The organism is Planomicrobium soli (assembly GCF_003014655.1).
Lineage (GTDB): Bacteria > Bacillota > Bacilli > Bacillales_A > Planococcaceae > Planococcus > Planococcus soli_B.
This window is the reverse complement of sequence record NZ_PYAT01000012.1, coordinates 1-57,671: the sequence shown is the minus strand read 5'-3', so window position 1 is coordinate 57,671 and position 57,671 is coordinate 1. Positions and strand designations below refer to the sequence as shown.

Here is a 57,671-nt window from a genome sequence, read left to right as displayed (position 1 = left end):
GCCGTTGAAGCTTATATTGACGAAGTAAAAACGAAAAGCGATTTGGAGCGTACTGATTTGGCTAAAGGCAAGTCCGGCGTATTTACTGGAGCCTATGCCATCAACCCGGTGAGCGGCGAAAAAATGCCGATATGGATTGCGGATTACGTATTGGCCACTTATGGAACTGGTGCGATCATGGCAGTTCCGGCGCATGATGAGCGGGACTATGAATTTGCGAAGCAATTCGATTTGCCGATCGTTGAAGTGGTATCCGGCGGCGTTATCGATAAAGAAGCTTATGCAGGAGACGGGGAACTGATCAACTCTGAATTCTTGAACGGCTTAAACAAAAAAGACGCGATTGCCAAGGCGATCCAGTGGCTGGAAGAACACGGAGTCGGCGAGAAGAAAATCACTTACCGTCTGCGCGACTGGCTATTCAGCCGCCAGCGCTACTGGGGCGAACCAATTCCGATCATCCACTGGGAAGATGGCACAATGACACCGGTTGATGAAAAAGACTTGCCGTTGATGCTTCCGGTGACAACTGATATTAAGCCGAGCGGTACAGGGGAATCGCCGCTTGCAAACATTGAAGAATGGGTTAACGTTGTTCATCCGGAGACTGGTTTGAAAGGCCGCCGCGAAACGAACACAATGCCGCAATGGGCAGGCAGCTGCTGGTATTACTTGCGTTTTATCGATCCGACAAACGACGAAATGATCGCAGATCCGGAATTGTTGAAACGCTGGCTTCCGGTTGATGTTTACATCGGTGGAGCCGAGCATGCAGTGCTTCATTTGTTGTATGCACGTTTCTGGCACAAAGTGCTTTACGATGTGGGAGTGGTTTCCACAAAAGAGCCGTTCCAAAAATTGTTCAACCAAGGAATGATTTTGGGTGAAGGCAATGAAAAAATGTCGAAATCCAAAGGCAATGTGGTTAACCCGGACCAAATCATCGAAAGCCACGGAGCAGATACGCTTCGCATGTACGAAATGTTCATGGGGCCGCTTGAAGCATCGATTGCTTGGTCGACAAATGGGCTTGATGGTTCACGCCGTTTCCTTGACCGGGTTTGGCGATTGCTGGTGGAAGAAGACGGATTGAGCGGAAAAGTGGTAGAGGCAAACGATGGCAAACTTGAAAAAGTCTACCACCAGACAGTTAAAAAAGTAACGGAAGACTTTGAAGGACTTCGTTTCAACACTGCCATTTCACAAATGATGGTCTTTATCAACGAAGGCTATAAAGCTGATGCTATTCCGAAAGAATATGTTGAAGGCTTTGTAAAATTATTGTCTCCAATCGCGCCGCATGTGGCCGAAGAGCTTTGGGAGAAGTTGGGCCATAGCGGCACAGTCTCTTACGAAGCATGGCCGGCATTTGACGAGTCGAAATTGGTTTCAGATGAAGTGGAAATCGTTGTCCAAGTGAATGGCAAAGTGAGAACGAAACTGGTTGTCGCAAAAGCCAGCACGAAAGAAGAGCTTGAAGCGGCAGCGCTTGCCGACGAGCATGTACAAAAAGCGGCTGACGGCAAAGAAATTCGCAAAGTCATTGCAATTCCAGGGAAATTGATCAATATTGTAGTAGCATAAATAAAAAAACCTGTCCGGCAGCTTTAAACTGCCGGACAGGTTTTTTGTAGTCGAATGTTAGCGAACGTGCATATTTTTCGGTGAGCGTGCGAATTTTTTTCTAAGCGTGCATATGAGTTTCTGAGCATGCGTAAAAGTCCTGAGAACCGTAAATAACTCAAAAAATAAAGCCATTCGCATTAGGTGCGAATGGCTTTATTTCTATAAAACTATGCGTTTGCGGCAAATTCTTGCGCAAAGCGGGCAGCACTTTGGCCGGCAACATTGCCGGTCACGAGCGCAGATGTGATATTGTAGCCGCCGGTATAGCCATGTATGTCCAAAATTTCACCGCAGAAGTAGAGGCCGGCTTTCTTTTTGGAGGCCATTGTTTTCGGTTCGATTTCCTTGATGGAAACCCCGCCGCCAGTAACAAACGCTTTTTCAATCGGCTGCGTACCGGTGACGAACATGGAAAATGAGGTCAGTTGAGCGGCAAGCGCACGGACTTTGTCGCTGGCAAGTTCAGCGCCGATTGCTTGCGGATCAATGCCTGCACGTTCAAAGAGGAAAAGCATCCAACGTTCCTGGCCAATTCCTTTCCATACATTTTTCACTGCTTTTTTTGGATCATCCTTCATCATTTTGTGCAGCAGCTGGAATGCCGATTCGGCGTTTTCATCCGGCAGGGAGTTGATACGGATTTCGACAGGGGCACCGCCGTTTTTCTTTAATTCTTTTACGACAAACTGGCTGCAGCGCAATACCGCTGGACCGCTCAAACCAAAATGGGTGAACAGCATGTCCATTTGGTGGGTGATGATCGCCTTGCCTTTTTTATTCAGTACCGAAACAGCTGCGTCGCGCAATGCCAATCCTTGCAGTTCGCGGTTGACGATAAACGGTTCTTTTGACAGGAGCGGTACTTCTGTCGGATACAAGTCGGTCACTAGATGGCCGGCTTTTTCCGCCCATGGATAGCCGTCGCCGGTAGAACCGGTTTGCGGTACCGCTTTTCCGCCGACTGCGACGACCACTGCTTTTGCAGTATATTCTTCTCCCGAGTGCAGGCGGATACCTGTCACACGATCGTCAGTCATCAGCAATTTTTTTACAGGCGATTCGAGCAGAACAGTCACATTCAGCCGGTCCATTTCACGGAACATGGCGTCAGCCACATCTTGCGCACGATCGGATACCGGGAACATGCGGCCGTGGTCTTCTTCTTTCAACGCGACACCAAGGCCTTCAAAAAATGCAATAATATCTTCGTTACTGAACACAGAAAACGGACTGTGCAAAAAACGGCCGTTCCCTGGAATATTTTTCACAATTTCGTCAAGAGGCAGACGATTGGTAACGTTGCAGCGTCCTCCACCAGAAATAATCAGTTTTTTTCCAAGTTTTTTTCCTTTTTCAACCAATAAAACCTTTTGGTTTCTAGAGGCGGCGGCAATTGAGGCCATAAGCCCCGAGGGACCCCCGCCAATGATAATTACGTCATACATAAAATAAGAACTCGCTTTCGTTTTTCTTTTCAGTATACACGATACGTCAAAACACGTTGAGTAATTTCTTCTATGGGTGTACACTATCGTGTAGATTGTTTTTTTACAAGAATAAAAGCGTAATCAAAACTTAGATTATTACATACAAGTCAGGAAGTGCAAAATGTCTACACTCATCAAAGGAACCGCCATTTTAACCTTAGGTTTATTCTTATCAAAAATTCTCGGCGTTATTTACGTTATCCCGTTTTATGATATGGTCGGGGAAGAAAACATCGGCCTCTACCAATATGCATACATACCGTATAACCTGATGCTGTCGCTTGCGATTTCCGGTGCCCCAATCGCTTTTTCCAAATTCGTAGCAAAATACAATTCACTCGGTGATTATGAAACTGGGCGCCGGCTTTTGAAGTCTGGATTGCTGACAATGATGGTTACAGGATTTGTCGCATTTTTGCTGCTGTATTTCTTTGCAGAGCCGCTTGCTCATATGACAATCGATGAAAAAGATAAATTCCACTCGGTGCAGGATGTTAAAGAAGTGATTCAATGGGTCAGTTTTGCTTTGATTGTCGTGCCGTTCATGAGCTTGTGGCGCGGGTTTTTCCAAGGGTACAATTTCATGATGCCTACGGCGGTTTCTCAGCTGATTGAACAGATCGTCCGAATTATTTTCTTGCTTGCAGGTGCCTATATTGTCTTGAATTTCTTGGACGGCACACCAAAAACCGCTGTGCAGGTCGCAGTGCTTTCTGCCGCAATTGGAGCGCTCGGCGGCGTTATGGTATTGTTCTATTACTGGAGAAAGAAAAAGCCGGAATACAACGAACTACGGGCGAATTCAGTCGAGTCATACGACGTACGGTTACGCGATATGTATAAAGAAATTGCTATCTATGCGGTACCGGTCGTATTCCTCGGCATTGCCAATCCATTATTCCAGTTTGTCGACATGTTAACGTTTAACAATGCAATGAGTACGACAGCGAATGCTGCAGAATCCAGCAAATACTTGAGCATCTTAAACTTTACCGCCCACAAATTAGTAATGATTCCGGTCATGCTTGCCACTGGATTCTCCATGGCATTGATTCCGCTCATTACAAGATACTTTACTAGAAATGAGCACGATCAAGTCACCCGGACGTTGGATCAATCGTTTCAAGTTTTGCTCTTCATGACCTTGCCGGCAGTCGTCGGGATGACGATGCTGTCTGACGAGCTGTATCATGTGTTCTATGAAGTAAGCGCAAGCGGTTCCCAGATTCTTGCCCATTACTTGCCGGTGGCGATTCTCTTCGCGTTATTCCCGGTCACGGCTTCCATTTTGCAAGGAATCAACCAACAGAAATGGATCATTTTAAACTTATTAGTCGGTTTGCTGTTAAAACTTGCTTTGAATATTCCGCTGATCAAAATGTTTGAAACAGATGGGGCGATAGCTGCCACGGTCATCGGTTATGTTATGGCAATCGCCATGAACTTGGCTGTTATAGCGAAAACGTTAAATTACCGTTCTTCTTTAGTCTTAAGAAGAATCGTTTTAATCATTTTGATGAATGCTGTTATGGCGGCTGTTGTTTTTGCAGCTATCTCGGTACTTGACCTCTATTTGCAGATGGACAGCAAATTTCATTCAATCATCCGGATTTTGCTTGTTGGAGCAATAGGCGGGGCTGTATATGGCTTTATCGGATTGAAAACAGGCATAGCACAAAAATTGCTCGGTGAACGTTTGACAAAATATACTCGAAAATTCGGTTTCTAGGAGGGCAACATGCGCATCGATAAATTCTTGTCCAATATGGGATTTGGTTCCCGGAAAGAAGTGAAAGTTCTGCTGAAGTCAAAAGCGGTGGAAGTGAACGGTGCAATTGTCCGGGATCCGAAAATACAAGTCGATGAATACCACGATAAAATCGAAGTGCACGGAGAAACGGTGGAATACGCAGAATTTGTCTATCTGTTGATGAACAAACCGGCTGGTGTAATTTCGGCGACAGAAGACAGGTACGACCGGACTGTTATCGATCTTCTAAAGGAAGAGGAGCAGCATTTCCAACCGTTTCCTGTGGGACGGCTTGACAAAGATACAGAAGGATTTTTACTTTTGACAAACGATGGGCAACTCGCCCATGAACTGTTATCACCAAAAAAGCACGTGGATAAAACATATTTTGCTGTTATTAATGGTGAAGTGACCGGTGAAGACGTTGCCGCTTTTGAAAAAGGTGTCACGCTTGAAGATGGGTATGTTACTAAATCGGGCCAGCTGAAAGTGCTGAAAAGCGGGCCGGTATCTGAAATCGAACTGACGATTACGGAAGGGAAATTTCATCAAGTCAAGCGCATGTTCCTAAGCGTCGGCAAAGAAGTGGCGTATTTGAAAAGGCTGTCGATGGGTCCGCTAACATTAGACCCTGCACTTGCGCTTGGGCAGTATCGCCATTTGACCGAAGAAGAAATCGAACTTCTAAAACAAAGAAAATGACCGCAGCTTTTGCGGTCATTTTCTTTGTTTAGAAAGCCATTCAGGTTGTCACTTTCACTTTTTTATGCGTCGTTGTCCATTTGCCTCGAGTTGGGCTAATCACCAAATCGTTAAAGGCTAACACATTCAAATCTCTTTGAATGGTGCGAGGAGTGATGCCGAATTCATCGACTAAATCTTGCGTAGTTACAGTTCCGTTATCTCGGATGTACTTATACATATCTTTAATTCGAATGAGCATGCGATCAGTGGTAGGTTTCATTAAAATAAACCACTCCTTCATCTTTTTTCCCATTGGCAAAGACTAGCGGACGAGGTGCTGAGGTGTATACAGCAGACTAGGTATTGAGAACGACAACCCCTTTTTCTAAAAGAATGTGTCAAAAGAATTTATTTGACAATTTGATTATATCGAAAAAATAATTAGTTTACTATAATTTTCGCTTTTTTTCTGCTATTTGATGGAATAAAAGGCAAAAAAATGCCCGTTTTATACAAGCATTATTTAATTTATGCAAAAAAGGTGTACAATAGCTTTAATAAAAAGGAGTGTGGAATATGGATTGGCAACTGGAAGCAGAAAAGCGAAAAGATCGAATGCTTGAAGAATTGCAGCAGCTGATTGCAATTCCGAGTGTATTAAGTGATGAAACGGCGCCGGAAGCTCCTTTTGGAAGGGATGTAAAGCGGGCGCTTGAATGGTTTTTGGAAAAAGGAACGGCCAATGGGTTTCAAGTGAAAAACGTAGACCATGTTGCAGGGCACCTGGAAACGGGGGAAGGCGACGAGCTGCTCGGCATTTTAGGGCATGTAGATGTGGTCCCGACCGGAACCGGATGGACAAAAGATCCGTTTAGTGGAGTTATTGAAGATGGCAAGCTCTATGGCAGGGGCGCAATTGACGATAAAGGGCCGACAATCGCAGCTTGGACCGCCTTGAACATAGTGAAGGAAGCAGGTTTTGATTTTTCAAAACGGGTTCGCCTCATTATCGGTACTGATGAAGAAAGTGGATTCCGGTGTGTCAAGCGCTATTTCGAAAAGGAAGAAATGCCGACAATCGCATTTGCGCCGGATGCGGACTTCCCGATCATCAATGCAGAAAAAGGCATTGCTGGCTTGGTATTTTCAAAAGCAAATTGGACACAAGACGATAACCTGTTCACTTTTAAATCCGGAGAGCGGACCAATATGGTGCCGGACTTAGCGGAAGCGACAGTAGCGGGAGATTTTGCAAAGTGGCAGGAAAGGTTTGAAAAATTCTGCAGAGCCCGTAATTTAATAGGTTCCAGCGAAGAAGTCGACGGGTATACAACATTAACGCTGCACGGCAAATCGGCCCATGCGATGGAACCGGACCATGGCGTCAATGCCGGAATTTTGCTTGCGTTATTCTTGAAAGATCATTTAAGCGGCGAAGGACAACAGTTTACAACATTTATCGCCGATTATTTCCACGGCGATTCGCGCGGCAAGAAACTGGGCCTCGCTTATAAGGATGAAATATCCGGAGATACAACGTTCAATGCAGGCATCATCCGATTCGAACGCGGCCAAAAAGCGACAGTATCCATCAGCATGCGTTATTCGGTAAGCTTTCCCTTCGACAATAAAATGGCCGACTTTAAAAAGGAAGGATTCTTGCTGGAAATCGTTTCAAACTCCCCGCCCCACCATGTGGACGAGAGCGATCCTTTTATTCAAACGCTTCAAAGCGTCTATGAAAGACAGACAGGGCAAAAGGCTGATCTTTTGGCGATTGGCGGTGGTACGTATGCCCGTGTCTTGAAAAAAGGCGTCGCATTTGGCATGCTATTCCCAGGAGAAAAAGATGTGGCCCATCAATTGGATGAATTTGTGGATATTGATAACCTAGTAAAAGCGACTGCTATCTATGCGGAAACAATCTATCAATTGGCTTGTAAAAAATGAGAGAAGAGGGATTAGAAATGGACGTAATTTTACATAATGATCAGTTTATTCGCGAAGAAGAATTGGTGATTTCCAAAGAAGATCGAGGTTACCAGTTCGGGGATGGAATTTATGAGGTAATCCGCGTGTACGAAGGAAATATGTTCACAGCAAAAGAGCATATCGATCGCTTCTATGCAAGTGCGGAAAAAATAAAAATCGTCATCCCTTACACAAAAGATGTTTTCCACAAATTGATGTACGATTTAGTTGAAAAAAATGAAATCAACAATGGCCAAGTATACGTGCAGATTACGCGCGGAGCTTCAATTCGCCAACACCATTTTCCGATAGATGCGCCGCCGGTTTTGATCGGTTATACGAAAACGGTTGAACGCCCTGTTGAATTGATGGAGGCGGGTGTACGCGGAACATTTATCGAAGACATCCGCTGGCTTCGCTGCGACATCAAGAGCTTGAATCTTCTTGGCAACGTCCTTGCAAAGCAAGAGGCTTACGACAAAGGATTCTATGAAGCAATTCTTCATCGCGGTGAAGTTGTAACAGAAGGTTCTTCTACAAATATGTACGGAATAAAAGACGGAGTGGTGTTCACCCATCCGACAGACAACCTGATTTTGCCGGGCATTACAAGAAGCGTAATTTTAGACCTTTGCCAAGAAGCAGGAATCCAAGTGCAGGAAACTGCCTTTACGAAAACCCAGGCGCTGGAAATGGATGAGTTTTTCTTGTCTTCTACGACTGCTGAGGTAATGCCGATCATCGAAATTGATGGCCAGACAATCGGCGACGGCACTCCAGGTGTGCTGACTAAAAAGCTTCAAAAAGCGTTCGCTGAAAAGTTGAACTTGGGAGTAAAAGCATAAATGAAAGTGATCGGCAAACGCCGATCACTATTTTTTTATTAGAGGTTAAATGATAAACTGAAAAGAGGTGCGCTAATGTCCAAACATTACTTTATCGGGATCAAAATCCCGGCGGAAGTTGCGGGGAAATTAGATGCGGCAAGACAAGAATGGAATTTAACGAGCCATAAACGTTACACTTCGCCAGTAGATATGCACATCACCTTGCTTTTTATCGGCAACGACCCCAATTCGGAAATCAAAGCTGCAGCAGAAGCACTGAAGGAAGTTGCACATGCAGCTTTCAAACTTACAATTAATGGGGTGAAAGCGTTCGGCAATCCTTTAACCCCGCGCATCATCTATGCATCCATTGAAGAAAGCGAAGAATTGGCGGCTTTGCAACAATCTGTCCGGCAAACACTGCAGCCCTTTCACTTGAATCCGGACACGAAACCGTTCGTACCGCATATCACGCTCGCAGGAAAATGGAAAGGCGGTCCGCCGATCAAGCAGTCCTTGTCGCTTGGACCAGTGACTTTCCAAGTGACGGAATTCTCGGTATTTCAAATTGAGCCGCAGCAAGTGCCAAGATACATCCCGATTCAAACTTACCAATTGGAAGAAGGTTGACGAATGATTTGTTCGCATAGTGCAGTGCCGCTGAGTGGCGGCAAATGAAAGTAGTGTTCATCATCAATCCGGCCGCCGGCAACGGCAATGCCCTGAAAAAGTGGCGGCGCTTCGAGCAAACCATCCCTTTTCCTTTTGAAGCTGTGGTTACTGAAAAGAAGGGCCATGCCACGAGCGTGGCAAAAGAGCTGCGTGTTTCAACAGAAAAAGTTCTTCTGGTCGGCTTTGGAGGAGATGGCACATTGCGCGAAATCATTGCCGGTGCAGCAGGAGCTGAGCATCTAGTTGTCGGTGCCGTTCCAGCGGGATCGGGCAACGATTTTTGCAGAGGGTTTTCCGCTTTTTCTGACGCGGAATCTATCGTTCGCTTTCTAAAAAGTCCAGGTTATATAAAAAAAGACCTGGGTCAATTCAGCGAAGAAGCGAGGGCTTATTTTGTCAGTAGTTCTGGCATCGGTTTTGATGCCGAAATTTCGGTGCTGGTCAACCGGTCGCCGGTTAAAAAATGGCTAAATCAATTCAGGGCTGGAAAAATTGTTTATGTGCTTTACGTTATCAAAACGTTGATGAACTTTGAACGGTTTCAATTGACGGTGGAGAACGGGAACAATAGGCAAGTGTTTGACAATGTCTGGTTCGCAACGGTCAGCAATCAGCCTTATTTCGGAGGAGGCATGAAAATTTCGCCCCATTCTAAAGCGGACGATGGATTGGTGGAATTAACGGTCGTCCATAATTTGTCCCGATTGAAACTATTATTCGTTTTTGGTACGGTATTTACTGGAACCCATACGCGTTTCAAGGAAGTGGCCCAAATGAGCCGGCCTGAGTTCAGGCTAACGGCGAATAAAGCCGTTTTCCGCCATATTGATGGAGATAGTGCAGGAACAATGCCTATAAATCAAACAGTAACATACGCTGTGAGCAAACAGTATTGGCAATCTGTGAATATAGAACAGAAAGAGGAAGACTAATGAGATCACGTTTTAAACCATGGGCAGCCGAGTTAATCGGAGCCCATCCGGAAATCATCATTCCCGAACCGGAGAAAGTAAAAGGGAAATGGCAAGAAGTTTTTGGCAATGATCACCCGCTGCACATTGAAGCGGGAACAGGGAAAGGCCGGTTTATCGTCGGTATGGCGAAAATGAATCCGGACATCAACTATATAGGAATCGAACTTTTTGACAGCGTTATTGTCAGCGCACTCGAGCGTGTTTTGGAAGAGGAAGGCGGCATTCCAAACTTGCGCCTGTTGAAAGTGAACGCAAAAGATATCGAATCGTATTTCGAGAAAGGCGAAGTGGACCGGCTTTACTTGAACTTTTCGGATCCATGGCCAAAATCTCGCCATGCAAAACGCCGTCTGACACATGAGACGTTTTTACGGTTATACGAAACAGTTCTGCCTGAAAATGGCGAAATCCACTTCAAGACGGACAACCGTGGTTTATTCGAATATTCGCTTACCAGCATTTCCGAATATGGCATGTTGTTAAAAGACGTTTCATTGGATTTGCATGCCAATGAGCCGGAATGGAACATTATGACCGAGTATGAAGAAAAGTTTTCGAAAAAAGGGCAGCCGATTTATCGGCTGGAAGCACAATTTCAGGCAGTCTAATGATCAGGGGGATGGAAAATGGAGAAGTTTCAATTTCACGACATGACATTAACGTGGCTGGATGGGGGAACCACATGGCTGGACGGGGGCACAATGTTTGGAGTAGTGCCGAAAGTTGTCTGGTCGAAGCGGTATCCAGTCACTGAAGACAATCAAATTGAATTGCCGACGCACCCAATTTTAGTTCAGTTCCAAGGCCACAATATTATTATTGATAGCGGCCTTGGGGCTGGAAAATTGACGGATCGCCAAAAGCGTAACTTAGGCGTTTCTTCAGAATCTCGGATTGAGGAAGACTTGAAAGAACTAGGGTTAACATTGGAAGATATTGATATCGTATTAATGACACATTTGCATGGCGACCATGCAGCTGGATTGACGAAAAAAAATGGAGAGGCTTACGCACCAGTTTTTCCAAATGCAAAAATCTATGTATCTTCTGTTGAATGGGAAGAAATGAAAAACCCCAATATTCGTTCGAGAAATACCTACTGGAAAGAAAACTGGGAGCCGATCGTTTCTCAAATAGAAACATTCGAAAAAGAACTGACACTTTTTGAGGCGATTTCCATGATACATACTGGCGGGCATTCAAATGGCCACAGCGTTATCAAACTGGCAAGCGGCGGGGAAACGATTCTGCATATGGGCGACATTATGCCGACTCATGCCCATCAAAATCCGCTCTGGGTCCTGGCATATGATGACTATCCGATGGATTCAATCTATGCAAAAGAGAAATTGGTAAAAGAAGCTTTGGAAAAAGGCTTTTACTTCACCTTTTACCATGACGCTTATTACCGCATATTAAAATGGAGCCAAGACGGCAAAGAAATTGTCAAATCGGTCAAATATAAAGAATTGAAATAGTAGAAAGAGCCGGAATCCCGGCTCTTTTTTACTAGTGAAAAAGTTCTGTGTAAGAGGCAGGTTCTCCAGCAAACCAATAGGGAGGCATAAGTTCGGAGAATAAGCGGGAACTACGGATAGCAGGCGTGCAAAAGTCTGTTTCAAAGGAAATAAAAAGCCGCCGAAAAATTCTCGGCAGCTTGCAAAAAGGAACAAAAATAGTTCCTTTTTATACTTTTTTTACTTCTAAAACGGCGCCGGTATAAGCGTCAGCGAGAAATTCGAATTGTTCCAGCTGATCTTGGCGGTGGCGCGTAATGCCGCCTTTGTAGACTTCTGTTGTTACTGCGTGCTGTTTGTACGGTTCGGTTTTCATGAAAATCCAGGAACCGTCGATCGGCCCTTCTTCTTTAAAGGCAGATTTCACTTGCTTCAGCACATCGTCTGCTGAGTAAAGCTTTTCTTTGCGGTCGTATGCTTCTTTTACTAAAAAAGCCGTAACAGCTCCTGTTGCAAACCCAATCAATAAATCGCGATTTTTCACTCGAATCCCTCCTATACGTGCTGAATAAATTGTACCATAAAAGAAAACGAGCAAGGAAATAATGTGGCATGCAAAACTTTTCTTTCGCTAATCGAAATATAAAAGTGGAAATACTTCGATAAAAACTCTAAACTGATAAAAGGCAGTTATTTAGGAGGAATTAGTTATATGAACCGTGAAACAATAAATCTATTCAAAACTTTGACGGAACTTCCGGGAACTCCTGGCAACGAACATGCAGTAAGAAAGTTTATGAAACATGAACTCGGTAAATACTCTGATGAAATTATCCAAGATAAGCTAGGAAGTGTCTTCGGTGTCAAACGCGGCAAAGAAGATGGGCCGCGAATCATGGTTGCTGGCCATATGGACGAAGTCGGGTTCATGGTTTCATCCATTACTGATAATGGCCTCCTTCGCTTCCAGCCGCTAGGTGGCTGGTGGAATCAAGTAATGCTTGCAACCCGCGTGGAAGTTATCGCCGGCGACAAATCCATTCCAGGGGTCATAGGTTCAATTCCACCGCATCTATTAAGTGAAGAGCTTCGTAAAAAACCAATGGATATTAAAAACATGCTGATCGATATCGGAGCTGATAACAAAGACGATGCTCTTGCAATAGGGATACGTCCAGGGCAGCAAATCGTTCCTTTCAGCCCGTTTACACCAATGGCAAATGAGAAGAAAATCATGGCCAAGGCTTGGGATAATCGCTACGGCTGCGGTCTGGCAATAGAACTGCTGAAAGAGTTGAATGGTGAAACTTTGCCAAACCAACTGTTTTCAGGTGCGACGGTTATGGAGGAGGTCGGATTGCGCGGTGCACAGACAGCAGCAAACATGATCGATCCCGACATGTTTTTTGCGCTTGACGCCAGCCCGGCAAACGATGCAAACGGCAATAAAAATGAATTTGGCCAACTTGGCAAAGGAACGCTTATCCGCATTCTGGATAAAAGTATGGTTACGCACCGGGGCATGCGCGAATTTATTTTGGATACAGCAGCAACCCACAAAATTCCGCATCAGTTTTTTGTGTCGCCTGGCGGTACTGATGCAGGCCGCGTCCATATTTCAAACCAAGGCGTACCGAGTTCGGTCATTGGCATTTGCTCACGTTATATCCACACAGCAGCATCTATTGTCCATACGGATGATTACGCAGCTGCAAAAGAATTGCTAAAGCAGCTTGTGAAGACTGCCGACCGCTCCACTGTTGAAACAATTAAACAAAACGTTTAAAAAAGTGCCTTCGGGCTCTTTTTTTTGTCCGAGCATCACATGAAAATTGAAAGGAATGAAAAAATGAAAAAAATTCATGCAGTTATCGCCTCAAGCAATCCTGCAAAAATCAAAGCCGTTTCAACCGTCTTAACCGAACTGGAAATGGCTTTTGAACTGCAATCCTTGGAGACGGATTCCGGCGTGTCGGCACAACCTTTTTCTCTTGAAGAAACCCGGCTTGGTGCGGTCAACCGGGCCCAGCGAGCACTCCGCTGTGAGGCTGATATTGCCATAGGCCTTGAAGGGGGCGTCTATGAACTGGAAGGTGTGCTGCATTTGTGCAATTGGGGTGCTCTTTATTCAGAAAGTGGGGAGCTTTATACCGCGGCCGGGGCGCAAATTCCATTGCCAAAAAGCATTGCGGATCCTTTACGGGCAGGAGAGGAACTTGGTCCGATCATGGATGTATATGCGCAGGAAAGCGGCATTCGCCATCATAAAGGCGCCGTCGGAATTCTGACAGCAGGACTTGTCAATCGTGATGAGATGTTTCAGCATATCGTCAAACTTTTGCTCGGACAATACATGCTAAGCGGCGATTCAGTTGCATGTGCTTCGAAACACCTTTAAAATAAGAACATGCAAAGCTAAGGAGGAATGTTTGTGCCTCGAAAAAGATGGGTCGGAATGATTCTTTTTACAGCAGTGATGCTGGCCGGTTGCATGGCAACGCCAGAAGAGCGGGTTGCTGATGGTTTAGCGAATGCACGTGATGCGTTCGAACAAGAACCGATGAACACCAATGAACAGGCGGATGATAGGGGCCTATATCTCCCTGGCGGCTATACAATTGAAAAACCTTCCGATAGAAATAACGTGATTATTACAAAAGGCAGCGATTCTTTTGTATTGTTTATAAATCCGAATGAAAAAAGTGACAGCAAGTTTTTTTATGATCTTCAAAAAGCAAATCCAGAACAACAGTGGCTGGTGGATGAAACCTTCGAACAAAATGGCCGTTTCGGCTTTACAACAGTCCGGCTGATTGCTGAAGAACGCTATGAGATTGTAGAGAGTGTGGGCGGCGTGAAAATGACCACCATTTCCAAAGAAAGCAATATTGCTGACAATATGGACTGGATGATGAAAACAATCCGATCGATCGATCCGGAAGAATAGGGGTGGGACTATACATGAGACGTTTACAATCAGTTGACGAATTCCATGATTTGGCCGAGGAGAAACCGGTCGTATTCATGTTTACAGCCGGATGGTGTCCGGATTGCCGGGTAATTGACCCAATCATGCCCGAGGTGGAAAATTCTTTTCAGGAATATGAATTTATTTCTGTTGACCGCGATGAATTTATTGATTTGTGCATTGAAAAAGATGTCTATGGAATCCCAAGTTTTCTGGCATTCAATAATGGCCAGGAAGCAGGGCGATTTGTCAGCAAAGACCGGAAGACGCAAGAAGAAATCGAATCATTCCTGGCCAATTTGCCGAAATAATAAAAAAGACGGTTCGCCTTCTGGGCTGAACCGTTTATTTTTGAAAGGATGAACGCTCATGAAATCAACTGAATTGGTGAACTTATTAAGAGAGCGGATGCCAAGCCGCCAATTGGAATGGCGCTTTGACCGCGAAAAAGATATGGTTCATATTCGCCATGAAACCTTGCAAAAAGGCATGTCTCTTTCGCTTCCGCAGGTAATCAACCGTTATCAGGCAAAAGGCGACGATGCGATAGAGGAAATCGTCTACACCATTACAGAAACGTTTAACGCGATGGAAAGAGAAGCGAAAGGGGAGCTCGTGTCTTCAGAACACATTTATCCGGTAATTCGCTCAACTTCATTTCCACTGGAATCCAATGAAGGCCATAAGTTCATTACGTCAGAACACACGGCGGAAACACGGGTGTATTTCGCCGTGGATGCTGGTACTACCTATCGCTTAATTGATGAAAATGTGTTAAATTCATTAAGTCTGACAGAAGACCAGCTGAAAGAAGTTGCAAAATTTCAAGTGAAAAAGCTGGCGAATAAATTAAAAGAAGACCATGTTGCAGGCAATATCTTTTATTTTTTGAATGAAAATGATGGATATGATGCGTCGCGGATCTTGAATGAATCTTTCCTTAAAGAAATGAAAATGAAAATAACCGGAGATATGACAGTTTCCGTTCCCCATCAGGATGTGCTGATCATCGGCGATATCCGCAATGAAACCGGGTATGACGTATTAGCGCAAATGGCGATGCACTTTTTCACAAACGGCAAAGTGCCAATCACTTCTTTGTCATTCATATACGATAAAGATGAACTGGAGCCAATCTTCATTATGGCAAAAAATAGACCAACCAAGGAGAACGATAAAAAATGAATGTTTTTTACAATAAAGATGGAATCGGCGATGTATTGTTGGTTCAATTACAAATGGAAAAACCAGAAGAAATCACCGTGCAAATTTCAGGAGATGTCACCCTTATAAAGGACGAAGCAGATCAAATCACCGGATTCAACTTGTTCAACGCGTCTTCTTATATTGATTTCCCGGAAACTCAGGCAGTGGATTTATCGGAAGAACTAGTGACTTCGCTGCAAAATGCATTGGAGAAAAACGATATCGACTATATCTTAGAAGTGGATTTATCCCCTAAATTTGTTGTCGGCTTTGTCGCAGCACAAGAAAAGCATCCCAATGCCGACAAACTGAACGTATGCCAGGTGGCTGTCGGAGCAGAAACACTACAAATCGTTTGCGGGGCGCCGAACGTTGAGCAAGGACAAAAAGTGGTAGTGGCGAAAGTCGGGGCAATCATGCCTTCGGGAATGCTGATACGGGACGCTGAATTGCGTGGTGTTGCTTCGAGCGGGATGATTTGCTCTGCAAAAGAATTGGCTTTGCCTGATGCTCCGCAAGAAAAAGGAATACTTGTCTTGCCCGCAGATGCAGAAATCGGTTCGCCATTTGAAGTAAAGGCGTGACGCAATATGGGCTGGGTAAAAAATATATGGAAGCGTATGTTTCCTGAGGATTTAGAAGAGGAAAGTAAGGAAGCCGACTGGGAACAAGCGCCGCCTCAGCAAAAAGGGCCGACTCCATTTCGTTTTCCGCTTATTCCGGATGATGAAAAAGAGGTCTTCATAAGACGGGATGCCACACTAGTGAAAATAGAACCTTCTATGAAGAAGGAAAAGCTTCCGTCTCTTGAGATGCAGACTCCGGAACCGGCAGTTTCGCCGGTACGTAAACCTATTGCTCCTCCAAGCAACAAGACCGTACCGCCAAAGAGCAGACCGCAAACTTCTGCGCCGAAGCCACTTAACAAAACGCGCCGTTTCGAGCCGACAAAGGTTCCTTCTCCGGTATACGGCTTTGATGAATCAAGGCCGGCACCGATCGAAAACTTGCTCGAACGGAAAGAAATTCATTTTGAACCGAAAAAGTTGCCCGAGCCAATGGCACATAGGCAGACGGTTCAACAGACTAAAGAACCGAGCGGAAAATCAATTGTTTCACAACCGATTTTAGACGAAAATCTAATTTCAGGAGCTAATGCTGGGCAAACCCCAGTTTATCGGGAAGCGCCGCCAGCTATTCAAGAGCAGGCGCCAGTGCTTGAAGAAGCGCCCATTCTTTTACAAGAGCCTGTAATAGAAGAGGCACCTGTTAGTAGAACAGAAACGTTCGTCGAAGAAGAAAAAGAAAGCGTACAAGAGCCGGCAGTTGAAGAAGAACCGGTCCTAGTACAGGAATTCGCCGATCAAGAAACCGTAACAATACCGCAAGAACCTGTAAAAGAAGAAAATGAACAAGCAGTACATATAACAGCACAAAAACTGCAACCTGAGATTGAAAAAGCAGAATCGGTCCAGGAAAAGAAACGCGAAAAAACGGTGCCTTTCAATGTGTTGATGCTGAAGTCAGACAAACAGCGGCTGATGAAAAACGGAAGTTCGGCTGCAAATAAACCAGTCGAGCCTAAGCGTGAAGAAGCGGTAGCGACGGAACTGAAAATAGAAAAAACCTCAAAACCAGCCGAAGCGATAGCAGTAGAGACAAAACCAGCCAAAGAAAGCCTTCCGGCAGAAAAAGAGTCTCCTATTGAAATAGCGGAAGAAAAACCATCGGCTTATTTGCATCCGGAAAGCGACTTCTTATTGGCGCCGGAAGATGACCGGAAAGATGAGAGCTGGATGGAAGAGCAGGGCGAACGGCTAGTTGAAGCGCTTTCCCATTTTCAAATCCAGGCGTCCATTTTAAGTATTGTCCAAGGGCCAGCTGTCACCCAATTCGAACTAACGGTAGCTCAAGGAGTGAAAGTCAGCAAAATCCGTAACTTAGCCGACGACTTGAAATTGGCACTTGCGGCAAAAGACATACGCATACAAGCGCCGATTCCTGGGAAAAGCTCTATCGGCATCGAAATTCCAAACCGAACATCACGCGCAGTGCGGATTTCAGAAATTATTGATAGCCCGGTCTTTAGGGAATCTGATTCTCCGCTGGAAGCGGCACTTGGGCTGGATTTGACTGGAAAGCCCGTGACGCTTGACTTGCGCAAAATGCCGCACGGTTTGATTGCCGGAGCAACCGGTTCAGGGAAGAGTGTCTGCATCAATTCTCTCTTAGTGAGTTTGTTGTACAAGTCTTCACCGAAAGATTTGAAATTATTGTTGATTGACCCGAAAATGGTGGAATTGGCTCCTTACAACCATATCCCGCATTTGGTCAGCCCTGTAATTACAGATGTGAAAGCTGCAACCGCTTCTTTGAAGTGGGCCGTTGAAGAAATGGAGCGGCGCTACCAATTGTTCGCTCACGTTGGAGTCCGTGATATAAGCCGATACAATAAAACGGTGAAAGAAAAAGGGGATCATGCGCAGCACCTTCCTTATATTCTTATTATCATTGATGAGTTGGCCGATTTAATGATGATGTCGCCTTCTGATGTGGAAGATGCCATCTGCCGAATTGCACAGAAAGCAAGAGCTTGCGGCATCCATTTGGTCATAGCAACACAGCGTCCGTCTGTGGATGTTATTACCGGCTTGATCAAATCAAACATCCCGACGCGTATTGCATTTTCCGTGTCATCGCAAGTGGATAGCCGGACCATTTTGGATTCGCAAGGAGCTGAAAGGCTTCTTGGCAGAGGGGACATGCTTTACCTTGGAAACGGCATGTCAGCGCCAGTCCGTCTTCAAGGAACTTTTGTGACAGATGAAGAAATTGAAACCATTATTGAGCATGTGCGGGCACAAGGCAAACCCGAGTACTTTTTTAAAGAAGAAGAGCTGATGAAGCGAACAACTTCACCAGGGGAACAGGATGACTTGTTCGAAGAAGCATGCCGCTTTATCTTAGCGCAAGGAACGGCATCCACTTCATTGCTGCAACGGAAATTCCATATAGGCTATAACCGGGCAGCGAGACTAATGGATTTGCTAGAAGAACAAGGGTTTATTTCCGAACAAAACGGCAGCAAAGCGCGATCTGTTTTGATCACTGCGGATGATATGGCAGAAGTTTTTCAATAATCTCCCTGCGAACTGCACGAATAGTAAAAACTATCGGTCATTTATGAACAACATAAAAATATGATATAATTACAAACTTAGTTATATAAAAACCAGCTATAAAGCCTCCCAAGGGCTTTATAGACTAATTTTCAGCTTCCACAGGAGGTCCACTTATGACAGTCTTACATTTTACGGGCATTAAAGGCGCCGGAATGAGCCCGCTTGCACAAATCATGCATGATATGGGGGAACAGGTTCAAGGTTCCGATATAGAGCAGCACTTTTTTACAGAGGACCGGCTTCGCGAAAGAGGCATCACCATCTTGCCTTTTGATCCGGACAATATTGAAGCAAATATGACGATCGTAGCCGGCAATGCTTTCAACGATAACCATCCAGAACTTGTTAAAGCAAAAGAGCTGGGAGCGACAATCATCCGCTATCACGAGTTCCTGGGCGATTTGATGAAACAATATGTTTCGGTTGCAATAACAGGAGCGCATGGCAAAACTTCTACAACGGGTTTAATGGCGCATGTATTGAACGGCCATAAACCAGTTTCCTATTTGATCGGGGATGGTACAGGTTATGGCAAAGAGGATTCGCACTTCTTCGTACTGGAAGCTTGTGAATACCGCCGCCACTTTTTAGCTTATCATCCGGATTACGCGATCATGACCAATATCGATTTCGATCATCCGGATTACTTCAGCGGCATTGAAGATGTTTTCAGCGCGTTTGAAGAAATGGCTCAGCAAGTAAAAAAATGCATTATTGCTTGTGGCGATGATGAACACTTGCAAAAAATCCAAGCACCGATTCCAGTAGTCTATTATGGACTGGGAGAAGAAAATGATTTCCAAGCACAAAACATTATAAAGACGACTTCCGGAACTACTTTTGATGTAATGATCCGCAATGAGTTTTTCCATACATTCACCATTCCGATGTTTGGCGACCATACCATTCTAAATGCGCTTGCAGTAATTTCTTTGTGCCATTACGAGAACATTCCAGCGGATGTTATCCAGCAGCAATTTTCAAGTTATGGCGGCGTGAATCGCAGATTTACCCAAACAGAAATCGGTGGTCGTATCTTAATCGATGACTACGCGCACCATCCGACTGAAATTCGGGCAACGCTGCAGTCTGCGCGCCAAAAATTTCCGGATCGTGAACTGGTTGCCATTTTTCAGCCGCATACTTTCTCGAGAACTCAAACTTTCTTGCAGGAATTTGCAGACAGCTTAGCGGATGCCAACCATACTTATTTATGCGACATCTTCGGCTCTGCACGTGAAAATGCCGGAGTACTGACAATCCAGGACTTAGCTGAGAAAATTGAAGGCAGCCATGTATTGAAAGAAGATGGAGTCAGCAACTTGCTTGAGCACGGCAATGCAGTGTTCTTGTTCATGGGGGCTGGGGATGTTACAAAGTTCCAAGAAGCTTTCGAAAACTTGATTCAGACAGAGGAAACAGTTTAACCTTTTGGTTAAACTGTTTTTTTGTTTAGGCAGGAATTCATACGTGTGTGTTGAATAAATGTAAAGGGGGTTGGTTTAGTGGAACTTCAGTAGGGGTAGAAAACAATATAACGGTTAGTTAAAAAGGAGGAAACAACATGGATTGGAGAATACTGCTTTACATAGCCGCTATCGTGGCTGCAGTAGGGTTTTTAGTGTTGTGCGTTGCGTTGGCAATGACATTGAACTCACTAAAAAACACACTAAACGAAGTTTCAGGAACTGTTGCAGGTCTTGAAAATCAATTGCAAGGTGTAACATTGGAAACAACGAATCTGCTTCATAAAACAAATGAGTTAGCAGAAGACATCCAAGACAAGTCACAGAAATTGAATACGGTTGTGGATGCTGTGAGAGGGGTCGGGAATTCTGTAACAGATCTGAATTCATCCGTTCGTCACATCACGACTTCTGTCACTTCACAAGTCGAAGATAACCGGGACAAAATTGCTACAGTTGTGCAATGGAGCAATGTCTTAATGGGAATCCGCGATACTTGGAAGGAACGCAAGATTTATGAAGCTCGTGCAACTTCTGCATACGAGCCGGTTCCTGGCCAAAAACAATTGCCTCACAATAAACAAGTTTAAGAAATCTTAAAATTAATTGGAGGAATTATTAATGACACAAAACTACAATAATCAAAACAACAACAATCGAAATTCACAAGACAATCAGCAAAACTCAAATTACAATGATTCGGCATATAACAACACTTATTATTCACAGAACGGCAGCGCTTTTGAACAAAGCGAGTATGTGCCGCAATCATATGGCATGGCGAACCGCTATGACGATTTGTATGACTACGAAGAAGAAGCGTCTTCAAAAGGCTTTCTTACAGGCGTAATCATTGGCGGCCTTATCGGTGCAGCAGCAGCCCTGTTCTTAGCGCCAAAAACCGGCAAAGAATTCCGTTCGGATCTTAATACGCATGCTTCTACCCTGAAAGAAAAGACAGCTGGCTATACAGACACTGTCAAAGAAAAGTCAGGTGGATTGACACAGCAAGTTAAAGACCAATCTTCAAAAGTTGTCGATAAGGTTAAAAACATTAAGGGTGGCCAGTCGCCAATGGACGATGGCACTGCTTCTTCTGAAGGTGAAGAGTCAATCGAAATGTTGGATACTGTTCAAAACCAAAGCGATACAACTTCGACAACAAGCGGCCAAGAAAACTTCACATCTACTGCAGATGCTTTAAGAGAAGCAGTTGAAGAAGTGAAAGAAGAAAGTAAATCAAGTTCATCTAATGCTTCAGGATCTAAAGGGACGTCAGGTACTGCAGCGTCAGGAACTACTGGTACAGTAGGTTCTACTAATCCTGTTGCTTCTACTGATTCAACAGCTTCAAAAGGATCAACAAGTTCTTCAGGTTCTGCGAGTTCTACAGGATCGACTGGAACTTCAAGCAATAAAGGATCTGGTTCAGGTTCAACTTCTAACAGCTCAAACAAATCGTCAAACACGAATAATTCGGGCCGTTGGAACAACTCGAGCAACTCGAATAGCTCAAGCAGCTCAAACAATTCAAATAAATCTAACAACAAAAATAAATAATACGAAATATTTTGGGAGCGGGTTTCATGAAAAATTTAGTTCGTGTTCAAAATTTAGATGGTTTGAAACAAGCCACTTCAGGCACTCAACATTATTGGCTGTTTAAACACAGCAACACATGTCCAGTGTCAGCAGCTGCTTGGAATGAATACAATGAATATTGTTCGCTGCACCCTAACCAACTATTTCTATTTTTAGTTGTACAAGAAGATCGGGAACTTTCCACGGCAATTGAGGAGATTACGCAAATTAAACATGAATCTCCTCAACTGTTTCATTTTTCTAATCAAACTGTTGATTGGCACGCCTCTCACGGCAAGATCAGAAGTGACGCAATGCAGGAATTTCTCGCTTAACAAAGGAGCCGAAGCTATCAAGCTTCGGCTCTTTTTTGTACGCAATATACTTTCGCGCGTTGAAGCGTTAAAATATTTCGTGACTTTCCCGAATACTTTGCATATAATAGTTTTAATATGTTAAGATGAGTCACTAAGTAAGGTGATTTGCGAAAGGAGAAGTTGGAGAATGAGCAATTTAGATTTAGAGCAGCTAAGAGAAAAGGTAGACGCAGTAAACCTTCAAATTCTATCCCTTATTAACGAGAGGGCTTCAATTGTGCAAGACATCGGGCAATTGAAGGAAAAGCAAGGGATGGAAAAATTCGATCCAATGCGCGAACGCCATATGCTTGATTTATTGAAAGAAAACAATAGCGGTCCATTAGACCAAAAAACGGTTGACCACATATTTAAAGAGATTTTCAAATCAGCTCTTGATATGCAGGAAGAAGATCACCGTAAAGCATTATTGGTTTCCCGTAAGAAGAAAGCAGAAGACACAATCATTACGATCAATGGCGAGAAAATCGGCGAAGGTGGCCCGTCTTTCATTTTTGGACCTTGTGCAGTAGAGTCTCAAGAGCAAGTTTCAAAAGTTGCTGAAGCGATTGGCGGTAAAGGTTTGCGAATGATTCGCGGAGGTGCTTACAAGCCTCGTACTTCTCCATACGATTTCCAAGGTCTTGGATTAGATGGCTTAAAAATGTTGAAAAAGGCCGCTGATGAAAACAACTTAGCCGTAGTTTCTGAAATCGTTACACCACACCATCTAGAAGCTGCATTGGATTATGTGGATGTTGTTCAAGTCGGAGCCCGCAATATGCAAAACTTTGAACTTTTAAAAGCAGTCGGTTCAATCAATAAGCCGGTTCTTTTGAAAAGAGGGTTGTCTGCAACGATTGATGAGTTCATCAATGCTGCGGAATACATTATTGCAAACGGCAACAGCCAAATCATCTTATGCGAACGCGGAATTCGCACATACGAGAAAGCGACAAGAAATACGCTTGATATCTCTGCGGTGCCAATTTTGAAACAAGAAACGCACCTTCCGGTGTTTGTCGACGTTACTCATTCTACCGGCCGCCGTGATTTGCTGCTGCCTACAGCCAAAGCAGCTATCGCTATTGGTGCAGACGGAGTAATGGCTGAAGTTCATCCAGATCCAGCAGTTGCTTTATCTGATGCTCAACAGCAAATGAGCATACCTCAATTTGACGAATACTACGATGCTTTGATGAAGTTTATGAAGCAATACGAATTGAAAGCATAAGACCGAAGAGCCGGGAATATACCCGGCTTTTCTTTTTTAGTTGATATAATGAAAGTTTCTATCGTATGATTAAAAGAGCAATGGAAAGGAGGCGTACAATGACTGTAACAATTTATGATGTGGCAAGAGAAGCGAATGTTTCCATGGCTACCGTTTCACGGGTAGTAAACGGAAATCAAAATGTAAAGCCTGCCACACGAAAGAAAGTATTAAAAGTTATAGAAGAATTGGGATACCGTCCCAATGCAGTGGCAAGAGGGCTTGCCAGCAAAAAAACTACAACAGTAGGCGTAATCATCCCTGATATTTCCAACAGTATGTATGCCGAACTTGCGCGTGGTATTGAGGACATCGCTACAATGTACCGCTATAATATCATCTTGTCGAATTCAGACCAAAACCAAAACAAAGAACTTCAATTATTGGAAACCATGCTTGGCAAACAAGTGGACGGAATTGTTTTCATGAGCGGCGCTATTACACCAGAACTTTTGCACGAAATGGAACGTTCTTCAGCTCCGATTGTTTTGGCCGGATCTATCGACGAATCGTCTGCGATTGCATCGGTCAATATCGATTATTATGGAGCAGCTTATGAAGCTGTAAAAAAACTGATCGATAACGGCCATCAGAAAATCGCTTTTATTTCAGGTCCAATGACGTCAAAAGTCAACAAAGATTATAAGCTGAAAGCTTATAGACAAGCTTTGGTAGACGCTGGGATTGAATTTGAAGAGCGATTGGTTGTCGAATGCAATAATACTTATGAAGAGGGCATGGAAGCTGTTGAAGCATTGAAACCATATGATCCGACAGCTTATTTTGTCAGCAACGATGAAATGTCGATCGGCGTTATACATGGATTAGAAGGAATTGGAAAAAAGATTCCAGAAGATGTGGAAATCATCAGCTATGAAAACTCGAAATTAGCACGTATGGCGAGACCTATGCTTACCTCTATCGCATTCCCCTTATACGATATCGGAGCTGTATCCATGCGTTTGTTAACAAAATATATGAACAAAGAAGAAATCGAAGAAAACCAAGTGATACTTCCATATCGCATAGAAGAACGTCAATCTACTAAAAACAACGCTTAAAAAAGCTCCCCAAGCGGGGAGCTTTTACGCATTTCTAATCATATACAACGCTTTATTCAGCATCTGCTGGTTTTTATCAGTGATTTCTTCTTTTCGCGGAATGGCTTCATACATATTATCAGGGTCGTGCCATGTGTCTATTAGCCGCACAGGTGATTCAGGCTGCCACTTGGATAGCCAAGCTTCCGGCAATTTACCTTCAGGAAGGGGAATGTTGTTCATTTCCATCCAAAGGAAAGACCAGGCTCTAGGTACAACGCGCCATATATCGTAACCGCCTCCGCCAACTGCAATCCAGCGGCCTTCACAGTACTCGTGAGCCAGTTCATGAGCTATTTTGGGTATCTCCCGGTAAATGTTCATCGTGCCGTATAAATGCGTCAGCGGGTCCAAGTAATGCGCATCTGCTCCATTTTGAGTAAGGATAACGTCGGGTTTGAAAAACTCGATAATTTCTTTCATGGAAGTGCGGTAAATTTCCAGAAACGATTCATCTTCAGTGAAAGCATCTATCGGAAAGTTAAAACTGGTTCCATATCCTTGGCCGCTTCCGCGTTCGTTGATGTTGCCTGTACCTGGAAACAAATAACGTCCGGTTTCGTGGATGGAAACAGTGCACACATCCGGATCTTCGTAAAAGCACCACTGTACGCCATCTCCATGGTGTGCGTCAGTATCGATATAAAGGACGCGCGATCCGTATTTTTTCTTAAGGTAATTGATGGCGACGGAACTATCATTATATATGCAAAATCCAGAAGCTTTTCCACGGAAGCCATGATGAAGGCCGCCCCCCAAATTGAGCGCATGCTGAGCTTTTCCTTCCATCACGTAATCGACAGCGGTCAAAGTTCCGCCTACCAAACGGGCACTGGCTTCATGCATGTTTTCGAAAATTGGAGTATCTTCTGTGCCAATGCCGTAACTTTCACCGGATTCTGGGGAGATTTCTCCGCGGCTTGCTTTTTTTACGATGTCGATATATCGCTGATCATGAGCCAATAATAGTTCTTCATCCGTCGCTATACGCGCCGGCACTATATTATGATCTGAAAGCGCATTCATTTCTTTGAGCAAGTCAATGGTTAGAACGAGCCGTTTCTGGTTGAACGGATGTGTCTCAGAAAACTTATACCCCAACTGATCTTCCGAATAGACAAAGACGGCATGTTTTATTTGTTCATTTTGGGTGTGTTTGGCCATAAAACATCAAAACCTTCTTTACGTAAGTCATGGATCACAGCTATCGGATTCATCGTCTGGACACGGAAAACCAAAATTTTATCATTGGTATTTTGTTTGTCGGGGTATACCAAGACAGTCAAAACGTTGATGTTTTTTTCGTAAAACACTCTTGAGACTTCGTATAATACGCCAGAACGATTAGGAACTTTAATTTCAATTTGAGAACCGGGTTGATGGGCTCCTGTCAATTCAATGTATTTGTATAACAAATCGGTTTCTGTTAAAAAGCCTACAAGTTTTTCCCCACTGATAATAGGAAGGCAGCCGATTTGTTGTTCGTAAAACACCAAAGCGATTTCTTCGACAAAATCCATTGGGTGAGCAGTAACAGGATTTTTCGTCATAATGCTTTCCAGGCTTTTCTCATATCGTTCAGGTGGTGGAGAAGTGGCAAAGCGAGAAGGCAATGCGTCTTTCAAATCACGGTCTGATAAAACCCCGACCAATCTACCGTCTTCTACGATCGGCGCATGGCGAATGTGTTTTTCTTCAAATAACAGAACAGCTTCTTTAACGGTTTGATCTGGCCGAAGCGAATAAATAGTGGTTTTCATAATTTCCTCAACTAACATGCCTACACCCCTTAGAATTAATACATGTAGCGGTTCATAAAGCGCAATTGGTCAAATTTTTGGACTGATTCGGGATCAACGCGGCTGCCGATTTTAGCCATTAAACAGTTTGCCGGATGCGAGCTGATTTCAGGATCATCAGTGGCATAATATTCAAGGCCGCCTGCCTGCATCATTTTCTCCATAATTTTTCGGTATTCCCAAACATTCAAGCCGGTTCCCTTTAAATCCCAATGCCAATAATATTCGGTGGTGATGACGATAAAATCTTCAAGCGCATCATCCATCATCGAGACTTTAAGCAAAGCTTTTCCGACGCCGCTGCCTCTGAATTTCGGGATAACTTCAATCGCACCGAGTTCAATGAGATTTTCCATTTTGCCCTGAGACCAGCGTTCAAGAGGATCCGGATACAGAAATGTGACATATCCGACGATGGTGTTTTGATCGCGCGCAATTAGAATTCGGCCTTCCGGCAAATCAGCAATGCCGGTGATCGCTTTATGCTGCTGTTCGGGCGGGCGAAAAGCGACCAGGTCTTCGTGAAAATCAAGTTCTTTCAATTCGCTGGAAGGAACTGGTCCTTCAACTACAATCGTGCCATGTTTTGTTTTTAACTCTATCACGTTATAAGTTTTCCTATGTTCCATTTTTTCACCGCCTGTTGGTTACAATTAGCTTTATTATACATGAACTGGAGAGAATTGGGGACTATTGTCCGAGAAGAGAGTGTCTTTTCTAAAAAATTAAAATAATTGGCATTCAATTGTCAGAATGTTGTAGAATGAAATAGACTCGACATGAAAGGATGATTAAGATGAAAGTGGAAGCGATACCAGCGGCACAAGGAAATTATTTATTACATAATTATGAAGAAACTGCTGCAAACTTTGATTGGACCGATGTTGAGAAGGAGTTTAGCTGGTATGAGACCGGCAAAGTCAACATGGCGTATGAAGCGATTGATCGCCACGCAGAGTCTGATCGGAAAAACAAAGTTGCTCTTTATTATAAAGACCAAGGCAGAAGCGAATCTTATACCTTTTATGAGATGAAGAGAATGACGAACCGAGCGGCAAATTTATTGAAAGCGCATTCTAATTTAGAAAAAGGGGATCGGATCTTCATTTTCATGCCACGCTCGCCAGAACTGTATTTCATGATGTTTGGCGCTTTGAAGATGGGATTGATTGTTGGTCCATTATTTGAGGCATTCATGGAAGGTGCTATTTATGACCGCCTAGATGACAGTGATGCTAAAGCAATTATCACAACGCCGGAATTGCTGTCGCGTGTTCCGCATGAGCGCTTGCCTAATCTGAAAACTATTTTCCTTGTAGGCGAAAAAATTGAAGAAGACCAAAAAGTTATTGATGTGCAAAAATACTTGGGCACTAGCTCCGACCAGTTTGAGATCGAATGGCTTGATAAAGAAGACGGGCTTGTACTGCATTATACATCCGGCTCAACCGGGAAACCAAAAGGTGTACTTCACGCACAATATGCGATGGTCCAGCAATACCAGACCGCCAAATGGGTTCTGGATTTAAATGAGCAGGACATCTACTGGTGCACAGCCGATCCAGGTTGGGTTACAGGAACCGCTTATGGTGTGTTTGCTCCTTGGCTTACTGGAACGACTACAGTAATTCTAGGCGGCCGTTTTTCTCCAGAAGGCTGGTATAAAGCGATTGAGGATTTTGGTGTAACTGTTTGGTACAGCGCACCGACTGCATTCCGCATGTTGATGGGAGCAGGAGATGCGCTGGTAAAAGAATTCAACTTATCGACGCTGCGCCATGTGTTATCAGTAGGAGAACCGCTGAATCCAGAAGTAGTGCGCTGGGGCATGCAGGTGTTCAAAAAACGGATTCATGATACATGGTGGATGACGGAAACAGGAGGGCATATGATTTGCAACTATCCTTCTATGACAATCAAACCGGGTTCGATGGGCAAGCCGGTGCCAGGCATCAAAGCCGCTATCGTAGACGATCAAGGCAATGAGCTGCCGGCGAATCAAATGGGCAACTTGGCCATCAAAAAAGGCTGGCCTTCGATGATGCGCCAAATTTGGAATAACCCGCAAAAGTACGAATCATATTTCATGAACGATGAATGGTACGTTTCGGGCGATTCCGCTTATATGGATGAAGAAGGGTATTTCTGGTTCCAGGGCCGTGTGGATGACGTTATCATGACTTCTGGTGAACGTGTTGGACCGTTTGAAGTGGAAAGCACATTGCTCGAGCATCCGGCAGTAGCCGAAGCTGGTGTTATAGGGAAACCGGATCCGGTACGGGGAGAAGTCATTAAAGCGTTTGTAGCGTTAAACGAAGGTTACGATCCATCTGAAGAACTTATCCAAGATATTCAGCAATTTGTAAAAAAAGGACTTGCAGCACACGCAGCGCCGAGAGAAATTGAATTTAAGGACAAGCTTCCGAAAACACGAAGCGGAAAAATCATGCGCCGTGTACTCAAAGCATGGGAGCTGGATTTGCCGACAGGCGATCTGTCCACGATGGAAGATTAATAGCAGAAACCCTTGGCCGAAATTTCGGCCAAGGGTTTTTTTACATACAAAAACCGATCCGCTATAGGCGGACCGGTTTGTAAGGAACTTATTCTTCGTCTTTTGGTTTTTCTTCATCTTCCGGTTCTTTAGGCTCGGCCGGCTTTTCTTTATCTTCTTTTGGCTCTTTAGGTTCAGCCGGCTTTTCTTTATCTTCTTCTGGCTCTTTAGGTTCAGCTGGTTTTTCTTTTTCTTTGTCTTTATTTTTATCTTTGCTTTCGTCTTTCTTATTGCTATCAGCCGGTTTAGGTTCTTCTTTTTTGTCATCAGAAGAAGTGTCTTTCTCAGGAGCTGGAGTTGATTCTTTTTCTTCTTTTTCTTCTTTTGGTTCAACTTTTGGCTTTTCTGCTTCAATGCTCACTACATTGGATTTACCGGATTGTTTCCCAGTAATATCTACAGCTACTACATAATAGCTGCCCGCCCCAGGTACGCTAAAAGCATTTCCTCTGGATTCCGAAATAGAAGCGAGAGGAGAGCCGCTGCCATCCCGGTAGACGCGGTAGCCGACAACATCGTTCGAAGATGAATTGCTCCAAGTCAATGTATTGCCGCTCAATGCTGCGCTTACTCCAGCCGGAGCGACGCCATCTACATTAAATTTAGCTCCTGCAACCACTGTTGAGTATCGTGAGCTGCCAGGGAATAGTTTGCTTGCATCGCCGCCATATGGTGCAAGCATGCGCTCAATAAACGCTTGAGATACACCAGCGCCTCCGCTAGTTACAAATTCTCTTGGTGTACTATCAAGAGCAGCATAGCGGCTGCCATTGATTGTAGTATATGACCCTGAAGTCAAGCTGTCGTCTTTCTTGGAAGGAACCATCGCTTTTTCGTTAAACAAATCGGCTTTCACTAAACCGGCACCTGAACATGAACCGCCCGGAGCAAGACCGGAGATTGCACAGAAAGAACGGGTGACAACACCTTTCGGTTGTTTGAACTTTTTATCGGCACCGATCAGTTTTGGAGCAGCTTCGTAAGAAGTATTCATTAAACTAGCCCATAATTGGTTGACGCGTGTCGAAGGCTGCAAGTCACGGTTAGGGAAGTCAGCCAACGAGTATTTCTCTTTGTCATAGCCTAACCAAACACCCATTGTAATATTCGGATTATAACCGATCAACCAGACATCTCTTGTCTGTTGGGTCGTACCTGTTTTTCCGGCAAAATCTGCGTTGAATTTCAACAAGCCGTTTGCCCGGTTGGCTGTTCCTCGATCATCTTCAAATACATCGCGGAGCATATCCGTAAGTATATACGAAGTTTGAGGCGTAAATACTTCTTTCTCTGTTGATTTATGTTCAAAGACTACATTGCCTTCAGCGTCTTTGATTTGTTCGATCATATATGCATCAACAAATTTACCGCCGTTGGCAACCATTGCATACCCGTTCGTAATCTCTTCTACTGACCCTTCAACACCGCCCCCAAGTGCAGCAGAAGGGATATAGTTACTGCTTTCTTTAACTCTGGAAAAACCACTATCCAACATGTAATTGATTGGCATTTGATCGTTGATCTGCGCGAACAAACGGAGTGCCGGCAAGTTTTGGGACTGTGCTAATGCATCGCGCGCCGGCATAATGCCTTGTTCGCTGGTCGGGACGAAGTTAGCAGGTCTCCACATTGTTCCATTGTCATTTTTCTCAAACTTGACGTCGACTACCGGGCTGCCGGCGCCGATTTTTCCATACTCAATGGCAGGTCCGTATACGAGCAGAGGCTTTACGGTAGAGCCGATTGACCGGAAACCTTGTGTAGCGTGGTTCAATTGTTCAACCTTAGGATCGCGTCCACCGACAAAGCTTAAGATGCGGCCTGATTTGTTTTCGATTGTCATACTGCCGACTTGGACAGGAAACTCTTTTTCCACTTCTTCGCCTTCAGTGTTGATCCCTTTGCCGTTGCGTGTTGTACCATAGGCTTTATAACTGTCTTTTGCTTTTTGCTGGGCATCGTATAAATCTTTGTTGATTGTCGAATAAATGCGGTATCCGTTTGAACGGACTGCGCGGTCAGCAAGGATGGCATATTCTTCAAAAAGTTTGTCGTTTTCATCTAACGTTTTTGGTTCGACTCCATCTTTTTCTGCCAGCACATCCATAATGATGCGGGTTGCACGTTTTTCCAACTCGGTAGTTACATAATAGTATTTGTCGTAAGCACGGCCTTCATTCTCACGGAAATCTTTTTTAATATCATAAGCGAGTGCTTCATCATACTCTTTTTCTGTAATGTATTCCGTTTCTTTCATGCGGTAAAGAACAGTTTTCATCCGATCGATTCCAGGCTGAAGACCCTCATCACTTTTTAGTTCGCCACCTTTTTTATCATCTTTTTGGTAAGGCGTATAAAGGAAGGGAGCTTTTGGAATGCCGGCAATGAATGCTGCCTGAGGCAAATTCAATTCGCTTGCAGAAACATTAAAAATACTTTTTGCTGCCGTTTCAATCCCGGCAATGTTTGTACCGGCAGAATTTCGGCCGTAGGGAATGATATTCAAGTAAGCTTCCATAATTTCGTCTTTGGTCATGAATTTCTCAAGACGCATAGCTAATAGAATTTCTTTTGCTTTTCGTTCGTAAGAAACTTCATTTGTTAAAATCTGATTTTTGATAAGCTGTTGTGTTAGTGTTGAACCACCAGTCTGGCTATCGGAGTTCGATACATCCTGGAATAATCCGCGGAAAATCGCTTTTGGCACGATTCCGTTATGTTCTTCAAAATACTCATCTTCCGTAGCAAGAACAGCATTAATTGCATTTTCAGACACCTTATCTAGCCTGGTCTCCGTTCGTTCCAAATCCGTGCGAAGTTTTCCAAAGTAAACTTCTCCAGCAAAATAGAGCTCTGAAGTTTCTTCATAGCTATAAACTTCGTCCCGCATTTCTTCAGGGGTCCGAAGCTTTTCCTCGTCGACTAATGAAGCAAAATAGCCGGCACCTACTGAAGCGGCAAACACACCGCTGGCGACAAATATAATCGCAAGCAAAATGGCCAGATTCCAAAGGACGCCTGTAGTTATATTAAAGCGTTTAACCCACTTGGTGGATGACCATCTATTGTAAGACTCTTCAGCTTTAGTGAGCCAGTTTTTTAATTGATCGAGCACGTTATCAACCTCCTAAAATCTTGTCTTATTATATCATATTCTCCTAATTGCAACGAAGGTTATTGACAATATGTTAGAATAAAGTAAACTACTTATTATATTCATATTTAAAACGTTGAAGAGTCCGAAGTAGGGCGTGCGATTTTTGTCAAGAGAGCCGGTGGATGGTGCGAACCGGTCAAAACGCAGCGGCTGAATTACAGGCTTGGAGTTTACGGAAGTGCCCCGTTCGGCACAGGGTGAGTCGGGAGAGCACATCTCCAAGCTGGGTGGTACCGCGCAATAGCGTCCCTGCATGAACTTTCATGCAGGGGCTTTTTTATTTTCAGGCGGGATTCATGTTTTCTTGATCGCTATTATCGGTCAAAACAGCGGAAGGTAAAAGGTAACATTCACTAAACTTATATTTTAAGGAGGAACTAAAATGGCAAATGAATTAATCAAAGATTTACAATGGCGCGGTTTGTTATACCAACAAACCGATGAAGAAGGACTTGCAAAATTGCTTGATGAAGAAAAAATTTCCCTATACTGTGGAGTCGATCCGACTGCAGATAGTATGCATATTGGCCATATTGTACCGTTACTGACATTGCGCCGTTTCCAAATGCACGGCCATCAACCGATTTTATTGGTTGGGGGAGCGACTGGAATGATCGGCGATCCTTCGGGCCGCAACGAAGAACGGCAACTTCAAACAACGGATCAAATCGATAAAAACGTTGAAGCGATCAAAGTTCAGATGGAGCAGATATTTGACTTCCAGTCCCAAAATGGGGCACAGATGGTCAACAACCGCGACTGGATCGGCCAAATGAGTATAATTGAATTTTTGCGTGATTACGGAAAATTGATTTCGGTCAATTACATGCTGGCGAAAGAATCGGTTGCCTCGCGTTTAGAAAATGGAATCTCATTTACGGAATTCTCCTACACGCTTATCCAGGCGATCGACTATAATCACCTGTACAACCATTTCAATTGCCGCGTGCAAATCGGGGGGTCCGACCAATGGGGCAATATCACTTCAGGCCTTGAAGTTATCCGTAAGACGCACGAGGAAGAAACAAAAGCTTTCGGCATCACGATTCCGCTCGTGACAAAAGCGGACGGCACAAAGTTCGGAAAAACTGCTGGCGGTGCAGTATGGCTTGACGCGAAAAAAACGTCGCCTTATGAATTCTACCAATTTTGGATCAATACGGCAGATGCGGATGTTATCAAGTACTTGAAAATTTTCACGTTCATCAGCCGTGAAGAAATTGAAGCGCTGCAAGTGACGGTCGAGAATGAACCGCATTTGCGAAAAGCCCAGAAAGTATTGGCTGAAGAAATGACAAAGCTGATTCACGGGGAAGAGGCGCTAGACGATGCAATCCGTATTACAAAAGCGTTGTTCAGCGGCGACTTGAAAGCATTGTCTGCCAGCGAAATGAAAGCGGCGTTTAAAGACGTACCTTCTGTTGAGATGGCGAAAGAGCCGAAAGTTATCATCGATTTAATTGTTGAAGCTGGCATTTCTTCTTCGAAAAGACAGGCGCGGGAAGATGTAGCGAATGGCGCAATTTCAGTGAATGGCGAAAAAGTGACCGATCTGGAGTATGTGGTTGATGCTAAAGATCGTTTAGAAGATACATTTGCCATCGTCCGACGCGGCAAGAAAAAATACCACATGGTTCAATTCCAATAATATAAAAAGCCATTCGCCTATTTTTAGGCGGATGGCTTTTTTACTGGAACTAAAGGATTAAACACTTCTGTCTTCAAAACGTTTTAAATCTTCACGATGTCCAATGATAATCAAAATATCACCGAGGCGAATCACATCTGAAGGAAGCGGTACAATATTTACTTCTTCACCCCGTTTAATGGCAAGGATTGTACAGCCATATTTGGCGTTAATATTCACTTGATTTAAACTTTTATTTGCCGTTTTCTCGGTGGCTACCAATTCTACAATACTGTAATCTTTTGAAAGATCGATGTAATCAATCAGTTTTTCGGAATCCATATGATGAGCTACACGTATGCCCATTTCATTTTCCGGCTGAATGACCCGATCGGCACCAACGCGTTCCAGAATAGTCTGATGCTGCAGATCGCGTGCTTTTACCCAAACTTTCTTCAAGCCGATTTCCTTGAGCATCAATGTGCATAAAACACTCGACTGGAGATTATCGCCGATCGCAACAATTCCATGGTCAAAGTTGCGTACACCCAACGACTTTAGGCTTTTCTCGTCCGTTGCATCGGCCACTACTGCATGGGCGGAAAAATCCAATAGTCCATTGACCCGCTCGACATTTCGATCAATCGCTAATACTTCATGGCCCAATTTATGCAGTTCTTTGCAGACGCTCGTGCCGAACCGGCCTAGTCCGATAACGACTACTTGTTTTTTCACATTATTTCCTCCAATCGGTCTGCAATCTTTATGTTTTACAACAGTTTATTTGGCCGCTTTTGATTCGAACCATTTTATTCGCTGTTGAACCATCCTTTGTATTTGAACCAAAGAAACATTCCAGTGCCGGTAACAAGCATGATACCGAGTACAGTAAAATACCCCGATTCCCACTGAAGTTCCGGCATATTCTCGAAATTCATGCCATAAATGCCCGCTAGAAAAGTAAGCGGCATGAAAATGGTAGTAATTACCGTCAATGTTTTCATAATATTATTCATTCGGAAAGAGTTCATGGATATGTAGCTGTCGCGAATATCTGAAGTCAGCTCTCGGTTAGACTCGATAAGTTGGCTGAGTTTTATCAGGTGATCATGGATGTCTTGGAAATAGGCGCGCTTTTGTTCCTGGATGATGAAACGCTTTGACTCTAATATCCGGTAAACCAGATCTCGCATCGGCATGACAGTATGCCTAAGTTTCAACAAATCTCTTCGAATATCAAACGTTTTCTGGATGATTACATTGCCGGCAAGCTGATCCTCGCCTAAGTATTCAATTCCAAGCAAGCGGTCTTCCAACTCGTCCATAATCGGGAAAACCGCATCCACCACTTTATCCATGATTTTATAAACGACTTCGACAGGTTTGAGGCGGTCGGCACTCGTTGAACGCCGGAAATGGTCCCAAACATAATTGATTTCCTGCAAATCTTCGTAATGGAAAGATACTGTAAAGTTCTCGGTAATGAACAAATCCACCTCGGAAGTTTCAAGCGTCTGGTGGTTTAATGAATGAAAAACAAGAAAACTTAGATTTTCGTAATGTTCGAGCTTTGGCCGTTGAAGCGAGTGAATGCAGTCTTCTATGGCAAGCGGATGGAAGTGAAAGTAACTGCCGAGCAAGCTTGTTTCTTCATCAGTCGGCATATTGAAATCTGCCCAGTACCACTTCATGCTTTCTAATGATTCGAGGGGCGGATTGACGAGCAGTTCATTTTCTTCAGTGATTGCTAGTATTCTAAGCATATGTTACTCCTATAGTTGTTTTTCTTTTATGAACCCAGGCAGCTCCATATTGCCGAACAAATCCGGGTGGACTAATGCACCTAGCCGCAGAGCGCCTTCAATCAAGCGGGGGGAAGGGCGGCAGTACAATTCTTCTTCCATTATATGAATGTTTTCGAAAGCTTTCATCTCTTCCCAGCCGGGCCGCTTTCGCACAAGCTCAGGTTTAACTTTGGACGTCATAATCCCGACCCATGCAAGCAAGATAAAATCAGGGTCGCGCTTTTTCACTTCATCCCAATCAGTTTGGAAATTTGCGGAATCGATATCGTCAAAAACGTTTCGGGCTCCGGTGATTTCGCTGATTTCCGTCAGCCAATTAATTCGTCCTGGAGTGAAAATCGGTTTTGGCCACCATTCCCAGTAAAGCGAAGGGCGAGACGCTGCTTTAGCCGAACGGCTTTTAAGTTCTTCAATAACAGCTGAATATTCTGCAAGGATCGGCATTGCATCAATTCCGCATGCTTGTCCGACGGCCAGAAGATCGTTGCCTATTTCAGTTAAAGATTGGGGATCTAAAACTAAGTGGGGGATTTTTCGTTTGATCAGTTCGTCCACGTTTTTTTCCATACCTGGTACGCTAAGCGAGGCAAGAACTAAATCGGGGTTTAATGCTTCCAACTCATCCATGCGGATGGATAAATCAGGGCCAAGCCTCGGCAAACTATTAACGCTCATTGGCCAGTCGGAAAAGTCATCGACAGCTACCAGCATATGATCGGCGCCTAAAAAGGCAAGAAGTTCTGTGTTGCTTGGACAAATAGAGATGACTCGCATATTTATACCCCCGCTTTTTTCCTCAGTTTACCATAGTCAAAAGGCGGAAGTAAAAACTTGTCCGAAACATAAAAAAGAAGCCACCGCAAAAGCGGGGCTTCTTTAAGGGACTCACTATTAACGAGAGTAGAACTCTACGATTAATGATTCGTTGATTTCAGCAGACAATTCGCTGCGCTCAGGGAAGCGTACAAAAGTACCTGTTTTGCTATCAGTATCGATAGTTACATATTCAGGAACAAAGTTGCTTACTTCGATTGCTTCGTTAACTACGTCCATGTTGTTAGAACGCTCGCGGAAAGCAATTGTTTGACCTGGTTTCACGCTGAATGAAGGAATATCAACGCGTTTGCCATCAACAAGGATGTGGCCGTGGTTTACGATTTGGCGAGCTTGGCGACGAGTGCGCGCAAGGCCTAAACGATAAACAACGTTATCAAGGCGAGCTTCAAGCAAGATCATGAAGTTTTCACCGTGTTTACCTGGCATTTTGCCAGCTTTGTTGAACAATGTTTTAAATTGGCGTTCGTTTACTCCGTACATGAAACGAAGTTTTTGTTTTTCTTGAAGTTGCAAACCGTATTCAGAAACTTTTCTGCGTTGGTTAGCACCGTGTTGACCTGGTGCGTAAGGGCGTTTTTCTAGTTCTTTACCTGTTCCGCTAAGAGATACTCCTAGGCGGCGTGACAGTTTCCATGATGGACCTGTATAACGAGACATATATGTCTCCTCCTCTGTTTTTGGTTTTTAGAGTAAAATAAAAACCAGATGCATTCATGCTGTAAGCCATTTTATTTTCATGTACCTTCGCTCTGCAGCCATGAGTTACGCGATACACCTACTATGAGGAATAAAATGGACAAACCCGCACATACAACTGCTGCGATTATTTTACACAAAGAGTAGTATAACCGATTTGTATTGTAAAAGTCAATGGAAACAAATAAAGCAAAAATGATCGGCTTTTCTTTTTTTATCATTCAAGCTAAAATGAAAGAAGAAGTAATGTAAGCGCTTTCTATACTTGATAAGGGGTGTGTGAAATGAAAAAGCAAAACATTAAGATGGAAACAGCCATTATTCATAAAGGCTATGAAAGTGCGGTTCATCATGATAGTTTAGCAACACCGCTTTACCAGACATCAACTTTTTCATTTGCAAATGCGGAAGAAGGAGAAAACCGCTTCGCCGGAAATAGTGAAGGAAATATATACTCCAGGTTAGGCAATCCGACCGTACGGGTTTTGGAAGAGCGCATGAAAGAAATTGAGTATGGAAAAGGCGCACTTGCTTTTGGATCCGGCATGGCGGCCGTGAGTGCCATCTTAGTCTATTTGACGAAAGCAGGAGACCACATTTTATGTTCCCGAGGAATATACGGCTGTACATTCGGACTGCTGGAAATCATGAATGAAAAATACGGCATTACCCACGATTTGGTTTCGTTGATTACAGAAGAAGAAATCGAACAAGCCATCCGGCCAGAAACAGCCTGCATATATGTAGAAACACCGATCAACCCGACAATGGAACTGGTCAATCTGGAGGCAGTTGCTGCTGTCGCTTCTCGCAGAGGCATTCCTATAGTGGTGGATAATACGTTCAGTTCACCCTATTTGCAGAACCCGTTGCTGATGGGAGCGGATTATGTGCTGCACAGTGCCACTAAATATCTGAATGGCCATGGCGATGTGGTAGGCGGTATATTGATCGGAAAAGATGAGGAAGAAATGAGCCGCCTGCGGAAAACGGTCCAAAAAGACATGGGCGGCATCATGTCGCCGTTTGATGCCTGGTTGTTGATAAGGGGCTTGAAGACGCTGCACATCAGAATGGACCGGCACGTAGCCAATGCTAAAAAACTATTGGCCTTTCTGCAGAAGGAGCCAAGTGTCAAACAGATCTACTACCCTTTCGATTCTGCGCACCCTCAGTACGATATTGCCGTTAAACAAATGAGAGAAGGCGGGGGATTGATCTCGTTTGAAATCGAAGGCGGCAAAAAAGAAGCGCAGGCATTTATGAATGCCTTATCGCTTATCAAAATCGCCGTCAGTTTAGGAGACGCGGAGACATTGGTTCAACATCCTGCTACGATGACTCATGCGGCTGTTCCAAAAAAAGAACGGGATGCGATGGGCATCAGCGATTCACTGCTGCGACTGTCAGTCGGACTTGAACATACGGATGATTTAATAGAAGATCTAGCGCAAGCGTTTGAAAAAGTGAAACTAGAGCTGCAGGAAATTCAATGATAAATAAAAAAGGCCAGAAACTTTTAAAAGTTTCTGGCCTTTTGTTTATAGGTGCTTCATTAAGACTTCTGTAAAGTGCTCCAACCCCGCTTGATCTTCTTTCGAAAAGCGGCGGAGTTCAGGGCTGTCAATATCGAGAACGCCGATTACTTCTCCGTCTTTGATCAGTGGAATAACGATCTCAGATTGAGAAGCGGCATCGCATGCGATGTGTCCAGGAAATTCGTGGACATTGTCAATCAGCATGGTTTTCTTTTCGGCAACTGCTGTTCCGCAGACGCCTCTGCCGACCTTAATACGGACACAGGCAGGCAATCCTTGGAATGGCCCAAGAACCAATTCACCGTTCTCCATCAAATAAAAACCAACCCAGTTGATCCGTTCGAGAAACTGGTTCAACAAAGCGGAGGCGTTGCTCAAATTGGCGGTCTGGTTGGATTCGCCAGTTAATAATGCATCTAGTTGTTTGCCAAGCAAGTTGTATTGTTCTGTGCTTGTGCCGCTGTAGCTTGTTTGAGTAAACATAAGCAACCTCATTTCATTTTAAGATTTCTTTATTATAGAGTTTGCTGTAATGGTTATGCAAGCCTTTGGCGTTATGGGCATCAGAACCAAAAACAAGCGGTATGCCAAGATCTGCGGCTTGCTTTATATAGCGCTCTGGCGGGTAAGGCTCCAAACATTCCGGTTTGGAGAATCCTGCGCTGTTCAAGTCGATTTCGTAACCAACCCCAGCGATTCTTTGAAGGAGCTGTTCGATTTGTGTGCGATCGTCGATCTTTTCTCCATGAGCCAACTGGAATTTATGGACAAGTGTCGGATGACCGATCCGCTTTGGTTTATAGGCACCAAGATCGGCTGAAATGGAAGCTTCAACTGTTTGATAGTACTTATCGTATACGCATTGGACCGAACCTGCCTTACCGCTGATAGCTGCAAAAGCTTCTTTACTATAATCTACGCAATGGTACTGTCCATCGATTTTTAAAAAGTGCACAGACAAAATAGCATCATCCAGGCTTGGTCCGATTTCATCCAATAATGTTTTTGTTTCCTGCTCGAAACCCTCGATAAAATCCACTTCAAGCCCTACACGGATTCGGATCTCTTTTCGGTATGCATCTTTAGCTTTGGATACGGCGTCAATATATGGGTATAATTGTTTTAGGCTCATTCCACTGTCTTTCAAAGGTGTTGGATCGGTGAAAGAAGAGGGGAGGGGAGCATGTTCGGTAAATGAAATATCGGTAAACCCGGATGCAATCGCTTTTTCTATGTAAAGTTCAAATGAATCCTTTGTGCCATGCGGACAAAAAGGCGTATGAATGTGTCCATCCCGTTTCATAAAAAACACCCGCTTTCTTTTAGCTGAAAAATATTTATCCATTTCTTTTAAATTGGCAAACAAAAAGATAGAATACATGTTAAAATGAAAGAATCATGAAATGCATTTACTTTAAGCTGGAAATGGATTTTGAACAGGAGGCTATATGACTTATGATGAAGTATATCATCATTGCGGTCATCATTCTATTAGCGCTGATTATCCTCGGCTTTTTGTTTCGCAAAAAGCATTACGCGGAAATTGAACGCTTGGAACAGTTAAAACTGCAAATACAAAACAAACCAATACTTGAAGAATTGACAAAAGTGAAACAGTTGAACATGAACGGCCAAACGGAGGAAATGTTCGAACGTTGGCGTAACATATGGACTGAAGTGATGGATGTACATATTCCGAAAATTGATGCCTCGATGTTTGATGCAGAAGACGCGATCGAGCGTTTTAAATTCGGGAAAGCAAGTTCAATTGAAAGTGAAATCGAAACCAGAATAGAAAAAGTCGATCAGCAAATGAATGAAATTTTAATCGAGTTGGAAGACCTGATCGGCAGTGAGGAAAAAAACCGTAGCGAGATGGAATTGATGAAAGACCAATATCGCCAGGCGCGTAAAAACTTGCTAGCCCATCAGCATTCATATGGTGCTGCAGCTGCTCCTCTTGAGAAAAAGCTGGAATCTTTTACACCGCTCTTCAATGAATATGACAAACTGACTTCAGAAGGCAATTACTTGAAAGCGCGGGAAATCGTCATGGGCTTAGTCGAGGAAAGTAAACGTGTTTTTGCGCTGATTGACGATATTCCACCGCTCTTGTCAGACGTGCAGTCACGGATTCCTTCCTATATCAATGAATTGCGCAATGGGCAACGGGAAATGGAAGACCAGAGCTATTATCTGAATCATCTGGAACTGGGTTCCCAGCTAAATGGCATGGAAGAAGAACTAGTGGTATTAAAACAGAATATTATTGATTTGAATACAGAAGAACCAAAAATGAAAGTGGAAGAGATGAAAGAAAAAATCGATTCCTTCTATGAACTTCTGGAAAGAGAAGTTGAAGCAAAACACTATGTCGACAAACATAAAGTAGAAGTAGCTAATCAGCTGGAAGTTGTTTCTAGAGATACTCGGGATATGTCAGATGAATGTGCTGTTGTTCAGCTAAGTTATAAGATTGCTGAAAGCGATGCAGCTATTCCGAAATCGTGTCTAGATAAAATGGAAGAATTGCACAAGCGCTTTGACTTGCTGGAATCTCGGTTAAATGAAGATCAATCCGCTTATTCGAACTTGGCTGAGGAATTGATTGATATCCGTGAGGACTTGCTGAAAGTCGATCAAATCCAGCGTAACTTCACTGATTCCCTGAAGAGTTTAAGAATCGATGAACACGAAGCGCGGGCAAAACTTGAGACGCTTAAGCGGACGCTGCAAGAAACCGACAGGATGCTTCATAAAGCGAATATGCCTGGAATTCCTGAAGAAATGGATGTCCGTTTGGAAGAAGCGGAAGAGCATTTGTTCATCACGATGCAAGGGCTGCAGGAAGTGCCGTTGAACATGAAACTTGTTGATAATTATTTGGTGAAAGCTGAAAAATGTGTCGATGAAGTGGAAGAAAAAGCGAAAGAAATGGTGGAGAATGTAAGGCTGATTGAACGCATTATCCAATATGGCAATCGCTTCCGCAAAACAAATCCACAAATGAATGCAAAGTTAATGGAAGCCGAAGAATCTTTCCGGCAATTGCGCTATTCAAAAGCGCTGGAAGAAGCGGCTACTGCAGTCGAGAGCTTTGAGCCAGGTTCGATGAAACGCATCGAAGTGCTGGCAAAAGACGAGGCATGGCATACGTAAAACATAAAAAGAAACCACCAGCTTTGGGAGCTGGTGGTTTCTTTTCGGAGGTGGCACCATGATTTATTTGGACAACAGTGCAACAACAAAGCCTAAGAAAGAAATATTGGAAACGTTTGTTAAAGCAAACGAACAATTTTATGGAAATCCGGCTTCGTTGCACCAAATGGGAAATGCAGCAGAAGATTTGCTTGAAAAAGCACGTGCGCAAATAGCCGATCTTCTGCATATGAAGCATGTCGTCTTTACATCAGGGGGAACGGAAGCGAACAATTTGGCTATTTTAGGCGCAGCCTATAGGTACCAACAGCGTGGCAAACATATTATCACGGCGGTGACAGAACATCCTTCCGTATTGAACAGTTTGAAAGTTCTTGAAGAACAGGGGTTTGAAATTACCCGATTGTCTGTCGACCGTACGGGAGATATCAGTATCGATGAGTTGAAGAGCGCCTTGAGAAACGATACGATTCTAGTGAGCCTGATGCATGTCAACAATGAAATCGGTACGATACATCCGATAGCCGACATCGCCCGGCTCCTTAAAAACGGAAGGACGCTATTTCATGTGGATGCTGTTCAAAGCATCGGGAAGCTGGTTTTCGATAAAACAGCAATGCCGGATTTGTTAAGCATGTCTGCCCATAAAATTCATGGGTTGAAAGGCAGCGGCGTATTGGCATTCAATGATGTAGAATTAAAAGCGATACAGTTTGGTGGCGGGCAGGAGGCAGGATTGCGGAGTGGAACTGTCTCTGTGCCGCATGCAGCTGCATTAGCCAAGGCCTTGCGATTGGCCGAAGCAAATCCAATGTATGAAAAGTGGAACAACGATCTGCGAAATTTTTTGGGGAATTATTCCGATGTGATGGTAGTGAGCCCGATAGGAGGAGCATCCCACATATTATCAGTAGCAGCAAAAGGACTTAAAGGTGAAATTCTTGTTTCTGGCCTGCAAAAAGAAGGCATCGTTGTTTCAACTTCGAGTGCATGTTCATCAAAGAGCAGTGAAACAAGCCATGTGATTGAAGCCATCCGACTGCCTCGCGCCTATAAAGACGGGGTAATCCGGATTAGTTTCGGCACTTTTACCACCAAGAAAGACATTCAGCATTTCAAGAAAGCATTTGAACGGGTCTACCGTTTGATCAAAGGAGCATGACCAGTATGAAAACAAATCAAATCCTCGTCAGATATGGAGAATTATCGACTAAAGGGAAAAACCGGAGTTCCTTTATTGGCCGGCTGAGGGATAACGTCAGGCAAACATTTATGGACTTGGGCGGCATCCGGATTAAAGCAGAACGTGACCGCATGTTTATTGCTTCAGATGATGAAGCCGAAATTGAACAAGTGATCCAGCGGTTGCCTAAAGTCTTCGGCATCCAGTCGTTCAGTCCGGTAATAGAAGCCGAATTAGATATGGAAGCAATGAAACAAACAGCGTATGATGTTGTCAAAAAACTCAACCGCGAGGGAAAAACGTTCAAAGTGACGGTTAAACGTCCCAACAAAGCGTTTCCTCTCGAAAAACTCGAAATTATGCATGAACTCGGTTCACACGTGCTGCGCAACTTTTCGGAGCTTTCTGTACAGATGCAGCATCCGGATATTGAACTGAAGGTGGAAATCCGGGAAGAAGCGGCTTATATGATGGCGGAAGTTATTCAAGGAGCCGGAGGATTGCCTGTCGGTGCTGGCGGCAAAGGACTCCTTATGCTGTCAGGTGGAATCGATAGCCCGGTAGCCGGCTACCATATGCTGAAACGCGGCGTCCGTCTAGAACTGGTCCATTTCTTCAGCCCGCCGTTCACCAATGATCGGGCAAAAGAAAAAGTATACGATTTGGCGGAGAAGCTGAGCCAGTTTGGTTCATCGGTCAATTTGCATATCATTCCGTTCACAAAGCTTCAGCAAGAAGTGCATAAGCAAGTTCCGGACAATATCACAATGACGTCGACTCGCCGCATGATGATGCGGGTAGCGGACAAAGTGCTGGAAGAAACGAATTGCAAAGCCATCATAACAGGAGAAAGCCTAGGGCAAGTAGCGAGCCAGACTTTGGAAAGCTTGAGTGCCATCAATGCAGTGACCCATACCCCGGTGCTTCGGCCGTTAATTGCGATGGATAAACTGGATATTATCGAAACGGCCCAGAAAATTGAGACGTATGAAGTTTCTATCCGCCCGTTTGAAGATTGCTGCACCATTTTCACGCCGGCCAATCCGAAAACCAAACCGAAATTGGATAAAGTCGAGTATTACGAGAACTTTGTCTCTTTTGATGAACTTATCCAAGAAGCGGTAGATCAACGGGAAATTATAAAATTCCCGCGGGTTAAAGAAGAAAAACTAACATATGACAATTTACTGTAAAGCCGCCATTTGGCGGTTTTTTTCTTTTGTTAGTGAATAGTATTGGAAATCTCGAAACTGTTTTGTTTTCAAAAGAGGAAATACGTTGTATTGTAAAATTATTTTGAATACTAAAACTCTTCCGGTATAATGAAGGCATTGGAAATTAATACATACTTAGGAGGAGAAGCATGCTGAAACGAGAAGAATTGGTGGCTCCCGAGCATTACAATCTGGTGCAGGAAATCGAGAAGTTCGCGATCGGAGATGGCAAGCTTGCAATTGTTTGGGAAAACGATAAAGGTGAGCAGAAACAAATTACATACGATGAATTGATCCAGCGTGCGAACCGTGCGGCAAATAGTTTTCGCAAAGCCGGTCTAGAAAAAGGGGACGTTGTATTGGTCATGGTTCCTCGGCTGATAGAAGCCTACATTGCTTATATCGGTGCATTAAAAGCAGGACTTGTTGTCATTCCAAGTTCGGAAATGCTGCGGGCAAAAGATATCTCTTATCGCTTGAACCATAGTGAAGCGAAAGCAGTCATTGCCTATGAGCCGTTCATGGATCAGTTTACGGATGTCGGAGAAATAGACAAAATTACTAAGTTTGTTATCGGCAATTCCGACAATTCCTGGATTTCATTGACGGAAGAAATGGAAAATGCATCCGATAAATTTGATGCTGTTGTTACACGCAATGACGATATGGCGTTTTTATCTTATACATCAGGTACAACAGGAAATCCTAAGGGTGCGGTCCATAGCCATGGGTGGGCATACGCACATCTCCGCACCTCTGCTGAACACTGGCTTGGTGCGAGAGAAGGCGATTTGGTGTGGGCGACTGCGAGCCCAGGCTGGCAGAAATGGATCTGGAGCCCGTTTGTTGCGACGCTTGGAAGCGGCGCAACCGGTTTCGTCTACAACGGAAAATTTAATCCGGAAACCTATCTGCAAATTCTGGAGCAACGCAAAATTAATGTACTGTGCTGTACGCCGACAGAATACCGCTTGATGGCGAAACAGAAAAACTTGGGTTCGTTCGATTTAACATCGTTGCACAGCGCCGTGTCCGCAGGAGAACCGTTAAATGCTGAAGTAATCAATGTCTTCAAAGAACATTTTAGTCTTGAAGTGCGCGATGGCTATGGCCAAACTGAAAACACCCTTCTGGTCGGTGTGATGAAGGGCATGGAAATCCGGATTGGATCAATGGGTAAACCAACGCCCGGAAACCGAGTGGAAATTATCAACGAGCTTGGCGAGCCTGCAGCGGCAGGAGAAGTGGGAGATATTGCTGTCCATGTTGAAACGCCGGCCTTGTTCAAAGGGTATTTCAAAGATGATGAACGGACCAAAATGCAATTTCGAGGCGATTATTATGTAACCGGGGATAAAGCGTCAAAAGATAAGGATGGTTATTTTTGGTTCGAAGGACGAGGAGACGATATCATCATTTCATCTGGCTATACGATTGGTCCGTTTGAAGTGGAAGATGCACTTGTCAAACATCCGGCTGTCCAAGAATGTGCAGTAGTCGCATCTCCGGATGAAATTCGTGGAACCATCGTTAAAGCATTTGTTGTTCCCGTTGCCGGAACAGAGCCTTCAGAAGAATTGGTGAAGGAATTGCAACAACATGTCAAAGACCTGACAGCGCCATACAAATATCCCCGTGCCATTGAATTTTTACCGGAACTGCCGAAAACGGCATCTGGTAAAATCCGGCGAGTGGAATTACGCCAATTGGAACATAACAAAAAATAGACGTCCAAGGATTCCGGAATTGTTCCGGAATCCTTTTTATTTCAGTAAACAATGTTTCTTTCGTTTCTGCTAGACCTTGCCAAACAACATTGTCGCTGGAACGCGATTCCGCTAGGTTTACATTCACTATGCACAGGCATATAATTAACCTTGTTATTTCGCAAGGCAAAATAAAATAAAGAGTGGTGCGAAAAGTGTGGCAGAAGAAAAAAAAGGGATGATCTACACAGTTTTTACTTATATGATTTGGGGCATTTTGCCGATTTACTGGAAGCAAGTAGGCCATGTGGGAAGTGACGAAATTTTAACTGCACGTATCTTCTGGGCTTTTTGGTTAACCTTGGCATTCATATTTTTTGTAAAAGGCGGCAAGCTGCTCCTTGCAGATATAAAGACATTGTGGCAATCGAAAAAGATGTTCTTCATGTTGATGGCCGCATCTTACTTGATCACTATAAATTGGTTCTTGTATATTTTCGCTGTAACAAACGACCGTATTGTCGAGACGAGCCTTGGCTATTACGTGAATCCGCTTGTTTCGGTACTGCTGGGAGTTTTCTTTTTGAAAGAAAAGCTGACACCGGCTATTAAAGCGGCTTTCGGTTTAGCTGCATTGGGTGTAATTATTATGGCAGTTTCTTATGGTACTTTCCCATGGCTGGCCTTTGGAATGGCTTTCTCTTTCGCGTTTTACGGATTGATCAAAAAAACGGTCAAGCTTAACGCACTGCGCGGATTGGCGCTAGAAACCTTATTTGTGCTGCCCGTAGCAATTGGCTATTATGTGTATCTTTTTTATACAGGGCAAGCAACCTTTTTGCACGGCAGCGGCTCGACGGATCTGCTGCTGATCATGAGCGGGGCCGCTACAGCTTTGCCGCTGGTGTTATTTGCAACCGGTGCCCAGCTCATACCGCTATATATGATCGGATTCCTGCAGTACATTGCGCCGTCTCTGATGCTGATTATTGGTGTCTTGATTTACGGTGAATCGTTCGGGTTAATTGAATTGATTGCTTTCTCGTTAATCTGGTGTGCGTTGATTTTATTTACAGCGTCCAAGGTAATCCAAATAAGAGGGGCAAGAAAAGACAAACTAAAAGCTGCGGCTTAAAGATGAAAAACAAATGAAACATTCAGCGGCTTTTCCCGTATAGTAAAGAGAAGATATAGAGGAGGGAATGTGTAAATGAATACAAAAAGATGGATTGCACTTGTTGCAGCAGCAGTATTATTAGGAATTTCAATGGTTATCAATTCAGCCTTTGCGTTATTCCAATCGGATATGAACTCCGGTTTAAGTGACTTGATGTCTCCAACAGATTCAGGTTACATGGAGTACGTGATTGAAGAAGGCAGTATGGATTCCCGGATCGCTGTCTTGAATGTTGATGGCGTTATTCAGGACACGGGAGATGCTTCCCCGCTTTTTGGATCATCCGGCTATAACCATAGCTTTTTTATGGATCAGTTGGAACAAGTAAAACAGGATACTAGCGTTAAAGCGATTCTGCTTAAAGTCAACTCACCAGGCGGCGGTGTTGTAGAATCCGCCGAGATCTATAACAAGATCAAAGAAATCCAAAATGAAACAGAAAAGCCGATTTATGTATCGATGGGTGCAATGGCAGCATCAGGCGGATATTACATTTCAGCTCCAGCAGAAAAGATTTTTGTAAACGAAGAGACATTGACGGGTTCGATTGGCGTTATTATGGAAAGCGTCAATTACGGTAAACTGGCGGAGCGATATGGCGTCGATTTTGTAACGATCAAATCCGGCCCTTACAAAGATATCATGAGCCCGACACGTGATATGACAGACGCGGAACGCGACCTGCTTCAAGAAATGCTGAATGAATCGTACGAGTCGTTTGTCGATATCATTGAAGAGGGACGCAACATGTCTGAAAAAGAAGTAAAAGAATATGCTGATGGGCGTATCATGAGCGGACGCCAAGCGGTAAAAGCGGGACTGGCTGACGATTTCGGCTTTGAAGCAGACGTTATTGCCAACATAAAAAGTGATTTTGATTTAGGCGATGCAGAAGTCTTCGAATACGGCGCATCTCAAGGATGGGGATCATTGTTCTCAATGAAAGTTAATTCCTTTTTCGGCAATGATATAGAATCGAAGTTGCTTGGGAAATTATTCACTGACTATAATTCTCCGCGCATGATGTATCTTTACGGCGAAAAATAAGGAGGGTCGATTTATGACAGAACAAAACAATGAAGAAATGCACGTGCAAGAACAACCGGTGGCGGTACAAGCGAGTGCGCCAAGTTATGAAGAAGTGTTATTTTATGAAAGAAAACCTGCGGGTTTTTGGATCCGTTTCTGGGCATATATTATCGATCTTCTTGTTATTTTTTCGGTAACATCAATTTTGATCAAGCCGATTTTCGCGCTTCTTGGTTTAGAAACCAGTTCTGCAGCATGGTATGCGCCGTACGCAATTTTATCGGCCATCGTCTTTTACGCTTATTTCGTGCTCATGACAAAGTACTTTAAGCAGACGGTTGGAAAAATGATTCTAGGTATTCGCGTCGTCTCGTTAAAAACGGATGAATTGTCATGGTCCACGCTTTTGTTCCGTGAATGGATTGGCCGCTTCCTGTCAGCTACAATATGGCCGCTTTATTGGATTATCGGATTTACTCCATTAAAGCAAGGCGTCCATGATTTTATCGCCGATACGACAGTAGTTTACGAGGAGTCGTACCGAAAGCAGACTATCGTGCAAAAACGAAAGCCCGAAAGTTCCGAGTTGCATGAGACTAGAGCGTTTTAGTAAGATTGTAAAGTGAAGAATAGAATTAGGGAGGCGTTTTGATTGGTACAAATTACATTCAAGCAAAATCCGGTAACGTTGCCGGGCCGCGAAGTGAAAAAAGGAGATAAAGCCCCGGGCTTTACTGCTCTTGCGAATGATTTGAGCCCAGTAACACTAGAAGACAGCGCAGGGAAAATCCGGTTGATCAGTGTGGTTCCATCGCTCGATACAGGAGTTTGTTCTCTTCAGACCAAGCGGTTTGAAAAAGAAGCTGCCTCATTCGGTGATAATGTGGAAGTGTTAACGGTTTCTGCCGACCTGCCATTTGCGCAAAAGCGTTGGATACAGGAAAATGGGACGGAAGGCATTACAACGTTATCCGATCACCGTGATTTGTCATTCGGCGAAGCGTATGGCGTAACGATGCAAGAGCTTCGGCTGTTGGCACGCTCTATTTTCGTTATCGACGAAACCGACCGGGTAGCTTATGTAGAATATGTGCCGGAAGGAACAAGCCATCCTGATTACGATAAGGCAATCAGCGCAGTAAAAGAACTGACAAACAAATAAAAGAAACCCACTCCTTCCGAGTGGGTTTCCTTATTGAGGATGGAGAAAAACGTTATGAATTCAGCTATGGAAAAAATATTCAACTTTATTGATGCAAATGCTACTGCAATCCAGAAAGACCAAGACCTTTCTTATTTGGAAAGCTTGTTGACTGTGACGGAAAGCTGGCTTGATGGGCATATCCAACCAACAGAACAAGCAAGCAAGGAAGATATCCGCAAAGCGATTCAATTGGCTGTTTTAAAAGGCATGAAAGAGCATGTCCAGCCGCATCATCAAATGACGCCGGATGCTCTTGGATTATTGATGGGGTACTTGGTGGAATTGTTTATGAAAGAAAAACAAATGACCATTCTTGATCCCGCTGTCGGCACAGGAAATCTTTTGCTGACGGTGATGAATTATCTGGATGGGCGTATTACAGGGGCTGGAGTGGAGCTTGATGATCTGCTGATCCGTTTGGCTTCGAATGCCGGAAACCTTGTTGAACAGCCGGTGACATTGTATCTGCAAGATGCTCTGCAGCCGCTTTTGATCGACCCGGTTGATGCAGTCGTTTCCGACTTGCCGGTCGGTTATTATCCGGATGATGAAAATGCCAGCACATATGACCTGAAAGCGGATGAAGGCATGTCGTATGCGCACCATTTGTTTATCGAACAATCATTAAAGCACACAGTGGATGGCGGGTACTTGTTTTTTGTCATTCCGAAAGCCCTGTTTGAATCGCCGCAAGCACCGCAATTGCATAAGTTCTTGAAAAAGCATGCTCATATCCAGTCGGTTATGGAATTGCCGAATACCCTTTTTAAAAACTCGGCACATGCAAAAGGCATCTTGATACTGCAAAAGAAAAAAGACGGAGTAAAAGCGCCGAAGGAAGTATTGCTTGCGCGTGTTCCGAATATGTCGAAACCTGAGTCGATGGCGAAGTTCTTCTCGCAAGTCAGCGGCTGGTTCAAAGAAAATAAGGAATAGAATTAGGTGATTGTGGTATAATAAAGATATGAAGTAACCGGGAAATGGAATTTTTAACAGAAAAGAGGGATGAGATATGACTGAATCCAACGAAACTCCCAAAAAAATGAGTTTGCAGGAAGCGGTAATACGCCAACTGGAAGCAAAGAAAAATCAAGCTTCCAATAACCAAGGCGGAGCCAATGCATCTAAAGAAACCAAAAAAATGAAAAGCCAGCAGACGAAAAAAGTAAGCAATACACGCCGTAAAATGGGCGTGTAAAGAAAACCGGCCATGGGGCCGGTTTTTTATTTGGAATAAAACAGATCAATGGCTTCAGTTTGTCCTTTTAATAATCTTTACGTAAAATATTATATTTGAAAAAGTACATTCATTGTCAAAAACCAATACTTATAAAGTTATACCATGTACAACATTATAAGTAATTTGCATCAAAAAGTCAGAATATTATAAAGAATAAGGTATTTTTGGTTTGTAGAAGGGTTACTTGGGAATATTGAAGTAGCACCATAAAATAAATCCAAAACTGGAAAGGGGAACGAAAGATGAATACGAACCAAGTAACGGGCGCATTTCGTGACATGTTTACGACCATCGTGAACTTTTTGCCAAATGTCATCGGTGCTATCTTGCTGCTAATTGTAGCATGGATTGTTGCAAGCATTGTTAGAGCAATTTTTACTAAAGGGTTAAGAAAACTGGGGGCTCGGCGTGCAATGGTCAGAGGCCATATGGCAGCTGATGAAAGAGACGCAGACAGCAAGTTAAAGTCAATCGGGAAAATATTCTACTACCTAGTCTTTATTCTTTTCATCCCGAGCGTACTGGATCAATTGAACATGGGAACAGTTGCGGCACCGATTACCAACATGATGAACAAATTGTTGGCATTCCTGCCAAACCTATTGACGGCAATCGTTATTCTCGTAATTGGTTATTTTGTTGCAAAGTTTGTCAAAAATCTTGTGGTGACTGTTTTATCAACGATTAATATCGACAAATGGTTCAACAAATTAACGAACAAATCAGCAGCTCAACAAAGTACGACAGGTGCAGATAAAAATACCTTAGCAAACGTATTGGGCAATGTTGTCTTTATCTTAGTACTTATTCCAATCGTTACAATCGCTTTAGAAACGCTGAACATCGATACCATTGCACAGCCGATTACTGCAATGCTGAATCAAGTATTGAACATGATTCCCAATATCTTTGTTGGAGTTATCCTGATTCTTGTAGGGGTAGCAATTGGTAAGTTTGTAGGAGAATTGTTGACCAGCCTGTTGAAAGGCACTGGAATCGACAACGTTTCCCAGTACTTGAACACTGGAAGCAAGTCTAAAACTCCTTCATTCGACTTAGCGAATATCGTCGGTAAAGTTGTTCAAACGTTGATCATCATCTTCTTTACAGTTGAAGCATTGAACGTGCTGCAACTGGATGTGCTGAACAACATTGGTGAATCTGTTATCAGTTACTTGCCAAACATCTTGAGCGCTTTGATCATTCTGGGCCTTGGGTTAGTTGGAGGTAACTTATTAGGCAACTATGTAAACCAGGCTTCTGGCAACCGCATCATGGGTGCAATTGTGAAATACGCAGTCATGATCATCGCGGTATTTATGACGCTAGATCAATTGAACTTCGCGACTAGCATTGTCAACACGGCATTCCTTTTCATCATTGCCGGATTGTCAGTAGCTTTCGCAGTAGCTTTCGGTATCGGCGGCCGCGACTTTGCGAAACGCCAATTGGAACGATTTGAAGCAAAATCGCAAGCTGAAAACAAAAAACCGCCAACTGGTGGAGTTTAAAAAGCAAAGCTTAAAAGCCCTTTTGTTCTTCGGAACAAAGGGCTTTTTTTGTATTTTGCAACTTACTTTTTCTCTATTCTCGGCATTCTGCTATACATGCAGCGCCGGGCATTGTGAAAATTTCGCTGATAACTTCATATGGATTTTAAGGAGAGGAAAGGAAAAGTATATAGAGTCATTAGATTACCGCTAATCCAAAAAGGTTGAAAGGCTATTATGCCTTTCAACCTTTTTAAACCCCGCGCTTATTTCCCCATACAAGTGTATGGAGCTGCGGAAGCACTTTGGCATCGTTCATGATCGTTGAATTTACCGATATGTCGATCAACCATTCGTAGCGTTCCAGTAGGTCCTGGACGAGACGGGCATCATCGGTTGTAACCGTATCGCTGTTGCCTGTCTGTAAAAAGAACGGAACCATTGGATAGCGCAGATGAACATCTTCTGCGTATTTGAAATCTTCTTCATCAAAAATGACCACTTTCAAACTGGCATTGGCGTCTGCCAAATTCTCCATGAAGAAGTCCAATTTGCCGAAATCGGTTTTCATGCCGGAACTCGGAGGTTTTGGAGAAATCGTAATGTCATCAATATTTCGAAGCCATTCTTGCCACATGGAGCCTTGTGTTTCGACGGCCACTTTCCATCCGTTCTGATGGCAGAGATCGACCAGTTCGCCAATTCCTTTATGAAGGGCCGGGTTGCCGCCGGAAATCGTTACATGGGAGAAGGATTCTCCGCCGATTTGCCGAAGCTCTTCTATAATTTCCTGCGGCTGTTTTGAAACGCTTTTGCCGGTGCCGTCCCATGTGAAACTGGAATCGCACCATGCACAGGAATAATCACAGCCTGCTGTACGGACAAACATTGTTTTTTGGCCCATAACCATGCCTTCGCCTTGGATTGTCGGACCGAACACTTCCATTACCGGAATCTTCATGCCAATTCCTCCTGTCTCGGGCGATAAACAACATAACTTGTAGGTGTCTCACGAACAATCACTTGCAGGCATTGGGGCCGGTTGCTTCGCGTATCTAAAACTTCTTGGATCGAGTTCCAAATCTGTTCAGCCAATAATTCCGTAGTCGGAAATTTGTCTTTGAATTCCGGATGGTCATTCAGAACAGAGTGGTCGTATTTTTTATGGACAACATCTTTTATTATTTTAAAGTCAATTAAAAATCCGATCGAATCAAGTTCATTGCCGCCGATCGTAACATTTACAAAATACGTATGGCCATGAACTGCTTGGCATTTTCCAGCTTCCTCACTTGGAATGAAATGCGCGGCAGAGAAGTTCATGTCTTTATTTAATTCAAAACGGTAGGAATGTAGGGGAGAAGGATAAAATTGCTGCATCATTCCACGGCACCTGCCGCTTTTTGAACTAAGTATGTTTTCAAGCCTTCGTTCCGCAATTTGCAGGAAGGGCATTCGCCGCAGCCGGTGCTGGGAATTCCTTCATAGCATGTCAACGTTTTTTCTTGGACAAACTCTAGCGCCCCAAGTCCATCGGACAATTCCCAAACGCCTGCTTTATCTAACCACATAAGCGGCGTATGAATGATGAATTGCTTGTCCATTGCCAAGTTCAAGGATACGTTCAAAGAACGGATAAACGTGTCGCGGCAATCCGGATAACCGCTGAAATCGGTCTCGCTGACGCCTGTGATCAAATGGCGCGATCCGATGGCGTCCGCGTATACTGCGGCAAAAGATAGGAACAACAAGTTTCTTCCAGGCACGAATGTGGAAGGCAGTTCGCCTTCTTTTGCTGTAATGTCTATATCGGCCCGTGTTAATGCATTGGCAGACAGTTGGTTGATCAACGTCATATCCAATACTTTAAACTTCACGCCAAGTTCATCGGCGATTTTCCGCGCTACTTCAATTTCAGCCGAATGGCGTTGGCCATAGTCGAATGTCACTGTTGCAACTTCACCGAAGTTCTGCAATGCCCAAAAAAGGCACGTGGTGCTGTCTTGGCCGCCGCTGAATACGACAACCGCTTTTTCGTTTTTCATTTTATCTGACTCCTTAGTTTTTTTGAGAGGGAGTTTGCGAACCTCTTTTTTTCGAACACTGTCCATAATACCATAGGCTGGCTTCGGGTGTTAAAAAGAACTCGGCATTTAAAAATTAAATCATTTTACAAGCATTGTTAACATGCCTAATTCAAGGTAATATTTGGATAAGGATAAAAGGTGCAAAAGACGAGAAACTTGAGCGAGCGGGGATGAAAATGACTAAAAAGAAGAAATGGCTGATTGGAAGTGCAGGGATTCTTATTGTTATTCTAAGTGCTGCGGTTTTTATTATATCTCAAATGACAAGCGGCTCTGAAGAAGGCAAATTAGACCCGGAAGCCAGCGCTTCCTATAATATGCAGATAGAACTTGATGAAGGAGACTTGTTTCGCATCAGTGCAGAAATCGATGTTGAGAACAGATCGAAAGATGATTGGGAAACGGTCGGTTTTTATTTTATTCCTAATGCCATCAACGAAGAAGAAACGCCGGGTTTGATGCAAGACCCGGCTATAACTTCCATTTCGTCTGTATCCGCTTCAGGAGAAACATTAAGTTATGACCTGGAAAACAATCAGCTATTGATCGAACTCCAAGAAGAATTAGAACCAGGAGAAGAAAAGCGCTTGAAAATTGATTACACGCTAAGACTTCCAAAAGAAGGGCTGCGGCTTTCGCAAGACGGCGCCAGTTATTTTTTGGCTCAGTGGTATCCGATGCTCGGTTTCTATCAAAACGGATGGACAATAGAAGACTTTGATTTGAAAGGTGAATCCTATCACACCAATTACAGCAAATATAAAGTGTCATATGATCTTCCTCAGGAATTTTTTGTGGCAAGTTCAGCGGACGATGGTGAACTTCAGCCAAGTTCTTCCGGGACGGTGGAAGGTGAAAGGATCAAGGACTTTTATATAGCATTCATGGATCCGGAAGAATGGATCACCCGGACGAGGAAAGCGAACGATACCCAATTGCGTATGTTCTTTCCTGTCGGATCGGATATAGTGGAGGAAACTGCGGAACTGGCGGTGGATGCTTACAGTTTCTTTGAAGAAAAAATAGGCGATAATCCGTTTCAGGAGTTGGACATTATCGCCAATGACGGTTACATGGAATACCCCAATGTTATAGAAGTTGCATCTGATCAGGAAAACTTGGAGAACGTACTTGTTCATGAAATTGGCCATCAATGGTTTTATTTTCTCGTGGCAAACGATCCGTTTGAGCACGCTTGGCTGGACGAAAGCATTACGGAATATGTAACGTCCTTATTTTTAGCTGACCGTTTTGGCAGTGAGGACTATGGCTTTGGATCTGCTGCCGACATGGCAAGTTATGAAGGAACAAACGAATACAGCAACCTCCCTTTAGATGAATATGAGGAAATTGAATATGTTACAACCATTTACGGGAAAACCCCGATCATCTTACGGGATTTTTTCAATGAGCATGGCGGAGAAGAAGAAGCTTTCCGGTTTTTGGCAGCTTATTATGAAGAATATCAATTTCAAAATGTCGATACCGAAACCTTTATAGCATTTTTCAATGATCATTTTAAAGAAGATCATAGCGGATTTTTCGAAGAGTGGCTGAAATAATTTTTTGATTTTGCGTAATTTAATCGTTTCTACTGCGTCTAATGGAAAAAGAGGATGAGCGATATGCAAAAGGGGTTAATAGCAGGCTGCGTTGTAATTCTAATAATTCTTGGAGGGTGCCAGGAAAAAGTAGAGCCAGAGGATATCGTGGTAGAACGGCATAGTGAACTGGAAAATGAAAAACGGTTTACAGCATTTTTAACAAATGTCCAACAAGGAAAAGCCGACAAAATTCGAATCACCTCTTTTACTACAGAGGGTGACCCGATTTACCAGGACCTTGACTTTGATGGAAGCAAACTAAAGATGATTGTAGATTATACGGAAGACAAATTCGGTTCTGGTGAAATTATAGAAATGGCTTGTACGGCAATAAAAGAAACTGAAACAGCAGAGCGAACAGACTACGTGGTGGAAGGCTGCAGTGACACAGATGGAGATTATCTATTATTGGTAAAGTGGTAAGAATGAAAAAGAAGAGGACAGCTCTAGCATCAAAGAGCTGTCCTCTTTCTATGTTAGTTGGCCAGTAAAATTCCCGCTAGTTTGGCAAAGCCTGCTGGCAACAGGAATGCAGCCATCGCTCCAGTGAATACAACGGCACCGGAAAAAACGAAAAACTGCCGGCGTAAGATTTCTTTGCGCTGAAGGCCGATAATAAGAATTTTAATGATAGAAAAAACCGTTATAAAAATGATGAGAGTTGAAAAAGCACTTGCTATGAGAGCTTCCATGATCTGTCTCCTTTAAAGAGAGTGGGGTTTAGAAATTCTAATATAACATGAGAAGAATTCTTGAAATATGGAAAAGGAGAACTGGTCGAAGAAAATGTTTATTTTGTAAGTTACCATAGGGGCAGTATATATAAAACCAAACAGAGACTTTTGAATATCATCCATATTGTTAATTGCATACAATCAATCAATGCTGGGTAATATGGTAAAAGGAAAGAAAGGAGAATCATTCATGAAAGCAATTGTTATCGAACAGTATGGCGGAATTGAAGAATTGAAAGAGCTCGAATTGGAGCGCCCGGTGATTAACGACGATCAAGTCTTGCTTGAAATTCATGCGACTTCCATCAATCCGATAGATTGGAAACTACGTGAGGGATATTTGAAAGAAATGTTGCCGTTTGAGTTTCCCATTATCCTAGGCTGGGATGCTGCTGGAGTTATTGCAGAAAGAGGCAAAAATGTCACAAAATTCGAAGTCGGTGACCGGGTATTTACGAGGCCGTTGACTACACGGCAAGGAACATACGCAGAATATGTCCCAGTGGAAGAATACTTGCTTGCGAAAATGCCGGAAACAATGAGTTTTGAAGAAGGAGCGGCGATTCCGTTGACAGGCTTGACTGCATGGGAAGGGCTTGTAGAAATTGCAGGAGTCAAAGAAGGCGACAAGGTTCTGGTTCATGCGGGAGCCGGCGGTGTTGGGACTTTCGCTATTCAAATTGCCAAAAGTTTCGGCGCATTTGTTGCAACAACTGCAAGCGAAAAAAACGCAGAGTTGCTCGAATCATTGGGTGCTGATCAAGTGATCGACTATAAAAATGAAGATTTTAGTGAAGTACTCAGTGATTTTGATATTGTGCTAGACACCATGGGCGGAGAAATCCGGACAAAAAGCTTTGGTATATTAAAATCGAAAGGAAAGCTGGTGTCCATCATCGAACCGCCTTCTGAAGGGGAAGAGAAAAAATACGATGTGGAAATCGGTTATCTTTTTCTCGAACCTGACGGAGCAAAACTTCAAAAGCTGGCTGACTTATACGAATCAGGCAAGCTGAAAGCGGTTATTGGAGAGACGTTTGACTTTACCGAAAAAGGTTTAAAAAATGCCCATAAATTAAGCGAAACCCACCACGCACAAGGGAAATTGGTGGTTCGTATCAAATAAAGCGGAATAAGAAAAAGCAAGCAACGTTCATAGAGTGACCCAATAAAATGAGACAAGGAAAAAACACCGCCATCGTCGTATGTAGTCACAACGACAATTATGGAGGTGTTTTTCTGTATGGAGAT

56 protein-coding genes and 1 riboswitch (1 of these 57 running past the window's edge) are annotated in these 57,671 nt (G+C 43.7%); of the genes, 39 read left to right on the top strand and 17 right to left on the bottom strand.

Going from position 1 to position 57,671, the window contains the following annotated elements; genetic code table 11:
* On the top strand, window positions 1–1,584 hold the 3' portion of the coding sequence (gene leuS / locus B0H99_RS14160; protein ID WP_106534372.1) for a leucine--tRNA ligase. It extends 828 nt beyond the left edge of the window; the window shows 1,584 of its 2,412 coding nt (coding positions 829–2,412); the start codon falls outside the window, past its left edge; the stop codon is at window positions 1,582–1,584.
* Window positions 1,585–1,793: 209 nt separating this feature from the next.
* Here the strand turns inward: leuS and B0H99_RS14155 are convergent, their stop codons facing one another.
* Window positions 1,794–3,071, bottom strand: coding sequence for a BaiN/RdsA family NAD(P)/FAD-dependent oxidoreductase (locus B0H99_RS14155; protein WP_106534344.1), 1,278 nt, complete (start codon window positions 3,069–3,071; stop codon window positions 1,794–1,796).
* A 163-nt stretch (window positions 3,072–3,234) separates the two neighbouring features.
* Between B0H99_RS14155 and B0H99_RS14150 the strand changes: the two genes are divergently transcribed.
* Both B0H99_RS14150 and B0H99_RS14145 read left to right on the top strand, forming a co-directional pair.
* On the top strand, window positions 3,235–4,842 hold the full coding sequence (locus B0H99_RS14150) for a putative polysaccharide biosynthesis protein (protein ID WP_106534343.1): 1,608 nt from the start codon (window positions 3,235–3,237) through the stop codon (window positions 4,840–4,842).
* A gap of 9 nt (window positions 4,843–4,851) precedes the next feature.
* A complete protein-coding gene (locus B0H99_RS14145; protein ID WP_106534342.1) occupies window positions 4,852–5,565 on the top strand; it encodes a pseudouridine synthase in 714 nt (237 codons plus the stop codon).
* 40 nt (window positions 5,566–5,605) lie between these two features.
* On the opposite strand, the gene B0H99_RS14140 is transcribed toward B0H99_RS14145, so the two are convergent.
* Window positions 5,606–5,827 (bottom strand): DeoR family transcriptional regulator, encoded by a 222-nt coding sequence (locus B0H99_RS14140; RefSeq protein WP_106534341.1) that lies wholly within the window; start codon window positions 5,825–5,827, stop codon window positions 5,606–5,608.
* 296 nt (window positions 5,828–6,123) lie between these two features.
* Between B0H99_RS14140 and pepV the strand changes: the two genes are divergently transcribed.
* The 6 genes from pepV to B0H99_RS14110 all read left to right on the top strand — a co-directional run bounded on the left by pepV (window position 6,124) and on the right by B0H99_RS14110 (window position 11,469).
* On the top strand, window positions 6,124–7,497 hold the full coding sequence (gene pepV / locus B0H99_RS14135) for a dipeptidase PepV (RefSeq protein WP_106534340.1): 1,374 nt from the start codon (window positions 6,124–6,126) through the stop codon (window positions 7,495–7,497).
* Window positions 7,498–7,514: 17 nt separating this feature from the next.
* Window positions 7,515–8,363 (top strand): D-amino-acid transaminase, encoded by an 849-nt coding sequence (gene dat, locus B0H99_RS14130; RefSeq protein WP_106534339.1) that lies wholly within the window; start codon window positions 7,515–7,517, stop codon window positions 8,361–8,363.
* 75 nt (window positions 8,364–8,438) lie between these two features.
* Window positions 8,439–8,975, top strand: coding sequence for an RNA 2',3'-cyclic phosphodiesterase (thpR, locus tag B0H99_RS14125; protein WP_106534338.1), 537 nt, complete (start codon window positions 8,439–8,441; stop codon window positions 8,973–8,975).
* 44 nt (window positions 8,976–9,019) lie between these two features.
* Entirely contained in the window at window positions 9,020–9,949 is a 930-nt protein-coding gene (locus B0H99_RS14120) for a diacylglycerol/lipid kinase family protein (RefSeq protein WP_106534337.1), read from the top strand.
* Complete coding sequence (gene trmB / locus B0H99_RS14115) at window positions 9,949–10,599, top strand: tRNA (guanosine(46)-N7)-methyltransferase TrmB (RefSeq protein WP_106534336.1); 651 nt, start codon at window positions 9,949–9,951, stop codon at window positions 10,597–10,599. The genes B0H99_RS14120 and trmB overlap by 1 nt, the downstream gene beginning before the upstream one ends.
* A gap of 18 nt (window positions 10,600–10,617) precedes the next feature.
* Window positions 10,618–11,469 (top strand): YtnP family quorum-quenching lactonase, encoded by an 852-nt coding sequence (locus B0H99_RS14110; RefSeq protein ID WP_106534335.1) that lies wholly within the window; start codon window positions 10,618–10,620, stop codon window positions 11,467–11,469.
* Window positions 11,470–11,677: 208 nt separating this feature from the next.
* On the opposite strand, the gene B0H99_RS14105 is transcribed toward B0H99_RS14110, so the two are convergent.
* Window positions 11,678–11,992: a PepSY domain-containing protein gene (locus B0H99_RS14105; protein WP_106534334.1), complete on the bottom strand. Its 315-nt coding sequence runs from the start codon at window positions 11,990–11,992 to the stop codon at window positions 11,678–11,680.
* Between the two features lie 168 nt (window positions 11,993–12,160).
* On the opposite strand from B0H99_RS14105, the gene B0H99_RS14100 reads away from it, so the two are divergent.
* The 13 genes from B0H99_RS14100 to ccpA all read left to right on the top strand — a co-directional run bounded on the left by B0H99_RS14100 (window position 12,161) and on the right by ccpA (window position 24,541).
* Complete coding sequence (locus B0H99_RS14100; protein WP_106534333.1) at window positions 12,161–13,234, top strand: M42 family metallopeptidase; 1,074 nt, start codon at window positions 12,161–12,163, stop codon at window positions 13,232–13,234.
* 63 nt (window positions 13,235–13,297) lie between these two features.
* Window positions 13,298–13,846, top strand: coding sequence for a DUF84 family protein (locus B0H99_RS14095; protein ID WP_106534332.1), 549 nt, complete (start codon window positions 13,298–13,300; stop codon window positions 13,844–13,846).
* Window positions 13,847–13,879: 33 nt separating this feature from the next.
* A complete protein-coding gene (locus tag B0H99_RS14090; protein ID WP_106534331.1) occupies window positions 13,880–14,395 on the top strand; it encodes a hypothetical protein in 516 nt (171 codons plus the stop codon).
* Between the two features lie 14 nt (window positions 14,396–14,409).
* Window positions 14,410–14,727 (top strand): thioredoxin family protein, encoded by a 318-nt coding sequence (locus B0H99_RS14085; protein WP_106534330.1) that lies wholly within the window; start codon window positions 14,410–14,412, stop codon window positions 14,725–14,727.
* A gap of 58 nt (window positions 14,728–14,785) precedes the next feature.
* Window positions 14,786–15,601: a DUF1444 family protein gene (locus B0H99_RS14080; protein WP_106534329.1), complete on the top strand. Its 816-nt coding sequence runs from the start codon at window positions 14,786–14,788 to the stop codon at window positions 15,599–15,601.
* Complete coding sequence (gene ytpR, locus B0H99_RS14075) at window positions 15,598–16,206, top strand: YtpR family tRNA-binding protein (RefSeq protein WP_106534328.1); 609 nt, start codon at window positions 15,598–15,600, stop codon at window positions 16,204–16,206. Before B0H99_RS14080 ends, ytpR begins: the two co-directional genes overlap by 4 nt.
* Window positions 16,207–16,212: 6 nt before the next feature.
* Window positions 16,213–18,762 carry a DNA translocase FtsK gene (locus B0H99_RS17675; RefSeq protein ID WP_146137272.1) on the top strand — a complete coding sequence of 850 codons (2,550 nt, stop codon included), beginning with the start codon at window positions 16,213–16,215 and terminating at the stop codon, window positions 18,760–18,762.
* A 155-nt stretch (window positions 18,763–18,917) separates the two neighbouring features.
* The gene (murC, locus tag B0H99_RS14065; RefSeq protein ID WP_106534327.1) at window positions 18,918–20,231 is read left to right on the top strand and encodes a UDP-N-acetylmuramate--L-alanine ligase; all 1,314 of its coding nucleotides are present in this window, start codon (window positions 18,918–18,920) and stop codon (window positions 20,229–20,231) included.
* 137 nt (window positions 20,232–20,368) lie between these two features.
* Window positions 20,369–20,860: a DUF948 domain-containing protein gene (locus B0H99_RS14060; RefSeq protein WP_106534326.1), complete on the top strand. Its 492-nt coding sequence runs from the start codon at window positions 20,369–20,371 to the stop codon at window positions 20,858–20,860.
* Between the two features lie 31 nt (window positions 20,861–20,891).
* Window positions 20,892–21,830, top strand: coding sequence for a YtxH domain-containing protein (locus B0H99_RS14055; RefSeq protein WP_106534325.1), 939 nt, complete (start codon window positions 20,892–20,894; stop codon window positions 21,828–21,830).
* 26 nt (window positions 21,831–21,856) lie between these two features.
* On the top strand, window positions 21,857–22,186 hold the full coding sequence (gene ytxJ, locus B0H99_RS14050) for a bacillithiol system redox-active protein YtxJ (protein WP_106534324.1): 330 nt from the start codon (window positions 21,857–21,859) through the stop codon (window positions 22,184–22,186).
* Window positions 22,187–22,355: 169 nt separating this feature from the next.
* The gene (locus B0H99_RS14045; RefSeq protein WP_106534323.1) at window positions 22,356–23,441 is read left to right on the top strand and encodes a bifunctional 3-deoxy-7-phosphoheptulonate synthase/chorismate mutase; all 1,086 of its coding nucleotides are present in this window, start codon (window positions 22,356–22,358) and stop codon (window positions 23,439–23,441) included.
* 98 nt (window positions 23,442–23,539) lie between these two features.
* Window positions 23,540–24,541, top strand: coding sequence for a catabolite control protein A (gene ccpA, locus B0H99_RS14040; RefSeq protein WP_106534322.1), 1,002 nt, complete (start codon window positions 23,540–23,542; stop codon window positions 24,539–24,541).
* Between the two features lie 24 nt (window positions 24,542–24,565).
* Here ccpA and B0H99_RS14035 read toward each other — a convergent pair whose 3' ends face one another.
* Genes B0H99_RS14035 through B0H99_RS14025 form a run of 3 tightly spaced genes read right to left on the bottom strand, consistent with a single transcriptional unit; the run spans window position 24,566 to window position 27,008 of the window.
* Window positions 24,566–25,744: an acetoin utilization protein AcuC gene (locus B0H99_RS14035; protein WP_181313678.1), complete on the bottom strand. Its 1,179-nt coding sequence runs from the start codon at window positions 25,742–25,744 to the stop codon at window positions 24,566–24,568.
* Entirely contained in the window at window positions 25,714–26,358 is a 645-nt protein-coding gene (locus tag B0H99_RS14030; RefSeq protein WP_106534321.1) for an acetoin utilization AcuB family protein, read from the bottom strand. Before B0H99_RS14030 ends, B0H99_RS14035 begins: the two co-directional genes overlap by 31 nt.
* A 17-nt stretch (window positions 26,359–26,375) precedes the next feature.
* A complete protein-coding gene (locus B0H99_RS14025) occupies window positions 26,376–27,008 on the bottom strand; it encodes a GNAT family N-acetyltransferase (protein ID WP_106534320.1) in 633 nt (210 codons plus the stop codon).
* Between the two features lie 167 nt (window positions 27,009–27,175).
* On the opposite strand from B0H99_RS14025, the gene acsA reads away from it, so the two are divergent.
* Complete coding sequence (gene acsA, locus B0H99_RS14020; RefSeq protein ID WP_106534319.1) at window positions 27,176–28,894, top strand: acetate--CoA ligase; 1,719 nt, start codon at window positions 27,176–27,178, stop codon at window positions 28,892–28,894.
* Between the two features lie 88 nt (window positions 28,895–28,982).
* On the opposite strand, the gene B0H99_RS14015 is transcribed toward acsA, so the two are convergent.
* Window positions 28,983–32,048 (bottom strand): transglycosylase domain-containing protein, encoded by a 3,066-nt coding sequence (locus tag B0H99_RS14015; protein ID WP_106534318.1) that lies wholly within the window; start codon window positions 32,046–32,048, stop codon window positions 28,983–28,985.
* Window positions 32,049–32,472: 424 nt separating this feature from the next.
* Between B0H99_RS14015 and tyrS the strand changes: the two genes are divergently transcribed.
* A complete protein-coding gene (gene tyrS / locus B0H99_RS14010) occupies window positions 32,473–33,738 on the top strand; it encodes a tyrosine--tRNA ligase (RefSeq protein ID WP_106534317.1) in 1,266 nt (421 codons plus the stop codon).
* Between the two features lie 57 nt (window positions 33,739–33,795).
* Here tyrS and B0H99_RS14005 read toward each other — a convergent pair whose 3' ends face one another.
* The 4 genes from B0H99_RS14005 to rpsD all read right to left on the bottom strand — a co-directional run bounded on the left by B0H99_RS14005 (window position 33,796) and on the right by rpsD (window position 37,016).
* Complete coding sequence (locus B0H99_RS14005) at window positions 33,796–34,452, bottom strand: potassium channel family protein (protein ID WP_106534316.1); 657 nt, start codon at window positions 34,450–34,452, stop codon at window positions 33,796–33,798.
* A gap of 74 nt (window positions 34,453–34,526) precedes the next feature.
* Window positions 34,527–35,480, bottom strand: coding sequence for a magnesium/cobalt transporter CorA (corA, locus tag B0H99_RS14000; RefSeq protein ID WP_106534315.1), 954 nt, complete (start codon window positions 35,478–35,480; stop codon window positions 34,527–34,529).
* 9 nt (window positions 35,481–35,489) lie between these two features.
* The gene (locus B0H99_RS13995; RefSeq protein ID WP_106534314.1) at window positions 35,490–36,296 is read right to left on the bottom strand and encodes a cobalamin-binding protein; all 807 of its coding nucleotides are present in this window, start codon (window positions 36,294–36,296) and stop codon (window positions 35,490–35,492) included.
* 117 nt (window positions 36,297–36,413) lie between these two features.
* On the bottom strand, window positions 36,414–37,016 hold the full coding sequence (rpsD, locus tag B0H99_RS13990; protein ID WP_106534313.1) for a 30S ribosomal protein S4: 603 nt from the start codon (window positions 37,014–37,016) through the stop codon (window positions 36,414–36,416).
* A gap of 323 nt (window positions 37,017–37,339) precedes the next feature.
* Here rpsD and megL point away from each other — a divergent pair, with 323 nt between their 5' ends.
* Entirely contained in the window at window positions 37,340–38,551 is a 1,212-nt protein-coding gene (megL, locus tag B0H99_RS13985) for a methionine gamma-lyase (RefSeq protein WP_106534312.1), read from the top strand.
* A gap of 45 nt (window positions 38,552–38,596) precedes the next feature.
* Here the strand turns inward: megL and B0H99_RS13980 are convergent, their stop codons facing one another.
* A complete protein-coding gene (locus tag B0H99_RS13980) occupies window positions 38,597–39,076 on the bottom strand; it encodes a GAF domain-containing protein (RefSeq protein ID WP_106534311.1) in 480 nt (159 codons plus the stop codon).
* A gap of 13 nt (window positions 39,077–39,089) precedes the next feature.
* Window positions 39,090–39,896: a histidinol-phosphatase HisJ gene (hisJ, locus tag B0H99_RS13975; RefSeq protein WP_106534310.1), complete on the bottom strand. Its 807-nt coding sequence runs from the start codon at window positions 39,894–39,896 to the stop codon at window positions 39,090–39,092.
* A gap of 152 nt (window positions 39,897–40,048) precedes the next feature.
* Here hisJ and ezrA point away from each other — a divergent pair, with 152 nt between their 5' ends.
* The 11 genes from ezrA (at window position 40,049) to B0H99_RS13920 (ending at window position 52,016) form a co-directional block, all read left to right on the top strand.
* Window positions 40,049–41,752 (top strand): septation ring formation regulator EzrA, encoded by a 1,704-nt coding sequence (gene ezrA, locus B0H99_RS13970; protein WP_106534309.1) that lies wholly within the window; start codon window positions 40,049–40,051, stop codon window positions 41,750–41,752.
* A gap of 58 nt (window positions 41,753–41,810) precedes the next feature.
* Complete coding sequence (locus B0H99_RS13965) at window positions 41,811–42,914, top strand: cysteine desulfurase family protein (RefSeq protein WP_106534308.1); 1,104 nt, start codon at window positions 41,811–41,813, stop codon at window positions 42,912–42,914.
* Between the two features lie 5 nt (window positions 42,915–42,919).
* On the top strand, window positions 42,920–44,128 hold the full coding sequence (gene thiI / locus B0H99_RS13960) for a tRNA uracil 4-sulfurtransferase ThiI (RefSeq protein ID WP_106534307.1): 1,209 nt from the start codon (window positions 42,920–42,922) through the stop codon (window positions 44,126–44,128).
* A gap of 173 nt (window positions 44,129–44,301) precedes the next feature.
* Window positions 44,302–45,876 (top strand): acyl-CoA synthetase MbcS, encoded by a 1,575-nt coding sequence (gene mbcS / locus B0H99_RS13955; protein ID WP_106534369.1) that lies wholly within the window; start codon window positions 44,302–44,304, stop codon window positions 45,874–45,876.
* Window positions 45,877–46,072: 196 nt separating this feature from the next.
* Window positions 46,073–46,990 carry an EamA family transporter RarD gene (rarD, locus tag B0H99_RS13950; RefSeq protein WP_106534306.1) on the top strand — a complete coding sequence of 306 codons (918 nt, stop codon included), beginning with the start codon at window positions 46,073–46,075 and terminating at the stop codon, window positions 46,988–46,990.
* A gap of 75 nt (window positions 46,991–47,065) precedes the next feature.
* On the top strand, window positions 47,066–48,079 hold the full coding sequence (sppA, locus tag B0H99_RS13945; protein ID WP_106534305.1) for a signal peptide peptidase SppA: 1,014 nt from the start codon (window positions 47,066–47,068) through the stop codon (window positions 48,077–48,079).
* Between the two features lie 13 nt (window positions 48,080–48,092).
* Entirely contained in the window at window positions 48,093–48,671 is a 579-nt protein-coding gene (locus B0H99_RS13940; RefSeq protein WP_106534304.1) for an RDD family protein, read from the top strand.
* A 42-nt stretch (window positions 48,672–48,713) separates the two neighbouring features.
* Window positions 48,714–49,223, top strand: coding sequence for a thiol peroxidase (gene tpx / locus B0H99_RS13935; RefSeq protein WP_106534303.1), 510 nt, complete (start codon window positions 48,714–48,716; stop codon window positions 49,221–49,223).
* A 54-nt stretch (window positions 49,224–49,277) separates the two neighbouring features.
* On the top strand, window positions 49,278–50,201 hold the full coding sequence (locus tag B0H99_RS13930; RefSeq protein ID WP_106534302.1) for a class I SAM-dependent methyltransferase: 924 nt from the start codon (window positions 49,278–49,280) through the stop codon (window positions 50,199–50,201).
* Between the two features lie 76 nt (window positions 50,202–50,277).
* Window positions 50,278–50,463: a hypothetical protein gene (locus B0H99_RS13925; RefSeq protein WP_106534301.1), complete on the top strand. Its 186-nt coding sequence runs from the start codon at window positions 50,278–50,280 to the stop codon at window positions 50,461–50,463.
* A 284-nt stretch (window positions 50,464–50,747) separates the two neighbouring features.
* Window positions 50,748–52,016, top strand: a complete 1,269-nt coding sequence (locus tag B0H99_RS13920) for a mechanosensitive ion channel (protein ID WP_106534300.1) — start codon at window positions 50,748–50,750, stop codon at window positions 52,014–52,016.
* Between the two features lie 232 nt (window positions 52,017–52,248).
* Here the strand turns inward: B0H99_RS13920 and queE are convergent, their stop codons facing one another.
* The 3 genes from queE to queC are packed head-to-tail and all read right to left on the bottom strand — an operon-like array spanning window position 52,249 to window position 54,040.
* A complete protein-coding gene (gene queE / locus B0H99_RS13915; protein ID WP_106534299.1) occupies window positions 52,249–52,956 on the bottom strand; it encodes a 7-carboxy-7-deazaguanine synthase QueE in 708 nt (235 codons plus the stop codon).
* Window positions 52,953–53,378, bottom strand: a complete 426-nt coding sequence (queD, locus tag B0H99_RS13910) for a 6-carboxytetrahydropterin synthase QueD (RefSeq protein WP_106534298.1) — start codon at window positions 53,376–53,378, stop codon at window positions 52,953–52,955. Before queD ends, queE begins: the two co-directional genes overlap by 4 nt.
* A complete protein-coding gene (gene queC, locus B0H99_RS13905; protein WP_106534297.1) occupies window positions 53,375–54,040 on the bottom strand; it encodes a 7-cyano-7-deazaguanine synthase QueC in 666 nt (221 codons plus the stop codon). The genes queD and queC overlap by 4 nt, the downstream gene beginning before the upstream one ends.
* Window positions 54,041–54,047: 7 nt before the next feature.
* Window positions 54,048–54,091: riboswitch (PreQ1 riboswitch) on the bottom strand.
* Window positions 54,092–54,258: 167 nt separating this feature from the next.
* Between queC and B0H99_RS13900 the strand changes: the two genes are divergently transcribed.
* Window positions 54,259–55,644: a M1 family metallopeptidase gene (locus B0H99_RS13900; protein WP_106534296.1), complete on the top strand. Its 1,386-nt coding sequence runs from the start codon at window positions 54,259–54,261 to the stop codon at window positions 55,642–55,644.
* A 63-nt stretch (window positions 55,645–55,707) separates the two neighbouring features.
* Complete coding sequence (locus B0H99_RS13895; protein ID WP_181313677.1) at window positions 55,708–56,109, top strand: DUF4362 domain-containing protein; 402 nt, start codon at window positions 55,708–55,710, stop codon at window positions 56,107–56,109.
* Between the two features lie 53 nt (window positions 56,110–56,162).
* On the opposite strand, the gene B0H99_RS13890 is transcribed toward B0H99_RS13895, so the two are convergent.
* A complete protein-coding gene (locus tag B0H99_RS13890) occupies window positions 56,163–56,378 on the bottom strand; it encodes a hypothetical protein (protein ID WP_106534294.1) in 216 nt (71 codons plus the stop codon).
* A gap of 232 nt (window positions 56,379–56,610) precedes the next feature.
* Here B0H99_RS13890 and B0H99_RS13885 point away from each other — a divergent pair, with 232 nt between their 5' ends.
* On the top strand, window positions 56,611–57,546 hold the full coding sequence (locus tag B0H99_RS13885) for an NADP-dependent oxidoreductase (RefSeq protein ID WP_106534293.1): 936 nt from the start codon (window positions 56,611–56,613) through the stop codon (window positions 57,544–57,546).
* Window positions 57,547–57,671 lie beyond the last annotated feature (125 nt).

Bases quoted from the DNA above. Each gene is read 5' to 3' on its own strand.
- B0H99_RS13900 (WP_106534296.1), top strand. From the start codon at position 54,259: ATGACTAAAAAGAAGAAATGGCTGATTGGAAGTGCAGGGATTCTTATT.
- thiI (WP_106534307.1), top strand. From the start codon at position 42,920: ATGAAAACAAATCAAATCCTCGTCAGATATGGAGAATTATCGACTAAA.
- queD (WP_106534298.1), bottom strand. From the start codon at position 53,378: ATGATGCAGCAATTTTATCCTTCTCCCCTACATTCCTACCGTTTTGAA.
- B0H99_RS14080 (WP_106534329.1), top strand. From the start codon at position 14,786: ATGAAATCAACTGAATTGGTGAACTTATTAAGAGAGCGGATGCCAAGC.
- B0H99_RS13920 (WP_106534300.1), top strand. From the start codon at position 50,748: ATGAATACGAACCAAGTAACGGGCGCATTTCGTGACATGTTTACGACC.
- B0H99_RS14035 (WP_181313678.1), bottom strand. From the start codon at position 25,744: ATGGCCAAACACACCCAAAATGAACAAATAAAACATGCCGTCTTTGTC.
- ccpA (WP_106534322.1), top strand. From the start codon at position 23,540: ATGACTGTAACAATTTATGATGTGGCAAGAGAAGCGAATGTTTCCATG.
- pepV (WP_106534340.1), top strand. From the start codon at position 6,124: ATGGATTGGCAACTGGAAGCAGAAAAGCGAAAAGATCGAATGCTTGAA.
- B0H99_RS14155 (WP_106534344.1), bottom strand. From the start codon at position 3,071: ATGTATGACGTAATTATCATTGGCGGGGGTCCCTCGGGGCTTATGGCC.
- queE (WP_106534299.1), bottom strand. From the start codon at position 52,956: ATGAAGATTCCGGTAATGGAAGTGTTCGGTCCGACAATCCAAGGCGAA.
- B0H99_RS13930 (WP_106534302.1), top strand. From the start codon at position 49,278: ATGAATTCAGCTATGGAAAAAATATTCAACTTTATTGATGCAAATGCT.
- B0H99_RS13995 (WP_106534314.1), bottom strand. From the start codon at position 36,296: ATGCGAGTCATCTCTATTTGTCCAAGCAACACAGAACTTCTTGCCTTT.
- B0H99_RS14095 (WP_106534332.1), top strand. From the start codon at position 13,298: ATGAAAAAAATTCATGCAGTTATCGCCTCAAGCAATCCTGCAAAAATC.
- B0H99_RS14150 (WP_106534343.1), top strand. From the start codon at position 3,235: ATGTCTACACTCATCAAAGGAACCGCCATTTTAACCTTAGGTTTATTC.
- B0H99_RS13940 (WP_106534304.1), top strand. From the start codon at position 48,093: ATGACAGAACAAAACAATGAAGAAATGCACGTGCAAGAACAACCGGTG.
- B0H99_RS14145 (WP_106534342.1), top strand. From the start codon at position 4,852: ATGCGCATCGATAAATTCTTGTCCAATATGGGATTTGGTTCCCGGAAA.
- B0H99_RS14045 (WP_106534323.1), top strand. From the start codon at position 22,356: ATGAGCAATTTAGATTTAGAGCAGCTAAGAGAAAAGGTAGACGCAGTA.
- sppA (WP_106534305.1), top strand. From the start codon at position 47,066: ATGAATACAAAAAGATGGATTGCACTTGTTGCAGCAGCAGTATTATTA.
- B0H99_RS14055 (WP_106534325.1), top strand. From the start codon at position 20,892: ATGACACAAAACTACAATAATCAAAACAACAACAATCGAAATTCACAA.
- megL (WP_106534312.1), top strand. From the start codon at position 37,340: ATGAAAAAGCAAAACATTAAGATGGAAACAGCCATTATTCATAAAGGC.
- B0H99_RS14100 (WP_106534333.1), top strand. From the start codon at position 12,161: ATGAACCGTGAAACAATAAATCTATTCAAAACTTTGACGGAACTTCCG.
- ytpR (WP_106534328.1), top strand. From the start codon at position 15,598: ATGAATGTTTTTTACAATAAAGATGGAATCGGCGATGTATTGTTGGTT.
- queC (WP_106534297.1), bottom strand. From the start codon at position 54,040: ATGAAAAACGAAAAAGCGGTTGTCGTATTCAGCGGCGGCCAAGACAGC.
- B0H99_RS13925 (WP_106534301.1), top strand. From the start codon at position 50,278: ATGACTGAATCCAACGAAACTCCCAAAAAAATGAGTTTGCAGGAAGCG.
- trmB (WP_106534336.1), top strand. From the start codon at position 9,949: ATGAGATCACGTTTTAAACCATGGGCAGCCGAGTTAATCGGAGCCCAT.
- acsA (WP_106534319.1), top strand. From the start codon at position 27,176: ATGAAAGTGGAAGCGATACCAGCGGCACAAGGAAATTATTTATTACAT.
- corA (WP_106534315.1), bottom strand. From the start codon at position 35,480: ATGCTTAGAATACTAGCAATCACTGAAGAAAATGAACTGCTCGTCAAT.
- hisJ (WP_106534310.1), bottom strand. From the start codon at position 39,896: ATGAAACGGGATGGACACATTCATACGCCTTTTTGTCCGCATGGCACA.
- B0H99_RS13965 (WP_106534308.1), top strand. From the start codon at position 41,811: ATGATTTATTTGGACAACAGTGCAACAACAAAGCCTAAGAAAGAAATA.
- B0H99_RS14110 (WP_106534335.1), top strand. From the start codon at position 10,618: ATGGAGAAGTTTCAATTTCACGACATGACATTAACGTGGCTGGATGGG.
- rpsD (WP_106534313.1), bottom strand. From the start codon at position 37,016: ATGTCTCGTTATACAGGTCCATCATGGAAACTGTCACGCCGCCTAGGA.
- dat (WP_106534339.1), top strand. From the start codon at position 7,515: ATGGACGTAATTTTACATAATGATCAGTTTATTCGCGAAGAAGAATTG.
- ytxJ (WP_106534324.1), top strand. From the start codon at position 21,857: ATGAAAAATTTAGTTCGTGTTCAAAATTTAGATGGTTTGAAACAAGCC.
- ezrA (WP_106534309.1), top strand. From the start codon at position 40,049: ATGATGAAGTATATCATCATTGCGGTCATCATTCTATTAGCGCTGATT.
- B0H99_RS13980 (WP_106534311.1), bottom strand. From the start codon at position 39,076: ATGTTTACTCAAACAAGCTACAGCGGCACAAGCACAGAACAATACAAC.
- B0H99_RS14025 (WP_106534320.1), bottom strand. From the start codon at position 27,008: ATGGAACATAGGAAAACTTATAACGTGATAGAGTTAAAAACAAAACAT.
- B0H99_RS14120 (WP_106534337.1), top strand. From the start codon at position 9,020: ATGAAAGTAGTGTTCATCATCAATCCGGCCGCCGGCAACGGCAATGCC.
- thpR (WP_106534338.1), top strand. From the start codon at position 8,439: ATGTCCAAACATTACTTTATCGGGATCAAAATCCCGGCGGAAGTTGCG.
- B0H99_RS14085 (WP_106534330.1), top strand. From the start codon at position 14,410: ATGAGACGTTTACAATCAGTTGACGAATTCCATGATTTGGCCGAGGAG.
- B0H99_RS13890 (WP_106534294.1), bottom strand. From the start codon at position 56,378: ATGGAAGCTCTCATAGCAAGTGCTTTTTCAACTCTCATCATTTTTATA.
- B0H99_RS14030 (WP_106534321.1), bottom strand. From the start codon at position 26,358: ATGTTAGTTGAGGAAATTATGAAAACCACTATTTATTCGCTTCGGCCA.
- B0H99_RS14140 (WP_106534341.1), bottom strand. From the start codon at position 5,827: ATGAAACCTACCACTGATCGCATGCTCATTCGAATTAAAGATATGTAT.
- murC (WP_106534327.1), top strand. From the start codon at position 18,918: ATGACAGTCTTACATTTTACGGGCATTAAAGGCGCCGGAATGAGCCCG.
- B0H99_RS17675 (WP_146137272.1), top strand. From the start codon at position 16,213: ATGGGCTGGGTAAAAAATATATGGAAGCGTATGTTTCCTGAGGATTTA.
- B0H99_RS13895 (WP_181313677.1), top strand. From the start codon at position 55,708: ATGCAAAAGGGGTTAATAGCAGGCTGCGTTGTAATTCTAATAATTCTT.
- tyrS (WP_106534317.1), top strand. From the start codon at position 32,473: ATGGCAAATGAATTAATCAAAGATTTACAATGGCGCGGTTTGTTATAC.
- B0H99_RS13885 (WP_106534293.1), top strand. From the start codon at position 56,611: ATGAAAGCAATTGTTATCGAACAGTATGGCGGAATTGAAGAATTGAAA.
- B0H99_RS14060 (WP_106534326.1), top strand. From the start codon at position 20,369: ATGGATTGGAGAATACTGCTTTACATAGCCGCTATCGTGGCTGCAGTA.